This window comes from Marinicella sediminis, assembly GCF_002000055.1.
In the GTDB taxonomy this organism is placed as follows: Bacteria; Pseudomonadota; Gammaproteobacteria; order Xanthomonadales; family Marinicellaceae; genus Marinicella; species Marinicella sediminis.
Genome location: NZ_MVBD01000002.1, coordinates 403,699 through 461,369 on the forward strand (window position 1 = coordinate 403,699; position 57,671 = coordinate 461,369).

Here is a 57,671-nt window from a genome sequence, read left to right on the forward strand (position 1 = left end):
ATGAAATTGATGATTGACTCAAACACGGGGTCACCAGACCAGCCACCTGCTGGTGAGTGATCAAAAATTTTGCTCATCCAGAACTCAATCAAATTTTCCGGTGTCAGATTGGCTTGCTGATTTTGGTATTCAGCCAGTGTTTCAACCCTGATTGGACACAAATAAACACCAGAATTATTGCGGTCAATCAACCAATCCATGGTTTTCCAGGTCTGGATCAGTGCCGTGGAACTCATCCAATAACCTGAAGCGGAAGGATACCCATCAGGCGCCTGCCACTCAAAAGGAAAATGCCCGGTGTCATCCATGCGGTATTCCAGGGTGTTACTGTTATCGTCATCTGGTTTAACTGTGAAATCAGCCTGACAGGCCCGCATGGCAGAAACCACCGAATCAAAAGGCCGCTTCAACTTGGACTGCCAGTAAGTTGGGTTGGCAAATTCAGCGTGGTTGAATAATGCTTTGAATACCAATTCCAGTTGATTAGCGGCATAGCGGTTGTCGTAAAAAACAGTCGCCACATCATCAATCACATTTTGTGGTGGCTGATCACTGATGAAAAAGCGCGCCAATTTACCAGCAATGTGTTTGGCGGTACCGGGGTGATAAGCCAGCAGTTCGATCAGGTCATAACCATCCTGTACTTGCTGATTGGCCGGAATATTGGCAAAGCCACCCACCAACACAGATTTCTGGAAGCGGTCATGACGGTTATCATCATACATAAACTCGCCCGTATCGCCCAGGCTGCTGGAATCATTGACCCGCCAGCCGGTCAGGCAACGAGTGGCTTCATAGACATCACTGTCGACGTAAAACTCCTGAATCATGCCACTGGCTGGCCATGGCCCACCAGAGTCACTGACCTGAATTTGCGGCACTTCATGCTGCTGGGCCAAACCATAATAGTTTTCCACACCCAGGGTGTGTAATTCAATCAACTCACGGGCATAGTTCTCATTGGGTTCGGAATCTGAATTGTTATAATTATCGAGGTAATACAGCATCGCAGGGTGTTGGGCCGTATCAATCAGAAAATCTTTAAAGTTACCAAGCATGTGGGTCCTGATCACATCACGATCCCAACTGGTCATGGTTGACCGGGCATAATAATCATCACCATCAAGGCTGAAATGATCATGCCAAAAATCAGCAATGCGTTCCTGCAAAGGAAAAAGACTGTAAGCAGCCCGCAGGAATTTCAAACGCTTCATTTCATAAATGGGCCTTGAAGAGCTCATCAATCCGGAACCGGAGTTCACATGGTGATCACTCCACATTTGAACCAAAGACTTGTTCAGGGTCACGTAATTGCCAGCATCGGCTATTCTGGCATTGACCTCAACATCGTTACCACCGGCTAATTGCTGATCCACAAAATGAGACAATTTATCGGCATTCGTGGCACCTGGCAAAGCCGCAAAGCTGGATTCATCAAACTCCCCGGGAGTGATGCCATAGCCCAAACGGGCATATACCATGTGTGCAAAAGATTGTTGTGGCAGCGGTACTGCACGGATACCAGTTGGTGTTGCCTGGGTGTTACGAGGGGTTCCGGAGCTGCTGGGTGTTGACTGTGACGCAGCCCGGTTGGCCCCGGGAACCGCTGTCAAAGCGGCCGCTGCCAGACCAGCTGCCACCAGCTGTCTCCTGTGTTTAGATTCTTGTTTCATGGCTACTCAATTCAAATGACTTGAATTCAGTTTAAAAATGCGCCACAAAATTAATGTGATTACGGTCTCATATTTTCACAGCTCATCAGCTGAAGAGTCACCGATTAACGATAAATTAAATCTGGCTTGCCACAAAAACAGCAAAGCCAGGAACTGAAATCTGCTGGTGACAAAAATTGTCTGCCATTGAATACCCGCAAAACAGGAGCTAATAAAAACCATCAGGGCTTTTTTTTCAGACGTTTAAATCCATGTATCACCAGGTTAAGCCAGGACAAAATAATCAGCGACCCACCGACCGGAGTGACCCACGAAAAGGCCGTTTTACCGGCAAACACCAATAAATACAGGCCGCCACAAAACATCAATACCCCAAGGATCAATGCATACGCTGCTGATCGCACCCAAAACCCCTGATCAAACTGACTGGCCACCCAAATCAGCAATAAGGCATGTATCAGTTGGTATGTATAAGCGTGCTGGAATAACAGTGATTCACGGGTTCCCGGAACCAGTCCGAATGCATGTTGGCCCATCGCACCAAGAGCAACAGCGGTCAAACCATAGACCGCTGCCACAATCAGCAAGATGGATGATTTATTCACCTTCTTCCTCAATGGTCAGAGGTTCGGTTTTCAGTTCGGTGAAATCACTCAGTGTTTTGTTCAATGCGGTGAACTTATATTCAGCAATGGTCATCAGCCATGGCTCATAATGGGACCATTGACTGCCACTGATGTTCAATTGATAGTCATCTGCTTGTTGATAAACATTCAGCTGAATCGATGACCCATCAACCAACGCATAATCCAGGGTCACCACAGGTGTCAGCGCAGACACATCGACCTGCTCTGCTGATTCAATCATCAGCCTGGTCAACCCTTGTGACAACACCTCAGGGCTTACGCCGTCCTTTAACTGCTCCTGCTCATCCAGTGGCTGAATATCCCACTGGTTATCTTCAGGGTTTCTGGTGACCTTGAACGGCTTGTCCTCATGAGGTCGTATCTGCACTGCGTTGATTTGTTCGGCAGGTATATTCAATACGGTTTTTAAGGTCCAGGAATCTTCATTGAAAACCACTGGCTTAAGCCCCTCGACCAAATATGTCTGGTCTTCTTCAGCCATTCTCACAAACTGTGTTCCTGCTGTGCCAGCTTTACCCAATTGCACCGCTTTGACCAGCTCATCTCCTTTGTAGAGACTGACCCGCAGGTCATCATCAGCCAGGTCCAGGCGTTGGTGGTTCTCAGGATTGGCTGTTTTCACTTCAACAATGCGGGCATTTTTCATTGACTGCAGCAAACTGAACAATGGCTCCATATTGGCATAAAACCCACCGTTCAGAATCCAATGGTCTTGCGCTTTAGTCAGTTCCATGGTTTCTCCATTTTGCGACAGCACCACTCTACTGATCTGACTGACCGCTTCAGGCTGACTTTGCCATTCCGGAACCAGGGCGCTGTGCTCAGCTGCCTGATCAGGTGATTGTTGTTGAATAACGAAATAAGCAAACCCAGCAACCACAATCAATATACCCAACAAAACTTTCATGTTATTAACCATATTGACGCTCCTTTCTTTTTGACTTTCTCCACGACATGAATACCACCACCAGGGTAAGCAACAATGGCAAAAGAACAATGTTGATGAATTTCAATTGACTGCCCAGGGCTTCAATGTCTTTATTGAGGTTTCTTTTCACTTCCCGCAAGCTTTTACGAACTTCCAGCTTACGTTGTTTAAATCTGGCGATTTCCTGTTGTTGCTCCTGACTGATGATCAGCTGATTCTCCTGCCCTTTGCTGCGTTGCAATTCATTCAATTTAGCTTCTGTCTCACGCAACTGTTGCAGCAACTGATTTTCCGTCTCGCGGTATTTCTGTTCACTCACCCGCTGGATATCCTGGACCTTATCAAAAGGACGGTTTGAAGTACCCCTGGCCCTGACCTGAATCAAGTCAGCACTGCCTGTCAAATTGTCAATCAGGTTATTGATCAGGCTACCATTGTCTGCAAAATTAGAATAAATCTGCCGGCCAAAGAAGTTTTGAGCTCGCACCCACATCCGATCAAACAACACATCCACATCCGCAAAGATAACCACATTCGGTTGTTCATTGCCTTGTAAGACCTGTTCTGCCGTTACATCACCGATACCATCAGGAAATGCGGTATTAACCGCACCGGTGAGTCGTGCCGCAATCACGTGTTGCTGATCATCAGCCTGAAAATTCTGAAACAAGCCAGCTGGATTAAACAGCAATGACATGGGGTCACTGCGTGTCAGCATGGATTGCCGTGAAGTGGTCAGCAAAGGGGTCAGCCGACCTTCTTCAGCGACCAATGTACCGGCCAAAGCGGTATTGACTGCTGATAAATCCAGCATCACAATGTCCTCTTCATTGAGGTTGTCTTTCACCCAGGAATTGATACCCAGATGTCTGATTGCCTCCCCTTGAGGTGATTGAATTGAAATCGCTTGCTGGGTATCCAGCACCACTTGTTGTGGATCAAAACCAACACCCCAGACGGAGAACAACACCTGCAAGTCGGAACTGCGGTCAGCTTGCAACTGGGACATCGGATTCTGTGGGTCTGCAGGCACTTCTTCCGCCTGAGCCATGGGGTCGACAAAGACCATCAGACGACCACCATCCATGACAAACTGATCAATTGCAAACAGGGTTTCTGAGGTCAGGTTTTTAGGATGAACCAATAACAGTAAATCAATTTCACTGAAATCTGTCGAACTGGTGGCAACAGTTTGTACATCGTACATTTCCTTGAGCTGCTCAAACATGATCTGCCCTGGTACCTGACCCAGTTGTGGGTCAAAGGAACCAAGCAATGGTAATTCACTCATCACCCCAATGGTGCGTTTATCGGGATGATTCAGGTTGTAAATCAATTGAGCCACGTCGTACTCCAGAAAGGCTTCTTTATCAGGTTGCAAGAATGGAATCACCTCCACCTGATCAAGGGCGTTGGTTCCGGCCAATCCAAAGAACACATTTTCACCCCCTTCACCGACTGGCAGTGCTTGCAGCCCAAACTGGGAAGCCTGATCTTCTTCCTCTGAAAAAGACACCGGATCAATCAGTGTCACCTTCAGCTTACCATCACCATACCGCTCAAGCTCCTCAAGAAAATCAACGACTTGTCGGTGATATGTTCTTAACAAAGGAATGTTCTCGGTGGCTTCGTCAGAATAAAACAACCGCAAGTGTATTGTTTCATCAATGTTGCTCAGGATGTTTTTGGTCCCCTGATTGAGGGTAAACAAGTTGTTTTCTGTTAAATCAACCCTGAGTCTGGAAAACAATCCGCTTTGACTGATGACGACTGACGACAGTAAAAAAATGGCCGCCAGAATCAATAATTGAGTCTTGTGTGCTTGTTTTTTCATGATCAATCCGCCTTTTTCATGTCAATAATCAAAGAAGTGGCATACAGCCAAAGTCCAATGGTGATGGCAAAATAGCTCAGATCACCCAGGTCCAGAACGCCCTTGGTGATGGAGTCATAATGTGTCAGAAAACTGGTTGAAGCCACTGCATCAACCATGATTTGAGGCATGAACAATTTAAAAAAGTTCAACACCATCGGAAATCCTGATAACAGAAACAGGAAACACACCACCACCGTCAGAATGAAGGCAATGACCTGGTTTTTGGTGGCCGCAGAAATACAGGCACCTATGGCCAGAAAACCGCCGGCCAGTAAAAAGCTTCCCAGGTAACTGGCCAGGATCAGCCCATTATCCGGATCACCGAGGTAATTGATGGAAATCACCATGGGAAATGTCAGCACCAGAGCCAGACCAATGAACAACCAGGCTGAAAAATATTTGCCCATCACCCAATCCATTTTTTTCACAGGCAGGGTCATCAACAATTCAATGTTGCCACTGTTGCGTTCTTCTGACCATATCCTCATAGAAACAGCCGGCACCAAAAACAGGTATAACCAGGGGTGAAAATTAAAAAACGGTATCAAATCAGCCTGTCCGCGTTCATATAAATTGCCAAAATAAAAAGCAAATACCCCGCTCATAATCAGAAAAATGACAATGAACACATAAGCTATGGGAGTGGCAAAATAGCTTTGCAACTCACGTTTGATGATTGGTTTGATTGTAGTCATTTAACCACCTCTCTTTCATTTTGTCCCTGGGTGATGTTGCGGAACACCTCATCCAGGCGACCCGCTTCCATTTTCAGGCTTTTCACCTGAATGGATTGTTTGCGTAAAAATTCACTGATTTCATCAAAAATAAACAACCCTTGCGTGGGAAACACCGTGGTTTCTTTGAGTCTGGAATCATAAGTGACATCAAGTACGCAATCCATGCCTTTGATTTTATTCAGTAATTCAGTATCTAAATCAGACACAAAACTAACCGCATGGTGGTATCGTGACATGCCTTCCATTTCTGCAGGTGTGTTATCAGCAACCAACTGGCCTCCCGCAATGATGATGGCCCGGTCACAGACCGCATGCACTTCTTCCAAAATGTGAGTAGACAAAATGATGGTTTTGTCTTTGGACATGTCGGTGATCAGTGATCTGACCTGATGTTTCTGATTGGGATCCAGACCATCTGTTGGTTCATCCATGATCAACACCTCTGGGTCATGAATGATGGCCTGTGCCAGCCCCACCCGACGCTTGAATCCCTTGGAAAGGGTTTCTATTTTCTGGTAATACACCTTTTCCAGGTTGACACGTGAAATCACAGATTCCACTGCTGCCCTGATCAGGTCTTTTTCAATGCCTCGCATGGCGGCGACAAAATACAAAAACTGCCCCACTTCCATTTCGCCATAACTGGGCGCTCCTTCCGGCAAGTAGCCGATTTTCTGTTTGACCCTGATCGGATCCTCAGCAATGTCAGTACCGCAAACTTTGATTTGCCCTGATGTGGGCTCAAGAAAGCCTGTGATCATTTTCATGGTGGTGGACTTTCCAGCTCCATTGGGACCCAGAAAACCCAAAACCTGGCCTTTTTGAGCAGTGAAACTGAGGTCGTCCACTGCAGTAAATTGGCCAAACTTCTTACTTAAATGCAAACATTCAATCATGACTGTTTAATTCTCCATCTACAAGACAACACAAGCCACGTTCAGTTGTTGTCCTGAACCCGCTGCATCGTCACACTTTAATAATGAGTAAATCCTGAAACGGTTCAGAATTTTGAGCCATTTAACTTTCGAATCATAGTGGCCCTCATTGATATTTCAAGAGCAGCTGATTAATAATCCAAAGAAAACTCCATGGACTGGCTGTTCAGCTTAATCCTGGATGTACCGACTCGCTCCACAATAACAGTTGAGACCACAGAACACCATAAAGCATTGACTTCCTTGCAGCTCTTGACTAATATGCTTTGCTGTTATGGCGCACACTGCCATGGCGTCTCCCCGTCAAATGACCAGCCTGAACGGGACTGAAAAAGATTCGGACAAAACACATTTCATGAATGATGTACCTAAACAATTGCCAGAAGGCATACTTGATGTTGATGCAACTGAACTGCATCGTTTTGTGGATAACCACACCCTGGTCCACCTCAAAGGACAAATAGAGCGGCCATTGTTCGTCTCTATCTTGCAGCATGGTGATGAAACCACTGGTTGGGATGCCATGAAGTTGCTGTTATTGAACCACCAGAATAAATTACCAAGAAGCATTTACCTGCTGTTTGGTAACGTCCAGGCCGCCCGCATCAACAGTCGGCAACTGGATGACCAACCAGATTTCAACCGGTGCTGGCCAGGTATTCATAATCAGCAAAACGAGGTTGCTAAAACCATGCAGGAAATCACCGACCTGATGGCCAGAATCAAACCTTTTGCCAGTGTCGACATTCACAACAACTCAGGCAGAAATCCGCACTATGCGGGCATCAACTCATTACAAACACCATTTGTCAACCTGGCGTCATTGTTTTCCGACACCATCATTCACTTCACCAGCCCTGATGGCATACAGTCAGGCGCATTTGCCCGTTTTTGTCCCTCGGTGACCATCGAATGTGGTATGTCAGGCACCGCCGATGGCATTGAACAAACCCACACTTTCCTGGAAAACCTGATACATTTACCTTCTTTGAAAAGCGTTCCCGGAGTGGCTGAACACCGCCAGGTACTGAATATCTTTTCCACCGTAAAGGTTAAGCCTGAAGTCAGCATTGGCATTCAGGGAGAAGTAACTCATCCGGTGAACTTCATCATCAACGATGACCTTGATTACCACAACTTTCATTTGTTGGAATCAGGCACAGAATTTGGGCGGCTTGATCATGAAGACACCATCATGCCATTTGTGGTAACCGATCAGATCGGGCATGACATCACGGATCATTATTTTGAAAAAAGGGGCACCAGTGTGTGCATCAAACAACCGGTCATTCCAGCCATGATCACCCAAAGCATCAGGGCCATTCGGTTAGACTGCCTGTGCTATCTGATGCACCCCATGAACCCCAATCACCCATAAACCGAGAAAACTATGAACCTAAAACAAACCAAAGCCATCATAACCGGTGGTGCTTCAGGACTTGGCTTTGCCTGTGCAGAACATGTGGTCAGCAATGGCGGTCAGGTGACTTTATTGGATGTCAATGAGTCAGCCGGCGCTGATGCCGTGAACAAATTGGGTACAGACAATGCCCATTTTATCAAGGCAGATGTCAGTAATGAAGCCGCTATTGTCACTGCCTGTGATCAAGCCAAAAACTTCATGGGACACATTAATGTGGTCATCAATTGCGCAGGTGTCCTGGCCGGTGGACGAGTACTAGGCAGAGAAGAGCCCATGGCACTGAGTCACTTCAACAAAGCCATCCAGGTCAACCTGATCGGCAGTTTCAATGTCTCCAAGGCTGCAGCCAATCTGATGCAACACAATACAGCCGATGAAGACGGACAACGCGGCGTGATCATTAACACGGCATCGGTTGCCGCATATGAAGGTCAAATCGGACAGGCCGCGTATTCAGCCAGTAAAGGTGGTATCGTTGGTATGACTTTACCAATGGCCAGAGAACTGACCCGTTTTGGAATTCGCGTCATGACCATCGCACCGGGCGTATTCCTCACTCCCATGGTCGCAGGCCTGCCTGATGACATCAAAGCCGCACTGGGTGCATCGGTACCGTTCCCTTCACGCCTGGGCCAACCCGATGAATTCGCCCGCATGGCAGAACACATCATTGAAAATACCTACCTCAATGGCTCAACCATTCGTCTCGATGGAGCCGTTAGACTGGAACCCAAATAAAGGCAAACCATCCGGACAGCAGGCAACCTGCTGTCCGGAATTTTTTTATCCAATCTCATTCTTTCATAACATACACGCATAAGGATATAGCGTTATCTCAGTTCACAGCAACCGTTTAGACGTCTAAACTGCAGTTTTTATTGATTTAGATACTGCGCATGAGCACCAACGCACTGACCCAGTTACCACAGCCTGATGGCTCGCCCATTGATCCCACGATCTGGCTGCAACTGAAACAACACATCAACAACCTTACAACCGAACAAAGGTGGTGGCTATCCGGGTATCTGGCGGCTTTAAATCACCTGCCATTGGAACAACAGCCTGCGGTTTTGAACAACCCTGCCCCGGCAGCTGTTCTGACCATCCTCTATGGCAGCCAAACCGGCAACGGCAAGACCATCGCAGAACAATTACTGCGACAGGCCAGTGCCATGGGCATCTCTGCCCAACTGCATTCAATGGCGGACTATTCATTGAAAAAACTGGCCAAAGATCAGTGGCTGTCGCTGGTTATCAGCACTCATGGAGAAGGTGAAGCACCTGATGATGCCGAACTGTTCTATGAACAACTGTTCAGCAAACGGGCTCCACAGCTGAAAGGACTTCATTTTAATGTACTGGCCCTTGGTGACAGCAGCTATGAGTGGTTTTGCCAAACAGGTAAAGAAATTGATAAACGGCTGAGTGAATTGGGTGGGGACCGGTTTGCCGAACGACTGGATTGCGATGTTGATTATGAAACCAGTGCCGCCGACTGGATTTCCAGCACCCTTGAAACGGTAAAACCTGAATTAGCAGAAGCCAATAACATCGCCCCATTTCCCGTGGCGCAACCACTGGATCAAAGCACCGTTTCTCAACTGGCCAGCAAAGAAGATCCACAGACCGCAGAATTAGTGACCATTCAAAAAATCACTGGTCGGGGCTCAGTGAAAGATACCTACCACCTGGAATTGGCCATAAATCCTGAGCGGATTCAATATCAGCCTGGCGACTCACTGGGCATCTGGGCTGACAATGACCCCAATCAGGTGGCGCAGTTACTGGCATTACTGAACCTCACGGGTGAAGAAGTATTGACCTTCAAAGACACCAAGGAAAACATCAGGACTTTGTTGCTCAAACACATTGAAATCACTCAAGTCAGCAAGCCATTGATTCAATGGTTGGCTCAAGCAGGGGGGGATGAATTGATTCAACAAGCAGCATCAGATCACCAATCATTTATCCAGTATGTGGCGGATCGACAGCTACTGGACGTGTTAAGCGCCCAACAATCACTTCTGCCTGATGATCCAGGCCTCCTGTTACAACAACTGAAAGGCATCACTCCCCGCTTGTATTCAATTGCATCATCTCAAACTGTGCATGAAGATGAAGTACACCTGACCATCAACCTGGCATCACCCAGTCAGTCAGGTTTTCATGGACTGGCCAGTGGGCTGTTGTGTAACCGGCTCACCGAGGGTGATGAGTTGCAGGTTTATGTTGAGCCAAACAGGCACTTCAAACTACCCGCCAATGAAGCACAAAACATCATCATGATCGGTCCGGGCACCGGCATCGCACCTTTCAGATCTTTCATCCAACAACGGCATGAATTACAGCATACCGGAAAGAATTGGTTGTTCTTTGGCAACCCGAACTTTGCCACAGACTTTCTTTATCAGACCGAATGGCTGAAGTGGCATGACCAGGACGTGCTGAATCACCTCAATCTGGCCTTTTCCAGAGATCAGGAGGACAAGCATTATGTACAACATGAAATACAACGGGAAGGCGAACGGCTGTGGCAATGGCTTGATCAGGGTGCTGCCATCTATGTGTGCGGTGATGCCAATCGCATGGCCAAAGATGTTGAACAGGCTTTACTGGCCATATTTATTGAGCATGGCCAGCTGGATTCCACTGAAGCCAAGAACCATTTGACCCATTTAAAACGCGAACAACGCTATCAGAAGGACGTTTACTGAAATGAACAAGCAAACCAACAAATTGGAAGCTGTGGAAGTCATCAAAGACCGCAGTAATTTCCTGCGAGGCACCATTGCCAGTGAATTAATCAACCCAATCACTGGATCGATCACTGCAGATGACACCCAATTAACGAAATTTCATGGCATTTATCAACAAGATGACCGGGATTTACGCAAAGAACGCGCCCGGCAAAAACTGGAACCACTCTACAGTTTCATGATCCGGGCCAGGGTTCCCGGCGGAGTGATGACCACCGATCAGTGGTTGGCAGTCGATCAAATGGCAGACACATTTGCCAATGGCAGCATCCGACTGACCACCCGCCAGGCATTTCAATTTCATGGGGTGATCAAAACCCGGCTGAAATCAACGGTGGCTGCGATCAACGAACAGCTGATGGACACCCTGGCAGCCTGCGGAGATGTCAACCGCAACGTGATGTGCACCGCCAATCCCGAACTGTCTGCTGTACACCAGCAGGTATACGAGGACGCGGCCAGAATCAGCGCTCATCTCACACCACAAACAAGAGCCTATCATGAAATCTGGTTGGATGGTCAACAAGTCACCAACAATCAACCCAAAGATGCTGAACCCATTTACGGGCAAACATATTTGCCCCGCAAATTCAAAACTGCAGTGGTCATTCCACCCGACAATGACGTGGATGTACTGGCCCATGACCTTGGATTTGTGGCCATAGTCAGAGACCAAAAACTGCTGGGATATAACATCACCGTTGGGGGCGGCATGGGCACCACACATGGTGATGCCGACACCTTCCCATTGCTGGCTCAAACCCTGGGATTTTGCCGTCCAGAACAAATCCTTGAAGTGGCTGAACACATTGTCATGATTCAACGTGACCATGGTGATCGCACCAACCGCAAACACGCCCGCTTCAAGTACACCGTTGATGACCATGGTCTGCCCTGGCTAAGGGATCAACTGACCACCCGCATGGGCTGGTCTCTGGAGCCACCTGAGCAGGCAGAATTTACCCACAATGGTGATCGCTATGGCTGGCGACAAAATGCCGATGGCAGTTGGCATCACACCCTGTACGTTGCCAGTGGCCGGGTGCAGGATGATCAGCGGCAGACCTTAAAAACAGCCTTGCGTGAAATTGCCGGTAGCCATAAAGGCACTTTCCGCTTAACAGCGAATCAAAACCTGATCATTGCCGATGTACCTGAAGACCAAAAAGACCACATCGATGACCTGTTGAAAACACACCAGCTGACCGAAAACATCAGCCTCACCCGTTCTCTGTCAATGGCCTGTGTGGCCTTTCCTACCTGTGCGCTGGCCATGGCTGAAGCTGAACGTTACCTGCCAGAACTGATTGATCACATTGATGACCTGCAACTGAAGCATGGCATCGCTTCCAGGGGCATCGTTACCCGCATGACGGGTTGTCCCAACGGTTGTGCCCGGCCTTTCATGGCCGAACTGGGATTTGTCGGCAAAGCACCTGGACGTTACAACCTGTACCTCGGTGGCAACCCACAAGGCACCCGGCTGAATCAGATGTATCGGGAAAACATCGATGAAAAGGAGATTCTTAAGCAACTGGATGAGTTATTTCGTGCTTATGCCAATGACGCTCAGGTTGAGGAAGCATTTGGTGACTTCGTGATACGCGCAGGTTATGTAAAAGCCGTTGAACATGGTCGCCAGGTGCACCTGCAGGTGGTGTGATCATGACTCAGGTATGTCTCAAACACCCGTGCTCCATGACTGCCACCAAAAGTCAAATCAACCGCTGGAATCAGCAATTTGCAGACCTCACAGCCCAGCAGCGCGTCGAACTGATGGCCAATGAAGTGACTGGTCAAATGGCAATGACTTCAAGCTTTGGTATTCATGCTGCGGTCACTTTACACCTGATTAATCAGGTGATTCCAGGTATCCCCGTCATCATGGTCGACACCGGCTACCTGTTTGCTGAAACCTATCAATTCGCCGAACAGCTGCAGCAGCAGCTCCGCTTAAACCTGCAGGTGGTTCAAAGTCCACACAGCGCAGCTCGTTTCGAAGCGATTCACGGTCAACTTTGGACCCAGGGGCTGACCGGTATTGAACAATACAATCAACTCAGAAAGGTCCAACCGCTCAAGCAGGCTTTGCAACAAAGCGAAGTGGATGTGTGGTTTTCTGGTGTACGCCGGGATCAATCTGAACACCGGCAATCCTTGCCATGGGTACAATTGAAAAACCAACGGTTAAAGGTTCACCCCCTGCTGGACTGGTCTGAGAGAGACATGTACCTGTATCTACAACGACACCAATTGCCACAACATCCCTTGTGGGACCAAGGTTATCTTACGGTTGGCGACACCCATACCACGCGGTCAATTCACGAAGTAGATTCGGAAGATCAGTTACGCTTTATGGGATTGAAAAGGGAATGTGGTATCCACGAATGATCCCTGATGGGCGATCACAATCGGGCGATGATTTGCTCTGCCAGTTGTTCATGACTGCGCCATTTTTGATTGTCAGACTGGATGGTGAGTACAAACAGGTCATTGTTGTGTTCATCGATGAAAAACTCTGTCAGCGCCAATCGCCCGCCTGGTAGACGGTATTTGATATTGAACACCTTAAAACGCTCATGAGAGCGGAACTGACTGTCAAGCAAGCTGGCTTGATACTGCTCCCGGATGCCGTGATACAGGTCAAGAGCATGACCGAATGCCCCTTGACGGTACGAGCGATGTGTGCTCGGATAAACCGCCAGCTTGATGCCCTCAGAGAAATCATTCATGCCAGCAAATGTACGCCGTGAAAGCAACCAAAGGTGTACAAATGGCGATTCATTTTTCACCAACAACCAATTGGCTGGTAAAAAGCGTTCCCATCCCAGGCTGAAATACTGACTTTTGGCTTGCTGCCCGGACTTTTTCACAGCTGGCCTTCGGGCCAGGCGTCCCGGCAATTGAGGGGACGGGCTGATGGCTGGCTGACGTGCGGCCTCATGTCGGTTTTGTTGAGGCTTTTGGTCGGTCAAAGCCGGTCTGGTATGGGTGACCAGGCACCTGCGGTCTTGAATCACCACGCTGCCGTCGGCCTGCTGACAGCGATACACTTGTGGTGCTTTTGCGTCAACAAACAGTGGCAATAACAACAAAAACAACACCCCCTTCATGGCCATAAAAAATCAGAATGGCATGCCGCCAGGCATTTTACCGCCCAGTTTTTGCATCATTTTCATCATGCCTTTACCTTTGAATTTACGCATCATTTTTTGCATCTGGGTGTATTGCTTCAACAATTTGGAAACATCCTGTATGGTGGTACCTGAACCATTGGCGATGCGGCGTTTTCTGGAACCTTTGATCAATTGCGGGTAGCGCTTCTCCTTGATCGTCATCGAGTTGATCACCGCCAACATACGTCCAGTGGTCTTGTCATTGACCTGGTCTTTGACCATGTCTGGTAGGTTGCTCATGCCTGGCAGTTTATCGAGCATGGAGGTCATTCCACCCATGTTTTGCATTTGCAGCAATTGCTCCTGAAAATCTTCCAGGGTGAATTTGTTACCGGTGGCCACCTTTTTGGCCAGTTTCTCGGCTTTCTTTTTATCGATTTTACGTTCAACTTCTTCGACCAGTGACAACACATCACCCATGCCCAGGATGCTGGAAGCAATCCGGTCCGGATGGAAGGGTTCCAATGCCTCCATTTTTTCACCGACACCCTGAAACTTGATCGGTTTACCTGTGATGGTCTTGACCGACAATGCCGCACCTCCACGGGCATCACCATCAATTTTCGTCAGTACCACACCGGTCAGATCAAGGGCGTCAGAAAAGGCTTTTGCGGTATTCGCGGCATCCTGACCGGTCATGGCATCCACCACAAACAAGGTTTCGGTCGGACTGATGGTGTTCTGCAACGACTTGATTTCTTTCATCATTGCATCATCGACAGCCAAACGACCTGCGGTATCGACAATCAGGACATCAAAATACCCTTTTTTAGCGGCCTGCAATGCCGTCATACCGATGGTCACCGGATCGTCCACCACCGACGAAGGGAACCAGGTCGCTCCTACCTGCTCTGCCACGGTTTGCAACTGTTCGATCGCTGCGGGACGGTACACGTCCGCAGATACCACCATGACTTTTTTATTCTCGCGTTCCTGCAGGTATTTGGCCAGCTTGCCTGTGGTGGTGGTTTTACCCGCACCTTGCAGACCTGCCATCAGGATTACCACGGGGGGTTGGGCGTTGAAATTGATCCCCTCGGTTGATTCACCCAGCACTTTGATGAGTTCTTCCTGAACCACTTTCACCATCACCTGTGCAGGTTTCAGACTGGTCATCACCTCTTTACCCAGCGCCCGGGTTTTGACGTCTTCAATGAATGACTTGACCACTGGCAGCGCCACATCGGCCTCAAGTAATGCGACCCGCACTTCGCGGAGTGCTTCCTTGACGTTGTCCTCAGACAGGTTGGCCTGTCCCCTGATCTTCTGGATGCTTTTCGACAGTTTGTCCGTTAAGTTATCAAACATTGTGTTGATTATCCTGTTGGTAATAATGAGACATGCTATTATAATGGCTTAATTATCAAAGTTAAATGAGACCAGTCATTATTATTGTCTCTGACACCATATGAATTTGCTGTTCATGGCCACTCTGGCAGCCCACTTGCTGGCGCTGTTCAGCAGCAAAAGCCACAAGCCTTACTTTCTGCTGTTACTGACTGCCAGTGCTTTACAGACCATTCTCTGTGGCCAGATTTTGTTGTCAGATGCTGGTTGGCACTTCTCAGCACAAAATGCCTGTCTGGTGGTCAGCTGGTTGACCAATATCATCATCCTGGTGAGTCGATTTTATCTGTTATTGACCCGTATCCTGACTCACCTGATTGCCATTGGCGTGCTGTTATGGATCTACTGGTTGCCGTTTCCCAGCGAACCCAAACCTTATGTCTGGACCCTGGATCTGCACATCCTGTTTTCTATTCTGGCTTACAGCCTGTTGTTCGTGTCCTCCATTGTTTCTCTGAACCTGGGCATACAAATTCATAAAATGAAAAAAAATGTCTTCATCTCACAAAGCATGAACATCAACAGTTTATTGAAGAACGAAGAAAAATTGTTCAGGATGATTGTGTTCGGCTGGTTGTTCCTCAGTTGTGCCCTGGTCACAGGTATCATGTTTGTCAAAGGCTTTCTGAGTGATGGTATGGGTCACAAAGTGATATTCTCATTGGCAGCCTGGGTGTTGTTTGCCTTATTGATTGTCGGCCGCCTGACCAAAGGCTGGCGCGGCAAAACCGCCATTAAACTGAACTTACTGGCCATGACCTTCCTGATGTTGGGTTTTCTGGGAAGTTACGTGGTACTGGATTACCTGATTTGACCCATGCTTGAAGACATTTCCACGTCAACTTTGTTGATTGCCATTGGCATTTTGCTGTTTTTATCGGCTTTTTTTTCCAGTTCAGAAACCGCCCTGATGGCGCTGAACAGAATCAAACTAAAAAATGATTCCCGTCACAAAAAAGGCGCATTCCTGGCCAAAAAACTGCTGGAAAAACCTGATCGTTTGATTGGCCTTATTCTGATTGGCAACAATTTCATTAACATTGCTGCCACTGCTTTGACCACCATTGTGGCCATCAAAATAGCGGGAGATAAAGGTGTGGCATATGGCACCGCCATTTTGACCTTCGCCATCCTGATTTTTTCAGAAGTTACACCCAAAACCTATGCGGCATTACATCCGGAAAAAATTGGATATGTGGCGGCATTCATCCTTACACCCATGCTCAAAGTACTGTATCCGGTGGTGTGGTCAACCAACCTGGTCACCAATGGCTTACTGAGGCTGCTCGGCGTACCCAAATCCATTGCACAGGAAGCACTTTCCCGTGAAGAACTCAAGACACTGGTGATTGAAAACGACCTGATCAATCCGGATGTTCATCAAAAAATGATGATCAATGTGATGGACCTGGACCACATCAAAATTGAAGATGTCATGGTACCAAGGAATGAAATCCAGGGCATTAACCTGAATGATGACTGGGCAGTGATTGAAAAACAATTGGTCAACACCTACCTGACCCGTTTGCCGGTGTTTGTGGATAACATCGACCAGGTCATAGGGATCTTGCACATTCGCACCATCCTGACCATGCTGAAAAATCAAACCCTGAATGGTGACAAGCTGAAAAGAATCCTGCGCAAACCCTACTTTGTCCCCGAATCAGCCAGTTTGTCTGCTCAACTGCGTGAGTTTCAGAACAAAGAACGCCGCATGGGACTGGTGGTTGATGAATATGGCGACCTTGTGGGCCTGGTGACACTGGATGATATTCTGGAAGAAATTGTCGGTAAATTCACCTCTGAACCCGGTGATCGTGGCCTGAAAATCATCAAACAAGATGACAACCAATACATCGTTAAAGGTCGCATCGCGGTGCGTTCACTGAATCGACGACTGCAGTGGAATCTGCCAACTGAAGAAGCCACCACAATCAATGGCCTGATCACCGAACACTTGCAGGATTTGCCCACCAAGGACCTGGCAGTTACCATCAATGGTTTTCACATGACCATTCTGGAAATCACAGCCGATAACATCATCAGCAAAGTGCTGATCGAACCGCCCACAAAGACCGGCTAACCTCTGGATCGTCCACGCAATATCATCAGCCCGGCAAGCGCCATTGATGCCAGCAACACCGCCAGCGCATAAAACACCTCTTCCATGGAACGTGACAACAACCACCCAGCGCCGATACCCCCCATAAAAGCACCGAGGAATTCAGCCGATGAAAACACCCCCATGGCTGCACCACGGTACTGTTCACTGGCAGTTTTAGACAGTAAAGCAGGCATGGCGGCCTCAAGAAAATTAAACAGGCCAAAATAAACCACCAACAACAATGCCAACAACAGCAATGAACTGATACCCAGGGTGAACAGCAAAAAATTCAACCCAAGTAACAAAAAGCTGGTCAGCATGAAAGCATGGTGTTTTTTGAATTTTTCCTGCAATATGATCATTGGAACCATGATCAATAATGAAGCCAACAGCACCGGCAGATAGACCTTCCAGTGTGTCTCTATGGGCATTCCGAACTGATCTGCCAGCATCACCGGTAACACCAGGAATAAAGCGGTCATGCTGGCATGCAGCACAAAAATTCCCAGGTCCATAAACACCAGTTGTTTTTGTTTGATACAAAATAACAGTTCAGACCATTGATAATCCCTGCGGGTGCGTTTAGCCGGTTCATTGACAAACGCCCAAAGCACCACCAAAGCCAGTGCTGCCAACAGGGCGGTTATCCAGAACAAGCCTGACAGACCAAACAGATTGGCCAGTATCGGCCCGGTAATGAATGCCAGCATGAAAGACAGTCCAATGCTGGAGCCAACAATACCCATCATCTTGCCCCTTTGTTCAGGTCGTGACACATCAGCGATCAATGCCAGACCCGTTGAAGCAATTGCACCCATGCCCTGTATCAGCCGGCCCAATATAATCATTTCTATGCTGCTTGCCAGCGCGGCGATCACTGACCCTGTCAGAAACAAGGTCAGCCCAAGGGTAATGACTTTTTTCCGACCCCAAACATCAGAGAGGAAGCCCATGGGAATTTGCAATATAGCCTGGGTCAAACCATAAACACCCACTGCAACACCCAACAACACAGGGGTAGAACCATTGATTTCCTGGCCCATGATGGCAAACACCGGGAGAATCAAAAACAACCCATACATGCGCAAGGCAATCATGAAAGCGATGGCCAGTGCTGATCTTTTTTCGATTGAATTCATACGTGACATAATGGCAGCGAATCTTAGCACCAAAGGGGCAGGATAACCACCGCTTTATGCAGATCATCAGCACCATCGGCGAGCTGTTTTAAGCGCCTGCATGATCAGGCCGCACAGGTCCTGAAAAACACCATCAGTTCAAAATGACTCAGATCATTGCTGTGATTATCTGATTGCTCATCAAACCATGGTAACTGAATGATGTGCTCAAAAATCACAAAAGATAAGCCCTGGTCATAACCGGGGTTTTTCATGCGACACCTTTGCAAAATCACCTTTTACCTTGCAATGCATCGTCTTTGCATGATGTCAGCAACAAAAGTAAATGAAGGGCCAAGATCATTCGTTTATAATAGCGTCACCCATTCAACACAACAACAGACATGGAGCCAACCATCAACAACATCAATGATGTGATGTCGCTGACACAGCAAGACATGCAACAGGTAAACCGCCACCTTAAACAGCAACTGAATTCAGAGGTGGTACTGATCAACCAAATAGCTGCTTACATCATCAACAATGGTGGCAAGCGATTAAGACCGGTTTTGATGGTTTTGCTGGCCCGCGCCCTGAATTATGAAGGCAATCAACACATTAATTTGGCTGCGGTGATTGAATTGATACATACCGCCACATTGTTACACGATGATGTGGTTGATGAGTCTGAAATGCGTCGTGGTGAAAAAACCTCTCATGAAATCTGGGGTAATTCAGCCAGCGTCCTGGTGGGTGACTTTTTGTACTCCAAATCGTTTCAAATGATGGTTCAGGCGGACAGCATGGAAGTCATGTCGATCCTCTCTGATGCCACCAACAAGATATCTGAAGGCGAAGTTCAACAATTACTGAACATAGGCAACGTGGATATTACAGAGTCAGCTTATCATCAGATCATTGCCAATAAAACGGCCAAACTGTTCGAAGCAGCTTGCCAATTGGCCGGGGTAATTACTGGCCAGAATAAACAGCAAAAACGACTGTTGGGTGAATATGGAATGCGTCTGGGTACGGCTTTTCAGATTGCTGATGATGTACTTGATTATATCGCTGATGACGATTCCCTCGGCAAAAATCTTGGAGATGACTTTCGCGAAGGCAAACTCACCCTGCCGCTGATTTACTTGCTCAAATCAGGCAATGAAACCCAACAACAACAAGTCAGTTCAGCCATTCAGTCTCCAGATGAAACCAATTTCATACATTTCAGACAAATGGTACTTGATTCTGAAGCCATTCACTACACCCTGGAAGTAGCCCGGCAACACAGCAAACAAGCACAGCAAGCCATCAGTGACTTACCTGATTCAGTGGCCAAAGGCGCTTTGTTGTTTTTGTGTGATTATGCCTGGCAAAGAACCCAGTAAAACAGCAACTGTTTGCTGAGCAGTAACAGTACGTTCAGAATGGTGAAATTGGCGTCCCATAGGGGACTCGAACCCCTGTTGCCGCCGTGAAAGGGCGGAGTCCTAGGCCACTAGACGAATGGGACGCTGGACTTTCATTGGCTTAACAATCACATGTCAGACGAAGATGGCGTCCCATAGGGGACTCGAACCCCTGTTGCCGCCGTGAAAGGGCGGAGTCCTAGGCCACTAGACGAATGGGACACAGGACATCTGATTGTTAATGGTCTCTTAAGTTGGTGGAGCTAAGCGGGATCGAACCGCTGACCTCAACACTGCCAGTGTTGCGCTCTCCCAGCTGAGCTATAGCCCCACTTAAGAGGTTGCGTATTATGGACATAATTTGTCCCTGAGTCAATTCCTTTTATGAAGAAATTGTGAAATTTTTCATCCTCGGTAGACACAACCGGAGGTACAGGTTTCACAGACTTCAATTTGTGATAATTCCGGCAGTTTGGCTTTCAGTTTTTGCCAAATCCACAACGCCAGATTTTCACTGGTGGGATTTTCCAGACCTTCGATATGATTCAGACAGGCATGGTCCAATTCATCATATAAAGGCGCAAAGGCAGTCTTGATGTCGGCAAAGTCAATGATCCAACCCAACTCAGGATCAGGCTCACCACTGACGGTAATGATGACTTTAAATGAATGACCATGCAGGTTTCCACATTTGTGACCATCGGGCACATTTGGCAACCAGTGAGCTGATTCCAGGTAAAACTCTTTATAAATATCCATTTACTTTTTCTTTACGTACAGCACCATTTTGTGGTCGATCAATTCATAGCCTTGCTCTTCCACTATTTTAACCTGTAATTTTTCAAGCTCGGCATCGTAAAATTCAATTACTTTCCCAGAGTCAACGTCAACCATGTGATCATGGTGCTCACCAGTGTCCAGTTCATAGACAGCCTGATTTTCTTCAAATTGATGTTTACACACCAAACCAGCTGTTTCGAATTGATTCAGCACCCGGTAAATGGTCGCCAAACCAATGTCATGATCGGCTGCTTTCATTTCATCATACAGCGCTTCTGCACTGTAATGCTTACCTTTGTGGTCGGTCAGAAACTCCAAAATCTGTAGTCGGGGTAAGGTAACTTTAAGGCCTGCATCTTTGATGTCTTTTTTGCTCATGGATAAGAATTAACTGATATTTAATTGAATTTATTGTATCATTCTCGGTTCAATTTTGGATACCTAATTAAAATGAAAACTATTCTTATTGCCGTGTTCTTGACCACTTTGACCTTATCAGGATGCTACAAAGCCCCGGTTCAACAAGGCAACATCCTCAAGCAGGAAGACATTGATGAAGTCAAACCTGGTATGACCAAGCAACAAGTCGCCATCATATTAGGCACACCCACCATTGCCGATCCTTTCAACCAGGATCGCTGGGACTACATAAACACCCTTAAATCAAAAGGAAAATACAAAAAGCTCAAGAAGTTCAGCCTGTTTTTTGAAGACAATCAACTGGTCAAAACCGAAGGTAACTATTTTCCCAACAAGGATGAAGTAACCACCACCGAAATCGAATAAAACCGCCTTACTTATTCTGCAATGCCCGTTGCCGACGCACTTCTTTGGGGTCGGCAATCAATGGCCGGTAAATCTCAACACGGTCTCCATCACGGAGCTGATGATCAAGAGATTTAACTTGGCTGAACACCCCTACTTTCATCTTTGCCAAATCAATTTCCGGATGGTGTTGCAAAACCCCTGAAGCTTCTATGCTTTGTTGTATTGTGGCGGGTTTTGGCAAATGAACCAGAAACAGTTTTTGCTCTTCCAAAGTGGCATAGATAACCTCAACCTTAAGCATATACAGCCCCTGCCCGGTTAACAAAATCATTCACCAGCCGGCCGGCGATCTGGTCAAAACCTTTGGCAAACATTTTCCCTATCACCTGAGACCTGATTTCATAGCTTAACTGTAATTCAACCTTCGATCCAAGCTCTGGAAACTGTAAAAACCGCCACTCACCAGACAAGCTTTGAAACGGACCACTGATCAGACTCATCAACATACGGGTTTTTTCTGCCTCCCTGATAATTTCGTTGCGGGTAACAAACTCTACCTGAATACCTTTGATTTTAATCAGCATCCCTGCTTCATAACCATTTTCAAATTGATGCTGAACAAATCCCCTCCGGCACCATTGTAAAAACTCAGGATAAGCCTGGACATGATTCACCAATGACAACATTTGTTCACTGTCATAAGGTACCAAAGCAGATTTGACTATTTCTGACATAAGCGTCTTTCAGGGGTGCATTTTTACATTAAATTCAATACAATCAAAACCATTTCGTCACACACAACCGATATGGCCAAGACCAAGAAAAAGGATAATACCATTGTCGTCAATAAAAAGGCATCCCACGAATACCATTTTATTGAAGAATTTGAAGCCGGGCTTGAATTACAGGGCTGGGAAGTCAAAGCCATCCGGGAAGGAAAAGTCAATCTGGCCGAAAGCTATGTGTTTATTAAAAACGGGGAAGTCTTTCTGACCAACTGTCACATCACTCCATTGAACACAGCCTCCACTCATGTGGTCGCCGAGCCCAATCGCACCAAAAAACTGTTGTTACACAGACATCAAATCAACCACCTGATCGGTGCTGTGGAACGCAAAGGCCTGACTCTGGTGGCCAGAAGCCTCTACTGGATAAAAGGCAAAGTCAAACTCAAAGTCATTCTGGCACAAGGCAAGAAGCTGCACGACAAGCGGGCAGCTTCCAAAGAAAAGGATTGGAATCGTCAAAAACAACGAATCCTTAAAGGCAATCAGCTCTGATCAATCGTTCCAGCAACCTGCCGGGGTTCTCTGGCCCAGACTATCAAACCGAATGCGCAGGCAATCCGGATCATCAGATGCCTGATTACCCAGGGCAACAGCCTGTAGTCGCCAGCCTCCATTGGGCCGGTCCTGGTGTCTGATTTGATAATCTTCCCAACGCAGGTAAGAGTTATCCAATGACAATGCCGTACCGCCACCAGACACGTTGGTTGGATAACGATTGGTGTTGGCATAAAACTTCTCATACATCCCAGCGACTTCAAGCAACTTATTGTGTGCTTCAGTGCGTTTACTCTGTACCACATACTGTCGGTAATTGGGAATGGCATAAGCCGCCAACAGGGCCACAATGGCCACTGTGATTAATAATTCTACCAGGGTAAAACCCTTCACTTTTTTCATACTTACTCCGCTGGTTTCTCTTTGGCCACCACAATGATTTGTTTAAAGTCACTCAGTTCAGGCACATCGGCTTTTGAATACAGCTCAAAAAAATACACCTCTCCAGGCTTCAGGTCTCTGATGCTGAGGGCTTTGTTGATGTCTTCATCCAGATAGGCCTGGCTTTTATTGGCTTCCAGTCGGTACTTGTAGGACCGACCCTGTACAATCACAGTGCCGGATCCTATATTAACATCATCCAGCGAACTTTCAATCAGCCGGGTAACGTATCGGTCCTGTTGAGCCAGAGACAGGCCGGAAACCAGCAGTAAACCAGTCATCAGCATCAGTTTTTTCATTTTGTTTGTTACAAACATGTTCATCTCCAATCAATTATTCAGTCAACAGGTTAGTCCAATTACGCCGACGCCAGGTAAACTGGCTCAATGCAATCACCTGGGTGTTTTCAGCGCCTTCAATCACCACATTGATGTTACCACCACCCTGATTTTCCAGAATAGGTGGACGACCAATCACCAGGTCATCAATTTTAACGCTGTCTGCGGCCAGCAGTACAGTGATCGGATCACCATCAGGGCCCGTGATTTCATTCTCTCCATTGAATAATGGCCCAACAAATGGTGAACCACCATACAGTGGGTCGAAACCGGTCAACCAACTCACACCTCCACCTTGACAGGGATCAATACCGGCGGTCACAGTGGTGGCTGCCAATACAATTCTACCCCCAATCAATGTCAATGGATTGGCCAGACGCTCACCGTCTTCACCTTCCCTGCCTAACTCAATCTTCCATCCATAATCAGCCGTAAAATTAGGCAAATCTTCAGGTTCCAATGGCAGGATATCCCTCAGGTTTGCGGTTTTTTTCTTCAAAACCCGATCGACAAAGCGTCCACTGGTGATGCTGAGGTCTGAATCTCCTGAAGTCAGGCCGTCATAAACCCCAACAAAATATTGCTTGGCAGGCAGGTTTGTCGAACGATCAGGAATTTCTATGTATTTTCCAGTTCCATAAACCACCACCACGTCATTGGCTTTTGATTGTGATTCGTTGGGAATCGATACCACCAATGGTTTAACAGTGATGGGCCGGTCTTTGATGTTATCCGCTCTGACCACCCGCTCGATGGAAGAAGACCAATTACTGGGGTCAGGATTGGTGAAATCAAAGCGCCAAAGGTTGCCATATAAGTCACCGGCATATGCATAATCGGCACCAATATCGATGTTGTTATTGTTCTCTGCCGTGCCTGGAGGAGAACTGCCTTCACTGTAGTACTCACTGTCTACAGCCACGGCAGTAGACATGCCATTTGGTGTACCTTGACTACCTACATTGGTGTCCAGTTTGGCCAACAAGGCACCATCACTTAAACTCACCACATACAGTACCGCGGTGCCGTCACCAATGATGTTACGCGGATCGTTGGCATCTTCGTAATCTTTTTCAGAGTTGTTGTAACCATTGGGGATCAATGCCACCCATTGACCGGTACTTGAAATTCGGGTAATGGTGGCCTGACCATAAGAAAAGCCCATGTCCGGATCATCGGCATCCGAGAATTCCCACAAAACATCTGGCTGACTGGCATTGGGGTTGGTGACGTCTATGGCATAAAACGCCTGACCTCCATAACGCATACCACCGACCAGCACACTGCTCCAGCTGCCGTTGATGAAGGCATCAGTTACCCGAGGTGTATTGTCTACATATGACCAGTGTTTAAAATCGGGGTCAGCCAAACGATGGGCGTTTTCAAATGCCTTGGAAGGAATAAAGGCCCATTTCTCAGAACCTGGCGATCTACCCATTCCAGTGTCTTCGATTTTAATGGCGTGCAACATACCACTGTTGGAACCAATGAACAGGATGTTTTCACGGTCCTGGTTGGCTATCTTGAAATCCAGATAGTTGTTTTCACTCTCTGGCGATCCCTCGGGCCAGTAGTCATCCAGATAATTGGCACTGGGACCACGTTGTAAGAAGGGGCCTGAATGAACAATATCAGACAACACACTGTCACGATCTCTGAAAGGGCCATTCTGGAATGATTCTGTGCTTTGATCACCCCGAATAAAATTCACCAGTTGTTGAGGTGTTCCACCGGTGCGCAACAGCATTTCAGCGGCATTTTTGGTTAATTTTTCAGACAAATTGGCACTCAAAGCATTCAAATTAGAAGTGGCTTCAGCATCTTTGTCATAAACAAATATATTTCTGTCACTGAACGGTTGATAAGACTCATTAACCACTGCAGTAGGACATTCCCTCAGGGTTGGATCAGTCAGTATACATGACGTATCCCATAGGATGTCATCACTGAATTCACCTTCACTGTTCACGTATCTGGCGAACAGGTTGCCGGTCCAGTTGGCTGAATCGAAACCAGGCGTATAAGCTTCTGTATTGGAAGTGATCACACCAGATGACACGGTTGAGGTGCTGCCTCTGGATAAGCGTTCCAAAATATTATTAACCACTTCATTCAAAGCTTTAATCAACTGATTGGGGTCATTGGCCGAAAAGAATCCGCCCCGGCTGTTCAATGAAGCATGCCAGACATCGTCGACTTTGCGCCCGTCATTATTGGCTGCTGGCCAATCACAATTCGGTGTAGCCGCGTTGCGCAACGAACGATAAACAGCCTCCTTGGGCTCCAAGCCAGTAATGAATGGACAATTACCAAAATTACCCGCCTGGTATTCCAAAATGCGGGAGGCTTCCAGCCCCAGTCCTACATTGTAAGTCACCACGTGTTGCCAGTAAGCCGGATCATTTTTCGGATTCCACATAAAGGCTGGCACATCCCATTCATTATCCACATTGGTGAAATCAATTTCTGTACCAGTGCTGTCGGTGTAACTTTTCTTGAAACGCTTGACGTTGTTGTCCAATGCTGGGTTGAGGTCTCTGGCCCAGGCATCAAAGGCAATGTCAGCCAATGTTGAGCCGTCTTCACTGGCTTCATAGATGACTTGCTCACCACCACCATTGTACCCGGTATACAGGTTATCGGTGTCACCTGGCAATGAAAAGTTCTGCTCATCCTGTAAAAACCCATCTGTGCCATCATTGTAACCAGAGTCACCGTTCCAGGCGCCATCTGAAATGGCGATGTGGAAATTTTGCTGACAGGATAAGTTGGTTTTGAAATCTTCTGAGTAATAACTGCTGTTCAGCTTAAACAGATCAGTGGTGCGCTTGAAAGCACTACGTAAAGGTGTTCCACCACTGGTGGGCACACCAAACAACCAGTCATAAAAATCTTCACGATGATCCAGTTCGAATTTATTCAAATTGGTGTACGTTCTGTCCCGGTTGATTTCCTGCCATCCCAGTTTAAAACTTGGACCAAAGTTGGCAAACGCTCTGGAGATTGCTGCCCGGGCCAGCTTCATTCTTGAATTGTAATAGGAATACCAATTGGCAAAATTTTGCAGTTGAGCCGCGTTATTGATGTAATTGATGTTGTAACTGCCATCATTATTCCGCGTCAGATAAAAAGCCCGCGTACCCCAGGTATTGAAGTTGGGGTGGTAATTGGTATACCGATTATCATCAATGTTGGTGGAATTAACGTTTGGTACGGCATTCACATAAGTAAAACGAATCGTTACATCATTACCCGTACGGCTGAAAACATATTCTCTGATGGGAACATAATCCTGCGTCAAATCAACCGTATCAGTCATGTCATTGGGATAACCATCGACCCAGGCCGCGGTGGGTTTGGAATCCGGCATGCGGGTTCCATCTGCACGCAATGGTGGCGTATAGGTGATATCAGGGTTGAAATAAATCCGATTCTGCAGCGGATCGGCAAATTCATTGCCCCGACTGCCCGAACCCATGTAACTCCAGGCCATAGAACCCGAATCATCCATGGTCACAGCAATGGCTGGTGGCACAGTCTGGTTCAGAAACAAGGGATCATGGGTGAGTTGCAACAGCGATGCATTGGCACCACCCATGCCCGCAAATGACACCGTCAGTGCCATCACAGAAACTTTGAATAATTGATTGATGCTCATAATGTGCTTCCTCAGTTGGTTGCGGCGCTGCTGGGCACCACGGTGAAGGTTGATTGAACCAGGGAAATGGTCTTGCCATCGCCACTCATGCTTTTACCTGTGATCAGGTAATTACGCAGGTTGGAGCCTGCAGATCCACTGCCACCTGTTTCGCCCCAGGCCTGACTGTTGTCCAGTGCACCGGTGATACCGGCAATTTCTTCAATGATGTATTCCGGGGTTTCATAGAGCGCTCCATTGTTATTGACCGCTGTGAAGTCAAAAGCATGATCCACACCGGCAGGGTGACTCCAGTTGCGTTTCTTGAAATCCACCACAATGGGATTCAAAGGATCAGTGGGTTCCTGATCACCACCCAAGCGGGAATATATACCCTGTAAAACCCCATCAGGTGTGCCTTCCGGAATCACACCATTGGTGCTTTCCACCAGGTTATAAAGAAAATCTTCTCCGGCTCGCAACGCGCTGTTCGCCCCGGCATTTGCCAAAGAGCGGTTGTGCAAGCCAGCAGCCATTTTTTCCTGCAGCATGGTGCCTTTCATGCCGGTGTACCCCATCAGGGTGATGATCAGCAATAAAATCAGACCTACGGCCAATGCAGCACCTTGTTGTTTCGCGTGTTGTTTCATGTTTTGATTTACGTGCCTGTTCATAATGTATAACTCCTGATCGGAACCAATGCAGTAAAGGCCCTGCGGTACATCCGCTCGCCTTCCAGACCACTGGCCAGTCCGCCTTGTGGTGATTGTGGGGACAGGCCATCCGGGGCATAAATAAACCGGTCGTCTTCTTCCACACTGCTGTCATTAACGGTATTCAGTAATAAGTGAACCTCAATGGCATAGATTGATCGCCATAAACAACCAGGTCCATTGGCCAGCTTAATGCCACTGGGTAAGTTTTTGGATACAGGTTGAATGATGCAGCCCTGAGTTCCATCAATGCGGCCATCACCATCACCATCACCGCCACCAGCCAGACTACTGACTTCATCAGCAGTCAGCCGGGCAACATGACCGGTTTGCAACTGCGCCAGATAAAACACGTCAAAGCGTTCAACACCTTCAACCAGCTGCTGTACCAAACCGTTTTCTGAGCGGTACAATGAGCTGATTTTGCGGCTGGAATCATTGCGGTCATTGTCGATGCCGACAAAATAGGACACCGTTTTAAAATCCTCATCCATGTTATAAACCCGGGTATCGGATTTAGCTGACATGTATGGCAAATTGGTGTTGCCGGTAAATGTAACTGCATTGGCAGCCCAGTTTGCTGTGGACACATACGTATTCACACAATCACCGATCAGGGCATCGCCCTCGGTGTAATCCATGACTTCTTCCGGGGCCACCGTTACCGAATCAGAAATATTGGGATCCGGGTCAATATTTAAACCGGTTACCCGATGTCCTCCAGTCAGATAACGCACCGTCAACACATCGGTGTTGTCCGCCCGTGAATTGTCATCTGTACCGGTGCTCCTGAAGTCAGTGGAGAAATCAGCACCCAACTCAGTGAAATCTGGCAGGCAGGCGCCGTTGTTGCATTCATGGCCACGAATGAAATAACTGGGGTCAAGCGGATAAGTCGATTGATTAGGAAACAGGGTCGAATAATTGACACTGTCTGGCAACTGATCGTTGTCACTGTCATCCAATAGAATCTGATTAAAAGCCGGCAGGCCATTATCAAAGTCCACACTGCGGTCAATCGACCAGGTGTTCATTTCATAACCCTGGTTCCAATTGGTGATTACTTCAACAGGAAGGGTCATGGTTGAACAGTGCTTTTTACCAGCCAGTTCAATGTCTTCTTTCAATCGTGAAATGGCATAACGGCCGTTTTCCTGCAACAAAGAAAGCCCGGTTTGCGCCCGGTTCAATACACTGCTGTTGTTAAAAAGGGACACCAATCCCAATAACACGATCACACCAATGACCATGGCGACCATCAATTCAATCAGTGAAAATCCACGTGTTTTCATTTTCATAGTTACCTTCCTCATGGTTGGGCCACCAGGACCATAGACTGTTGTTCTGCAGCCGAATCTCGATTGGCCTCATCCCAGGTGACGGTGATGGTACACACGCCATCAAAAACCGGGGCCGGAAACCAGATTGAAGGCAAGTCGGCAGGTTGAATATTGCCCGGTAAGGCTGAGTTATTAACACAATTGACATTACCTGCACCATTTGGCAATGCCACCTGCAGGGATTGTGCCCATAAACTGATGTCCTGATCAGCCAAATCCTGATAGGTGCATGGTGCAGTCAGGCTGCATTCAGTAGAAGTGACTACTGCGGTACCGTTGTACCAGCCATTCCACACCGCTGTGGGATTGGCGCGCATCCGGTCGAGCATGTTTTCTGCCAAAAAGTTGGCTTGTGAACGCAAATAACCATTGTGATTATTCCTCACTGAAATGGTCATCATGCCAGCTATTCCCAGTAAGCCAAATGAAAAAACCAGTACTGCAATCAATACTTCCAACAGGGTAAAACCCTGTTCACTGCGCTTTTTGAACATGATCATTGTTGCACCCTCGCTGACCCTGAAAGACCAATAGAAACAGTTCTCTTGTAGGTCGAATTGGTTTGGTGAACGAGGGTAATTTCACCTTCCAGACCACCTTCCAGACCGCCAATCCTGTTGAAGATCACATCACCGACCAATGGACCGGTTTGTGACACTTGAACCATCGGGTCAATGGGGTCCTGAATCGCCAGCAATTCATCGTTATTGCCATCCACGCCCTGAGCAGTGATGGTCCAGCCATTTTGCCAGGTACCATTGGGGGACACCACGACATTATTGCCATAACGAACTGCTTCCGCCCTGGCCTGGGTGAAGCTTGTTACAATTTCATTGGTGATATCGGTGACCATTCGCCGGGCCTTCAATTCCCGGTACTCAGGAACGCCCCACGCCAACAACAATGAGCCAATCAGCAAGGTGATGATCAACTCAACCAGCGTGAAGCCTTTTTGTTTACAGTGATTATTGTGCACTCGTTTTACTTATGATTTAAACCACCATCAATCATAGGCAAGTGAAGTCAAGTACACAAGGGGAATCAGCGGCCGACCGACCAGCGGTAAATTATCGCCGATGAATGGTTATTTTTGTACCAGCCGAAGTTCTTTGGGCAAAGCAAACACCATATTTTCGGGCTCTCCGTCCAACTCAGATATTTGCAGGGAGTCATCGAATTGCTTGAGGTATTCGATCACATCTTTGACCAATTTCTCCGGCGCAGAAGCCCCAGCTGTCAGGCCTATGCTTTGCTTACCATCAAGCCATGCCGGATTGATGTCGGCAGCTCCGTCGATCAAATAGGAAGTCACCCCTTGCCGCTCAGCCAGTTCTTTAAGCCGGTTGGAGTTTGAACTGTTAACACTGCCCACCACAAACACCAGATCTGATTCAGCCGCCAGCTGCCTGACCGCCATTTGCCGGTTTTGTGTGGCATAACAAATGTCATCGTGCCTGGGGCCTTCTATCCTGGGAAATCGTCGCCTCAACTCAGCAATGATTTCCTTGGTATCATCCATGGACAAAGTGGTTTGTGTGACATAAGCCACTTTGTCTGGCTGGCGAATCGCAATTTGATTAGCCTCCTCGACTGAATCTACCAGATATATGGTGCCACTGGCCTTTAATTGATCCCATTGCCCAAGGGTTCCCTCGACTTCCGGATGACCGTGATGGCCAATCAGGATCAGGTCAAAACCCTGCTTGCAATAGCGGTAAACTTCCATATGTACTTTGGTCACCAACGGACAGGTGGCATCAAAAACCTTCAACTGCCTGTTGGCCGCTTCCTGGCGCACCGCTTTGGATACACCATGGGCAGAAAAAATCACGATCTGCTGATCGGGAATTTCTTCCAGCTCATCGACAAAAACCGCACCCCGCTGGCGCAATGTATCCACCACAAACTGGTTGTGAACCACTTCATGCCTGACATAGATGGGCGCACCGAATGCATCCAGTGCCCGGTTAACAATGTCAATGGCCCGGTCGACACCGGCACAAAAACCCCTTGGATTAGCCAGCAGAACTTTCATCTTTGTTTTTAAACGCGTCAATGATTAATAAAACCGCACCCAAGGTGATCGCAGAATCTGCGATATTGAATGCCGGCCAATAGTAAGATTTGTAGTGCAATTCAATGAAATCAACCACGTAACCCAACACAATCCGATCCCATATGTTGCCCAGCGCGCCACCAATCACCATCACCAGCGCCACATTTTGCAGGGTCATGTGCTTGCGGTTTTGCTTCAGCCAGTAAAGCAACCAGATGACGATCAAACTGGCCACCACAGCAATAAAATAGCGTTGCCAGCCAGACTGGTCGGCCAGGATACTGAAAGCCACACCTTCATTGTGCATCAAGGTCAGATTAAAAAAACCGGTGATTTTATGCGGCACATACAACTCCAGATGGCTGGATGCCAGGTATTTGGTAATCTGGTCAGCAATGACCACCAGACCACTGACCCACAACCAGGACCAACCGGTGTTTTTGAACATCAGGCAAACCTCCGCAGTTCGCCGGCTCCTTCTACATTTTCCACACAACGCCCACAAATTTCAGGGTGCTCAGCATTCACACCCACATCGCTTCGGATGTGCCAACAACGGATGCATTTCTCGCCAGCGGCTTTTTCAACCGTAACGCCTGCCTGACTGCCATCATTCAAGCTGAAAACATGATCCGCTTCACCTTCATTCCAAACCTGAACACCAGCCGCTGAAGTGATCAGCACAAAACGCAATTCATCACTCATGTCAGCCAATAACTGATGACTGTCTTCTGGCAAATATAAGGTAACAGCTGCATCCAGCGATGATCCAATGCTGCCCTCTACCCGCAGCTTCTCCAATTGTTTAGAAACCAGTTGCCTGATCTCGCTGATCAGGGCCCAACGACTGTCGCTGACGGCTTCAAATTCAGGGAATGTATACCACTGTTCAAACAGGATGTGCTGTGGCTGATTCATAGACAATCTGATCTCATCTGCCGTGAATGTCAGGATTGGCGCCACCAGCCTGACCAGTGAATTCAGGATATGATACATCGCCGTCTGTGCTGATTTTCTGGCCACCCCCTGGTCCTTACAGGTATACAGGCGATCTTTGATGACATCCAGGTAAAAAGCACCCATGTCCTGAGAACAAAAATGGTGTATTTTCTGAAACACCAGATGTAACTGATATTCATTGTAATGAGCCAGCACCTCCTGTTGCAACTGACTGGCCTGATTGACCGCCCAGCGATCAATTTCTGCACATTCATCCATCGGCAACAGATCATCAGCAGCAAAATTATTGAGGTTGCCAAGCATAAACCGCGCGGTATTTCTGATGCGTCGATAACCATCTGCAGCCCGATTGAGAATTTCCTGTGAAATGGTCATTTCACCGCGATAATCTGCTGAGGCTACCCACAGCCGCAAAATATCTGCGCCCAATGTGTTCACCACGTCTTTGGGAGAGATCACATTGCCCAGCGATTTGGACATTTTCTTGCCATCCTGATCAACCACAAAACCATGCGTCAACACCTGCTTATAAGGCGCACGCTGATTGATGGCCACTCCGGTGAGCAGCGATGAATGGAACCAACCACGGTGCTGGTCTGAACCCTCAAGGTATAAATCTGCCGGCTCTTCAAGTGCTTCGTTTTGCTTCAGGACACAATAATGGCTGACCCCTGAATCAAACCAGACATCCAACACATCAGTGACTTTTTCATACTGATCAACTTCATCGCCCAACAATTGACTGTCGTCAAGATCAAACCACACATCCATGCCTTTTTGCTCAACCAGATCAGCCACCTGAGCCATCAATGCACCCGTCTGCGGATGCAATTCGCCGCTGATTTTATGGACGTATAAAGTGATGGGCACACCCCAGGTCCGCTGCCGCGAAATACACCACTCGGGACGGTTCTCGATCATTTTATAGATGCGTTCCTCGCCCCATGACGGAATCCATTGAACCTGCTTGATTTCAGACAGTGCCCTTGATCGCAAACCCTCTTTGTCCATACTGATGAACCACTGCGGGGTGGTTCTGAAAGCGGTGGGTGTCTTGTGTCGCCAGCAGTGCGGATAACTGTGCCGGATGTTTTCATGGTGTAAAAGCTGACCGGCATCCTGCAGGGCTTCCACCACTGTTTTATTGGCCTGCCAAACATGTTGTCCGGCAAACATGGGTGTGTCAATCAGGTAAACACCAGCGGAATCAACCGGGTTATAAATCTCCAGATCGTATTGTTTTCCAACGATGAAGTCATCCACACCGTGGCCAGGTGCAGTGTGCACTGCACCGGTACCTGCTTCGGTGTTGACGTGTTCACCGAGGATCACCGGAACCTGTTTGTCATACAAAGGATGATGCAACTGCAACAATTCCAGGGTTTGCCCGGTGGTCACACCCAGCACCTGGTAATCAGCGACTTGCAATCGCTCCATGACAGATGCCACCATGTCTTCAGCGATCACCAGATCAAAGTCCTTGTGACCACTGACCAATGCATAATTCAATTCCGGGTGTAATGAAACCGCCTGATTGGCAGGAATCGTCCACGGCGTGGTGGTCCAGATTGGCACAGCTGCCTGTTGATCTGACTCCACTCCACCAAACGCCTCATGCACCTTGACGTTGCTGTCAAAAGCAAATGCCACATCAATGGCTGGCGAGGTTTTCTCCTGATACTCAATCTCAGCCTCTGCCAGAGCAGACCCGCAATCAAAACACCAATTCACAGGCTTCACGCCTTTTTCAATGTGCCCATTCTCAGCAATTTCTGCCAGAGCCCGGATCATGTTGGCTTCATAATCAAAAGACTTGGTCAGATACGGGTTATCCCAGTCACCCAGCACACCCAGCCTGATGAAATCCTGTTTTTGAATGTTGACTTGATTTTCTGCGTAATCACGGCACTTCTGACGAAAAGTTTTGGCATCCACTTTGACGCCCACTTTGCCAATTTTCTTTTCGACCTGAACCTCTATCGGCAAGCCATGACAATCCCAGCCAGGCACATAAGGCGACCTGAACCCAGACATCAACTTGGATTTGACAATGATGTCTTTGAGGATTTTATTTACCGCATGACCAATATGAATCGCCCCATTGGCATACGGTGGTCCATCATGAAGAATGAATGCGGGCTGGTCTTTGTTGTGCTCCTGTAAAGCCTGATATAAACCATCTTTGTTCCATTGCTTGATCCACTGAGGTTCTTTGGTGGCCAATGAAGCCTTCATCTTGAAGTTGGTTTTGGGTAAATTGAGTGTGTCTTTGTATGCCTGGCTCACTCGGGCTCTCCTTTATATGCTGCAAAAAAATCATGACCTGCCTGCACATCTTGTTTAATGGCAACGATCAAATCATCTAAGCTGACGAATTCTACTTCATTTCTGAGCTTTTGATAAAACAAAACTTCAACAGTTTGGCCATAAACATCGGCAGAAAAATCAAACACATGAACTTCCGCCCGCATGGCATTGCCACCCACCGTTGGGTTATACCCCACAGAAGTCACCGACTGATACCATTGAGCACCAATTCTGACCCGTGTGACGTAGACCCCGTGCAGTGGAAAAGCCCCCGATTTCAGCTCTATATTGAGGGTCGGAAAACCCAGATCACGACCCATCTTACGACCATGTGCAACCCGTCCTATGACATTAAAATCACGTCCCAGCATGTCCCGCGCAGACATAAAATTTCCTGCTCTCAAATGCCGTCTGATCTGACTGGAACTGACCCTGCTGTCAGCCACTTGCACAGCACTGGATTGTTCCACTTCCATCCCGCACTGCGCCCCCCATGACTGCAATTCCCGCGCCCCTCCCTGACGACCTTTGCCAAACCTGAAGTCATCTCCTATGAGGATGTACCTGGCTTGCAGACCATGCCACAACACCTGTTCGAAGAACTGTTCTGCAGACATCCTGGCCATAGCAGCATTGAAATTCAGTACGCACATCACATCCACATTCATGCGTTCAAGGATGCGTGCTTTGTGCTTGAATCCAGTGAGTATCTCTACCGCACCGGACCCCCCAAAATACTGCAACGGCAGAGGTTTCATGGTCACCACGCACGAGGGCATGCCCCGCGATACGGCTTGTTGACAGACCCGGTTGATCAAGGCCTGATGTCCCAGATGAACACCATCAAAATTTCCGATGGTCAAACAACACGGAACAGACAAGGGCTGATGATGCGGATAACGGATTATGTTCATTCAAATTCTTTTTTGGCTTGCAATAACCACATACTGACCAGATATGACATACCAGCCACTGTTATCACTGTAAACAATTGCCAGAAACGCTCATACCACCTTAATTGATACCACTGAATATCCATCATCCAGTGCACCACCAAAACCACAGCCATCACCAACAAGGAAACCAACATTTTCCAGATCAATGAAAAACGCAGCAGAGCCTCAGTGATCACACCATCGGCTTTCAATTTACGGTACAACCAGGCACATTGCATCCAGGCAGACCCGACGCCAGCCATGGCCAGCCCCATGTGCAATGAAACCACCTCCAGGTAATACAAAAACCCAACAAATGCAAAATTCATGATGACATTGGCCAACATGGCTTTCAAGGCAATTTTAACCGGAGATTTGGCATCTTTGCGTGAATAAAAAGCCGGCAGAAGCACTTTGTTGCCCACGAATGCCGGCAAACCCAGCATGAACACCATCAGACTGTATGAGGTAAACTGAGCACTTTGCAGACTGAATTGGTCATAAGCAAACAAAGTAATCACCACTGGCTGGGCCAACACCAATAATCCCAGGGCAGATGGCAGGGCCACAAACATGGCCAATGACATCGCCCAACGCAAGGTTTGCTGATATTCAGCCTGATCTTTACGGGCAAACGTTTGCGACAACCTGGGCAAAATTACGGTGGCGATGGCAATCCCAAACAAGCCCAATGGGAATTCCAGGAGGCGATCCGAATAGTACAGGTATGTTGGACTACCAACCAGTGGCAACAAGGTTGCCAGCATGGTATCAATCAACAAATTGATTTGCGCCACCGATGAACCCAGCAAAGTCGGCAACATCAGGGTCATCACTTTTCTCACTTCAGGGTCATGAAAACGCACCACTGGCTTAGGAATGATACCCAGCCTGAACAAAAAAGGAATTTGAAACATCAACTGAACGAAACCAGCAATCAGCACCCCCACTGCCAATGACATCACCGGCACAGCAAATTCATCACGCAGATACAGCATAGACAGAATCAGTACCACATTCAGTAAGATCGGGGTGGCTGCAGGAACCGCAAAGCGACCAAAACTATTGAGCACACCAGAACAAAAAGCCACCAGTGAAATCAATAACATATAAGGCAAAGTGATGCGCAGCATGTCAACTGCAACAGCAAACACCGAAGGTTGATCAACAAATCCAGGAGCAAACGCCATGATGATACCCGGAGCCAATAGCTCCATGAGGGCAAGCACGATCAGCAACACCGCCAGTAAGCAACCCATGATGTGGCTGATAAATTGTTTGAGGTACTGTTCATCATCACGGGCTTTCAATTCATTCAACACCGGAATGAAAGCCAGAGAGAACGACCCTTCGGCAAAAATCCGGCGCATGAAATTGGGAATTTTGAAAGCCACTACAAAAGCATCCGTCCATACAGACGCGCCGAAGAAACGGGCAAACATGGCATCGCGGATAAATCCAGCAATTCTGGATATCAGGGTAAAAATACTGACCACTGCGGTCGATCTAAACAAATTCATTCAATAAATAACGCGTCCTTATTGACTATTCATATCATAAGTGGGAAAATGCGCCGTTTTTTAAAATTCTTGTTGTAAGGAGAAAAAGGTTTGGCAAATTCAGCATCTGCAAGAAAGCGCGTAAGACAGGCTGCAAAAAACAGGCAGCATAACATGAGCTTACGTTCAAAAGCACGCACATCAATCAAAAAAGTCATCACTGCAATTGAAAGCGGTGACAAGAAATCAGCTCAGGAACTGTTCAATAAAATGGTACCTGTGGTTGACGGTGTGGCGCGCAAAGGCTTGTATCACAGAAACAAAATTGCTCGTCATAAGAGCAGACTCAACGCCAAAATCAAGGCCATGTCCTGATTGAAGCACCCTGAACAGCGCGACACATCCCGTGTCGCGCAAATATACAAAAAAACACACCCCGTCAATACCTGCAGTCCAAAAACGTCACTTTTTTTGAGCTTCACCACAAAAAAACCTTCAAAACACCAAAAAATTGACAAAAAAAGTCACTTTTCTGCATTTTTTGTGAACTCCATCACTACCATTTCAAAACTTCCGTGTTAATATTCATCATGGGTATATTTATAACAATTGTTTGAGAACCGTAATGAACATCGAAAAAGAAAAAATATCGGTCAAGTTTTTGAAGGTTGGCATGTATGTATGCAAACTTGATCGTTCTTGGTTGGACACACCGTTTCCGTTCCAGGGATTTTACATCCGCTCCAAGAATGAAATCAGAGATTTGCAGGCGTTCTGTGAACATGTATATATAGATGTCGTAAAAGGTAAGACACTTAACAATCAACCGGAGATTTCTAAACCGTCTCCTTTGTTAAGGAAAAACAACAAAAAAAGCAAATACAGAAGTCGCAGTAAACCACTGATCGTTAATCACGACTACTATACCCCCCAACTCAAACCCATCAAAGCTGAATTCAGCGCCGCACACAACCTGATGCTGGATCTGAACTCTGCCATCGAGGAAACCAGCTTCAATCTGCGGGTTGGCAAAGGCCTCGATATCAAGAAGACCAAACAAGTAGCCTCTCAGGTGGTTAATTCTGTGATCAGAAACCCCAACACCCTGGTTTGGTTAACACAATTGAAAGAACAAGGCCAATATGTTTACGGTCACTCATTGCGCTCAGGTATCCTTGCTGCAGTTTTTGGCAGACACCTGGGGGTTAATGAAGACGCTTTGGAAATCCTGGTATCTGGCGTATTGCTGGCAGACATTGGTAAAACCAAAATCAATCGCAAACTGCTCAACAAAGCCGGCGAATACACCGAAGAAGAAAAAGAGATTTTCAAATCTCATGTTGAACTGGGTGTTGAGTTATTGGCTTCCGACCCGAACATTGATCACAACATTCTGACCATTGCAGAAACCCATCATGAACGTTTTGATGGCAGTGGTTACCCGTACGGACTGGTTGGTGATGAAATACCCGCTTTCGGTCAGATTGCAGGCATTGTTGATACTTTTGACGCCATGACCAGCAAGAAACCTTACGGACAGGTGTATACATCATCTCAGGCGATGGAGTGGTTGTACAAACAACGCAACAAGTTATTCAGCGCCAAGCTGGTTGATGAGTTCATTCAAGCCATCGGCTTGTACCCTGCCGGGACAGTTGTACAGTTGTCTGATGGTTCTACCGGTCTGGTGTTATCACACAACAAGACCAAGCGTCTGAAGCCAGAAGTACTGTTGATCAAAGACAATAAAGATCAAATGCTGGAAAAACCAAAATTCGTGGACTTGTCCAAGAAACCCATGTTTTCTAACAAAGAACGTCCATGCATCACAGGCGCAATGAAAGCTGACTCTGTGGACATCAATGTCAATGAAATCATCAGCAGCTTCAATGGCAAGAATGTCATTAAAAAATTACTGTCTGCCTGATTAATTCAGCAAAAAAGAAAACCGAAACCTTGTTATAATTCAGAAGATTATAACAAGGTTTTTTTTATGCAGCAGTACCTGGATTTTGCCCGTCACATACTCACCAATGGACAACAGAAACATGACCGGACAGGAACCGGCACCACCAGTGTTTTTGGCCACCAGATGCGTTTCAATCTACAGCAGGGATTCCCTTTGTTGACCACCAAAAAGCTTCACCTCAAATCAATCATCCACGAATTGTTGTGGTTCATTGCCGGTGACACAAATGTCACCTATTTGCAGGATAATGGAGTCAGAATCTGGGACGAATGGGCCGATGAGGAAGGTAACCTGGGACCCGTGTATGGACATCAATGGCGTTCATGGCCAAAACCAGACGGCTCCACCGTTGATCAAATCAAGTTACTGATTGAGCAATTAAAATCCAATCCGGACTCCAGACGACACATTGTCAGTGCCTGGAATGTCGCTGATGTCGACCACATGGCTTTGCCACCCTGCCATTGTCTGTTTCAGTTTTACGTGGCAGATAACAAACTTTCCTGCCAGTTATACCAACGCAGCGCAGATGTGTTTCTGGGCGTACCATTTAACATCGCTTCATACGCCCTGTTGACATTGATGATGGCTCAGGTTTGTGGCTATCAACCAGGCGATTTTGTGCATACTTTTGGTGATGCACATATCTACTCCAACCACCTCGACCAAATCAAAGAGCAACTCAGTCGTGAGCCTTATCCATTGCCACAAATGAACATCAACCCAGAAATTGATGACCTGTTTGCCTTCCGTTATGAAGATTTTGAGCTGGTCAACTACCAAGCCCACCCTCACATCAAAGGTGCAGTTGCGGTATGAAATTAACCCTCATTGCTGCCATGGATCAGCAAGGTTTGATTGGCAAGGACAACCAACTTCCCTGGCACATATCTGCAGACCTCCAGTTTTTCAAACAACAAACCATCGGCAAGCCTATTGTCATGGGACGCAAGACATGTGAATCACTGCCCTTCCCTTTGCCAGGCAGACGCAACCTGGTATTGACCCGTAACAAAGCATTCAAGGCCGAAGGGTTTGAATGTATTGAACAGCTCTCAGATATTGATGAGCAATCAGTGATGGTGATAGGTGGCAGCAGCATTTATCGTTGGTTATTACCCCGTGGCGACCACCTGATACTGACGAGAATCAAACACACATTTACAGGTGACACTTATTTTCCTGAAGTGAACTGGAACCAGTGGCATTTGACCAGAAAGACGACTGTACCCATCAATGACAACAACCCTGATTATGAGTTGTCATTTGAATTCTATGACCGGGTCAGCTGATCCAGTTCCCTGTGCTGGACCATGTTTTGAATGGATTGGTCCTCGAGATAACTATGTAAGGCTTCGGCCAGATATACCGATCTGTGTTGTCCACCAGTACAACCAATGGCAATGGTGATGTAGCTGCGGTCATTGGCTTCAAATTGCTTGATCCATTTTCGCGCAAAAAAACTCAAGTCTTTCATGTAGTCTGTCACCATGGGTTCATTCTGCAAAAACTGTTTTACCTCATCATCACGGCCGGTTAATTGCCGTAATTCATGTTGCCAGAATGGGTTTGGTAAACAACGGGCATCAAACACAAAGTCTGCGTCAAACGGGACCCCTCGTTTAAAGGCGAATGACTTGACGATGATCGAGACATGATCATTCGGCTCACTCATGATTTGCCAGATCTGCTGTTTTAACTGCTGGATTTTGAGCTGCGTGGTATCTATCACCAAGTCTGAGTGCATTTTGATGGCAGCCATCAACTCGATGTCCATCCTGATGGCTTCTGTCAAACTGTAGTTATGGTGGACGGTTGAAAGCGGATGCCTTCTGCGTGTTTCATTGTAGCGCTTGAGCAGGGTTTTTTCTTCAGCCGACAGAAAAATCACTGTGGTGTTGATTTCAGACTGATTGACTCCGGAAACCAAAAACTCAAACTCCAGCAGGGCCTGGTTCTTGCTTCGCACATCAATACCCACAGCCACCTTGGGATAGAATTCAACATCGGCCTTGATGTGTTCAACCAATTGCGGCAACATGTTGATTGGCATGTTGTCCACACAATAAAACTCCATATCTTCCAATGACCTCAGGACCACTGTTTTCCCTGCTCCTGAGAGCCCTGTGACTATGACCAGCTGTTGCATAACTGAAACCCTACCATAATTTCTTCCAGCAGATTTTCTTTGCTTTCTGCATGAATGATGTTTTTATAAAGCCGGTGTTGTCTGAATAAACCAGCAGTTTCTTTCATCAGCTCCAGATGCCTTTTGCTCACTTCTTGCGGAAAAGCAATTCCGAGTACGATGTTGACCGGTATACCATCAATGGCTTCATAATCTGCCGGTTGTGACATTTGAATGATGCATGCTTTGATTTCATCATTGGGCAAACATTTACCATGTGGCAGGGCCACGCCATTGCCCAGAGAGGTGTTACCCAGTTTCTCTCTGTTTACCATGCTGTGATAAATTTTCAAATAATCATCATCCTGGTCAGCCAACAGTTGGGCCATGGTTTCAAACAACCTTTTTTTACTGATGAAGTGGTGATTCATCAGGATTTTATCTTCTTCTAAAATATCAATTATTTTCATAGCAACCAAAAGGGCTTAACTGTTCAGGTTAAGCCCCATTGTTTATTTAAATTGTTTGAAATCCTGCTCAGTAACTGGCCTGATTCATTCTGATGGCTTCTACATTATGATGATCAGTCATCTTGTCTTTGTGTCTGCGGATTTGTTTATCCAGCTTATCTACCAGCAGGTCAATTGATTTATATAAATGATCTTCAGTGGATTCTGCAAAAAAATCACGGCCGCCGATGTGCATCGTCGCTTCTGACTTGTGTCTTAATTTTTCCACACTGATGATGACATGAACATTGAGCACCTGATCAAAATGTCTTTTGATGCGGGCAAATTTGGTTTCGATGTATTCTTTGATGGGATCGGTGACTTCCAGTTGGTGGCCTGTGATTGTTAGTTGCATATGATAGATACCTCTGGCTTTGAGTGGCTACTCAAGTTAATGGAAAAAGCCCCTGTTTGACTGATTCGACCAAAGTAACGTGCAATGAAAAATACATTGTGTGTTTCAGGCTCAGACAGTTTCAAAAGGGTTGTTTGGGAAGGGATTTTCAGACAATTCAAGGTCATGTCGCACTCGAGATAAGGCTGGTTGACATTGAATTTGACTGCTTGGGTGGTCATTAATTTTATGATACTCCTTGAATATTAATATACCTAAATCACAGTACCATTACAACAATTATCCGTTGATATTACATGGAAAAATCCTGACCCAAATACACCTTTTTCACCTCTTTATTACTGATGATTTGTTCTGGTTTACCCTCTGTCAGCATGCTGCCGGCATTAAGGATGTAAGCCCGGTCGCAAATCCCCAGGGTCTCACGCACATTGTGATCTGTGATCAGTACACCAATGCCTTTGCTTTTCAAATGATAGACAATTTTTTGTATATCAATCACAGAAACCGGGTCAACCCCCGCAAAAGGCTCATCCAATAAAATATACTTGGGCTCCATGGCCAACGAACGGGCTATTTCAACCCGTCTGCGCTCGCCACCGGATAAACTGATGCCCATTTGGTTTTTAACATGTTCAATGTTCAACTCTTCCATAAGCTCAAGACAGCGGTTATTACGGTCTGATGCGGTCAGGTCTTTGCGCAGTTCAAGCACAGCCATGATGTTATCCCTCACCGAAAGCTTTCTGAACACCGATGCTTCCTGAGGCAGGTAGCCAACTCCCAGTCTGGCCCTTTCATGCATGCCATAACCCGAAGCATCAACGGAGTCGATCATTATCTGGCCTTTGTCGACAGGAATCAAACCCACAATCATGTAAAAGCAAGTGGTTTTTCCGGCGCCATTGGGGCCCAGCAAACCAACCACCTCGCCTTGATCAAGGCGAAATGACACCGACGAGATCACTTCCCGTTTCTTATAGGATTTGGCAATCTGCCTGGCTTCAATCATCGTTCTGATCTATCACCATTTTGAATTGCTGCCCAGTATCTTCACCGGCAGCTGTTATTTCCTGTGTTTGCAGGTCAAACTCAATGGCTTCACCAGTGGTGACCCCAATGGCACTGGTGATGGATACATTCCCGGTAAGAAACACCTTGTCTTCGGCTTTGAGGTAATCAATTTCATCTGCCTTGATGACCATCTTGTCATTGTTTTCCATCAGTTGTTCCATGTATACCTGCTGACCTTTCATTTCAACCCGGGTCACACCTTTACCCTGGTGATGAATCAGCCCGTATGAGGATCGAATCAGCAAACTGCCCTGTTCAATGGTCAACCCTTTCTGACATTCAGTCTGGTTCAGCTTGAGTTTACTGACGCAACCAGGTCCCTGGATGACAATTTTCGCTGAGCGGTCTGTATCCAGACCCACTGCTGGCAAGCTGAACACTGTCAACATCAACAACCCGTTAAGTTTCAAATTCCGCATACAAATCCTCTAAAATTTCTATTTCCTGTTGTTCAAATTTAATCACCGAGCCTACCCCCTGCAACACCGCTCCTGGTTGCGTGACCTTGAGTTTTTGCTGGCTGGTGCCGGTTTTCTGTTTCAGGTTTATGGTGAGTTCGCTGGTCTCAATCAATACCCGATCTGTCGTTACATCCTCCAGCTCCAGGGTCACCGCCTGTGGAAAAAATAATTCAGTTTGTGCTTCATTGATTTCACCCGATTCAGATGAAAACAACCAATCACCATCAGCTTGATGCATTCGGTATCTGGGCTGATTGATCAATGTCATACCAGAGTCAGCATAATGGATCACCGAGGGTGCCTGAATGGTACTGACAATGCGTCCCGACTCGTCACTGTTTCTGATGATCACACCTTCAATCGAATAGCCTTTGGTGAATGGTTCGTAGCTGAAGGCATCCTCTTTACTGTGGTACATATCGAAAATGGCATAACTGCCCAATGCCATCACAGCAAAAAGGATCAGCTGACGCAGTCTGAACCGTTCAATGTTCATTGTGTGGCAGTGAAATCGTAACTCAGATTCTGCGCCCTCATGATCAGATCACAGACATCTCTGGCTGCACCATGACCACCTGTTTTATCAACCACCAAAACCGCTTTGGATTTGACGTCATCATGGGCATCACCAACAGCAACCGGCAAAGCACAGATGTTCATGATGGGTAAATCTATGATGTCATCACCGACAAATGCCACTTCTTCATCAGTGATTTCCAGCGCCAGCTTCAGGTTTTCATATGTTTCCAGTTTATTCATTCTTCCCTGATAGACATGGCTGACGCCTAAAGATTTCATTCTTTCAGCAACAATCACAGAGTTCCTGCCAGTGATGACAGCGACTTCAACTCCGGTTTTGACCAACAAAGAGATGCCCAGACCATCCCTGACGTTGAATTTTTTGATTTCCCGGCCATCGTCTGTGAAATACAAACCACCATCAGTCAGCACCCCATCCACATCAAAAATAACCAGTTTGATTTTACTGGCCAGTGCCAGAACCTGCTCATTAAACTCCATTAAACCACCCCCGCTCTCAATAAATCGTGTATGTTCAAGGCACCCACCAAACGACCATCATCATTGGTGACCAACAACGAATGAATCTTGTGTTCTTCCATGATCTGAGCAGCTTCCACTGCCATTTTATCTTCATGAATCATGATCGGATGCAACGTAGCCAGCTCTTTCATCGTTCTTTTCTTCAGGTGTTCCAGTTGGTTCAACGTCCGTCGCAAATCACCATCGGTGAATACCCCGGCGACCGTTCCGTCAGCATTGACCACTGCAGTCATTCCCAGTCCTTTCTGGTTCATCTCAACCAAGGCCTCACTGAATTCAGACTGCAGGCTCACACAGGGCACGTCATCTCCGGTTCGCATCACATCTTTGATACCCAGTAACAACCGTTTACCCAGTGATCCTGCGGGGTGCGACATGGCAAAATCCTCTTTGGTGAACCCCCGTAACTCAAGCAAGGTAACTGCCATGGCATCACCCATGACCAACGTTGCCGTGGTACTGGCGGTTGGCGCCAAGCCCAGCGGACAAGCTTCTTCAGGGACCGAAACATCGATGTGTACGTCTGAGTTACGAGCCAGGCTGGAATTGGGTTTACCGGTCATGGAAACCAATGTGACACCCATGCGTTTTATCAGAGGCAGTAATGTCAGTACTTCCTCAGTTTCACCTGAATTTGAGATCGCCAGCACCAGGTCTCCTGAAGTGATCATGCCCAAATCTCCATGACTGGCTTCACCGGGGTGAACAAAAAATGCCGGTGTACCGGTGGAAGCCAAAGTGGCTGAAATTTTGTTGCCAATGTGACCTGATTTACCCATTCCAATCACCACCACATGACCTGTGCACGTTGCCATTGCATTGATCGCCGCCACGAAATCCTTGCCGATGCTGGCATTGAGGTTTTTCAGACCTTGCATCTCAATATCAAAAACCTGATGACCCAGACGTAAGACGTCTTCTGCGGTGAACTGTTTCATATGCTTTTACTCACGTACAACCAAACCATATAACTGACGTACATCACCACCAATACCACACCGATGACCCTGGAAATAAACCGATCTTTGACAACGAAATAAACCGATGCCAGAAATAAAAAAACCGTCAGCATCAGCATGTAGAAATAATCATACTTGATGAAATGAGCGCTGAATTCATATTCCCTGATCAGACCAGAAATACCAATCACGCCTAACAGGTTGAACATATTGGATCCAACGATGTTTCCAATGGCCAGATCGTGTTCTTTTTTCAGCGCACTGGCCACCGTGGCTGCCAGCTCAGGTAACGAAGTACCCAGGGCAACTATGGTCAGTCCAATGACCATATCAGAAACCCCAAACTCAAGGGCAATTTCAGTGGCCCCCTTGACCATCATTTGTGATGCGATCGGCAACACCACAATACCAACAATGAGCAACAGGATGGCTTTTCTCAGGGAAATATCCAGATCAAATTCGGCTTCAATTTCGTCACTGAATTCATCACGCTCCCCTTTGATACCAATGATGGTCAGAAAACCGGTCACCAGTAACATGGAGATGATCATAATCACTCCATCGGAAAAAGTCAGCTGTAAATCAATCAGCAGAAATAAAACCAACAAACTGACCAACAACAAGATGGGCATTTCCCTTTTGATGGTTTGTGATTGTATACTCATCGGGACAATCAACAATCCGGTTCCGAGTACCAAAGCGATGTTGGTGATGTTTGAGCCAACGGCATTTCCCAGTGCCAACCCTGAATTACCGTTGAATGACGCAATGGCAGAAACCACCATTTCAGGTGCTGAAGTTCCAAACCCAACAATGATGAGACCCACCAGCATGGTGGAAACGCCCATGTGCTTGGCCGTGGATGCGGCGCCCAGCACAAATTTATCGGCGGCGATGATGAGTAAGATCAGACCAACCACCAAATACAGCGAAGAGATCAACATATAATAATTTTTTCCTTAAATGGGTCAATGATTGTCAATTATTCATGACAATCTCTTTATAAACGTTCTATTTTACAAGATAATGCGCCCTCAACAAACAACAATTCAGATTCATGCACCCCGAAGAAATAAAAAAACTGATCAAACAACACATTGAGTGTGACCACATCGAAGTACACGGTGAAGATTTAAGGCACTATGAAGCCCTGGTGGTTTCAGCAGCCTTCAATGGCATGATGAAAATCAAAAGACACCGACTGATCTACCAGGCCCTTGGCGACCATATGGCCGCTGACATTCATGCATTGAGCATCAAAGCCATGACCCCTGAAGAACACCAGTCCCTCAACCCATAATGACAAAGGCAGACCATATGAACAAAATCACCATCACCGGGGGACATCAGATCGCTGGTTCAATACAGGCATCAGGCGCGAAGAATGCTGTATTGCCGATCCTTGCGGCAACCATTGTCGGTCAGGGCGAATCTCACATTTCCAGGGTACCTCATTTGCATGATGTGACAACCATGAATGAACTACTGGCTCAGATGGGTGCCAGACTGACAGTGGATCATCATGCCGACATCACCATCAATACCGATCATTTGAGCAACCAGACAGCACCTTATGAAACGGTCAAATCCATGCGCGCTTCCATCCTTGCGCTGGGCCCACTGGTGGCCCGCTACGGGACAGCCAAAGTGTCCCTGCCAGGCGGTTGTCAGATTGGCGCCAGGCCCGTTGACTTACACATCAAAGGCTTGCAAGCCATGGGTGCAAAAATTGAAGTTGTTGATGGTTACATCCATGCCACATGTGACCGGCTAAAAGGCAACCGCATCGTTATGGATAAAGTGACGGTAACCGGTACCGAAAACATTTTAATTGCGGCCACCCTGGCCAAAGGAGAAACCCTGATTGAAAATGCAGCCATTGAGCCGGAAGTGGTAGATCTGGCAAAATACCTGAAGGCCATGGGCGCTGACATCAGCGGTGAGGGCACCTCAAAAATTTACATCCAGGGTAAAGATCAGTTAACCGGCACCCATCACGCGGTCATGCCTGACCGCATTGAGATCGGAACTTTTCTGGTTGCTGCAGCCATCACCGGTGGCTCGATCACCATTCACAATTCCTGCAATGATGATCTGGATGCGGTGTTTGACAAGTTGACTGAAACCGGAGCCAGTGTGGAAACCACCACCGATACCGTGACATTAAATATGCATGGCAAGAGACCACAACCGGTTGACATCAGAACTGCCCCCCACCCGGCTTTCCCCACAGACATGCAGGCTCAGTTCTGTGCCCTTAATGCCATTGCTGAAGGCACCAGCGTGATCACCGAAACATTGTTTGAAAACCGGTTCATGCATGTCGAAGAACTGAACAGAATGGGAGCCAATATTCATGTGGAAGGCAATCAAGCCATCATCAAAGGTGTTGATCACCTCAGTGGCGCGCCGGTCACTGCCACCGACTTAAGGGCATCTGCTTCATTGGTTCTGGCAGGCCTCGCCGCGCAGGGTCAAACCGAAGTCCACGACATTCATTACATTGACCGCGGTTATGAGGCCATTGAAGAAAAAATGAATCAATTAGGCGCCAAAATCATCAGAAGCTGAGTTGGTCAGACCTCCGCAAAAGGGTACAGATGTGATAAAGTGTCTGCACCTTTTTGCCACTGGTCATTATGCTCAGAAATAGCTTTTATATCCTGTTGTTCACCCTGGTTAGCTGGGGTGGTTATCTGATCAGTTATCCATCTAACACCCCGCCTGATCTGTACTACGACGGCATATTCCTGGAAAAGATAACCAATCACATCAAGGAAATCAGCAAGCACCCCAGGGCAATTGGCGATTACCACCACGGCATTGCCCGCATCTATCTGACCAATCAACTGAGCCGTTCTGGGTTGACAGTCAGAAAACAAAAATCCACTGTTTATAGCAGAGCCAATAAAAATGCAGCGCCGGTTGAAAACATCATCGCCACCTATGAAGGAACCCAGCCTGATGCCCCCACTCTGGTGTTGATGGCTCATTATGATGCGGCTGAATTTAATTCAACAGGTGCCGCTGATGATGCCAGCGGTGTGGCCGTCATCCTCGAAGTCGTGCACGCTTATCTGCAAAGCGGCCAGCGACCAGAAAACAATCTGATGGTGTTGTTAACAGATGCCGAGGAAGTCGGTTTACTGGGCGCACAGGCATTCATCAGGGAACAACTGATGAATCACAACATCAAGCTGATCATCAATCTGGAAGCCCGTGGCAGCGGCGGCCCGGTGATGATGTGGCCAGAAACCGTGTCGGGTAACAAAGGCTTGATTCAGGCATTTGCGGCGGCTGATGTGCCTTTACCAGTGACCACCTCACTGCATTATGAAATATATCGCTTATTACCCAATGACACCGACTTGACTCCATTCAATCAACAAGCCGGTATTGACGGTTTCAATCTGGCATTCATCGACCATCATTTTAATTACCACACCCGTCAGGACACCCTGGCCAACCTGTCTCCTGACACCTTGGCTCATCAGGTCATACAATTAAAAAGCCTGCTCAGTCATTTTGCCAACACTGATCTGAATCAGCTCACGTCAGAAGACTCGTTGATCTATTTTAACCTGCCAGGTTTGGGGCTGGTTACCTATGACACCCATCTCAATTATGTGCTTTGGCTGCTGACCTTTTGTTTATGGCTTTATGGCTTGTGGCGCAAACCAGGCCCAGGCACGTCACGCAAAACCGGCTGGCTTGCTGCGGGATTGGGCGTGTTGCTGATCTCTGCCGGTGTGTTTCTGCTCACCTGGTCGGTGTTGTTTGTCATCCGCCAGGTATTTCCGGGTCATGCTGACATCCTGCAAGGATTTCCCTACCAGGGACATGCCATGATGTTTGGCTGTCTGCTATCGGGAGCATTACTGGCTACAGCCGGCTGGGGCCACCGTCACAGTCACCTTCGACAAATCACTCAGCTGCTACAAGGCCTGTGGCTGACACTGATGGCCGTATTGATGTACCACATGCCGGGCAGTGGTTTTTTAATTTGGCCGGTATTGGGCTCTGCATTGGGACTGGTTGTCTGGCATCACTCGCCCCGCTGGGGTGAACAGCTGCTGTTGATCCTGTTACTGCTCAGCGGCTGGCTGCTGGGTTCGGTACTGATCAACCTACCCATCGCTCTGGGTGTGGCCATGCTGCCCGCCACGGCCTGTATTCTGACTTTACTTTTGGGACTATACAGCCCGGTGTTTCACCCATCCGGCAGTCAATGGCGGGTACTGCTGAGTTGCTGTGTGCCGCTGGCACTGATGTCATGGGCGATGTTTCAAAACCGTCACTTCACCCCAAACACGGCACACCCCACCAGCTTATCCTACCTGTACAACACGGACACCAATGAGGGGGTTTATTTCAACTATGATTCAATCAATTCCGGTTGGAATGAGTTCATGTTTACCGGCACAGCATCTGCCGAGGATTTACGACAATTTCGCCAGGCTCATAAAAAGCCTGTACGCCAGTTGCACCGTTTGGCTGATCCCATCACCCTGCAACCCATCAAGGCTGAGGTTAATCGTCCTCTGGTTCAAACCGGGAATCAACGCTTGAATATAGAACTGACTGCTCACAGAAACAGCAAGCTCATTGAAATCTACAGTAAATCAACCATGCGGGTACACCAACTGACCATTGAAGACCGCATTCATGTGTTTGATGAGCCATTGCAGATTGCATCAGGACAACGGCTCTTGCGGTACTACTTCAGTGGCAAAAAGCAACTCAAAATTGAATTAATAACTGATCCGGATGAATCCCTCAACTGGTTGATTCAAACCCACAGTGTAGACTTATTACAGGATGACCGTTTTGATATCCAGCCCAGGCCGGCACATCAAATGCCTAAGCCTTTCATCAGCACAGACAACCTCATTATTGAGCAGTCACTGGCGTCTGGCTTTGATCAATAAGGGCCTGCGGTCATTGGGGTTTTTCAGGCGTGGATCGTTGTTATTGTCCAAAACCAGATAAAAATAATCCGCATCCACAACCAGTCCCTCGGCATGACCATACTGCATATCCTGATAAGCATATTGCGGGTCTTTGACAATGTGCTCATAGCTCCAAGTTTTACCTTCATGGTACAAACCATCAGCACCTTTGATCAGTTCATGTATCACATAAGCGTTGCGATGCAAGGCATAAATGACTCCGTCATAGACATACAGCCCGGTTAAATCCGGATGGCGGTGTGAATCCAGCTGGTGAGCCGTGTCATTGAACACCTGATTGGTCTGGCTGATGATCTGCTCAAATTGCGCATCGAATGTCACTTCTATAACGCCCCTGGGTTGTCTCTCAACAGACAATAAAAAGCGCTGATCTCCGAGGTAAGCCACCGCCTCTAAACCGGCATTATGCAGTTGAAATAAACCGGCTTTGTAGGCCGATTGATACACCCCGTTATGCTCTGGTACCCAGCTCAGGTGACCTTCTGAAACCCTCAGCATCTTGTGATGCACTTCGCTGACTACAAAAAACTGTCCCTCAACCACAGTAATGCCTTCCAGATCGAAGCTGGATGCCGATAAGGGATTGGTATCAAGATTGATAGCTACTTCAGCCTGCCACTCACCATCAGCGTCTGGTTGCAAACGAAAAATGGCGTTGGCATCATCACATACTGTATACAGTTGACCATCCAGGCTGGTCAGCCCAGAAGGTTCAATTGGATAAGTGGTATTGATCGGCTTAACCTCATAATCTGTCAACCGGATGCTCTCTTTACCAGCACAGCTTAACTGGCTGAAGAGCAGGCAAAGGACAATTCCACATTTGATCATTGAACGCTCCTTCATGGTTGTGCATTGAAACCATCAATGAAAATCAGATCGCTTAATTCACAAACACCTGCCGCGGTAATGTGCACATCATCAATCTTCCAGTCACCGGCTCCTTGTGTGTTGTCAGTTCCCATACGCCACCTGATCATCACTGACTCATTGGCAAAGGCAGCCAGGTCCACTTTGACTTCCGTAAACACACCCAGCGAACCAGTGAATGCCTGCCGGCCGCCCAACGGATTATCAAATCCCCCACTGAGGGTGCCGTTATAACCATTTTGCGTGATGTATGACCCCAAATCCTGCCAGTCAGTGCCCGCATTGGTGCTGATTTCAATCACACCACCATCATAGTCGGCATTGCCCGATTCAAATTGATGCTTGTGCCAAAATTGCAATTCAGCCTGCACTGGCAACGTCATTGCAATCGTCATCAGGCTTTTATCAGTGACGACAGCTTCATTTGTAGATACAAAACTATTGGCTGATCCTGTACTGTGGTCATCACCTGTCTCCACTCGAAAATCATTGCTGCCCAATGGCGGGTCCACCGACCAGCCTCCCTCACTGATGGCTTCATTGATGTTTGCATAGTCATCCACATCATCGGCCAACAAAGATTGTTCACACACAGGTTGCAAGACGATGTTCCGGTTGGTGACCAGCCCACCGGTGGTTTGAACAGCGGCGAGTGACTGGCTGAAATAACCCAATTTACTGATGTTCAGATCACTGGTGGTGGCGGCGGTTTGTATGCTGTATTGCCCTTGCTGATCAGTGCTGTCCTGGATTCCTGCATAGCTCAGCAAGGCTTGCGCCACTGGTGCTCCGGTCAGCGCATCGGTCACCTGCCCGGAGACCGTACCTATGTTGGCCGGATCAATCACATCGACAAACACCGCAGATGGTACACCTGTGGTGCCAGTTGCATCGGTGGCCTCCAACCACAAGGTATAACGGCCTTCAGACAACCCAGCAGTGGCAACTGTACCATTGAAGTTTTCCGTCTTACTGTTGAAGTTCCCATCGCTGGCAGACAGACTGACTGCCGTGGCTGTACCGTCCCATGAAGGCATTGCCAGATAGGCATTCACGGCAGTGATGTTGTGTGTTGGCTCACTGCCATTGCTGCTGTTGAACTGTAAATCTGTGGCGGTGCCGGCAATGACAAATGCACCACCTGTTTCCACCTGAACAGGAGTATCAGGCAAGTTCGTCACATCGGGTCCTGAAGCCAGAACATAAGGCATCCGGGATGCCTTGGCCGCATAAATCAATGCCGGCAGATTATCCGGATAAATGGTGTTTTCAAAAGCATCACAACTGGAGTAAAAGTCCCCTTCTCCCAGTTCAATGGTATATGCCGCCACGCCCAGTGTGCCATAGGCATTGTCATCCGAAGCGCCATCTGCACCGCCAAGGGTTGCATTGGACTGCTCTGGGCGGTAATTGGAGTAATATGCCATGCGCCTGGCCAGCGTCATCAACTGATCATGGTTGGGTGCCTGACCCGCACCGTTGGCATAGCCAAAGGGAAACAGAATCAGTTCAGCCACATTGTGTATGTCCAGATAGACACCGGGTTTGGTCAATGGAGCCGGTGTCACCAGATCATCGGGACGATCATCGGGAAACAGGGTTTTGATGTATTCATTGATGGCTTCGGTTTCCGGTTCACTGACCGCTGATTCGCCACGAAAAACCTGGCTGCAATCATTGTCACTGGAACCGGTGCCCTCATTCCAGCGAAACAGAAAATTACGGTTCATGTCAACGCCCTGCTGGTTACCATTTAAACAATGGTTTTCGTTCATGTTTTTACGCTGATTGGCAAAAGGCTCAGTTTGCGCGATGGTTCTGCCATCCGGATTGCCTTGCAGCAGTAAATGGATTTCGTGGTAATCAACCAACCAGGTCACATCAGCATCCTGACCATATTGACTCAACAGGTATTCAGCAAACCGGGTCACCAGTTCGGCCGGAGGATACTCCCTGGCATGAATGGATCCCATGGCATACAAAACTGGCTTGTCATTCAGCGGCAAATTCTGGTTGGTTATTTTCACCACCTGCATATCATAACCAGCATCACCACCCGGCGTTTCTTTGTGCCATGAATCACCAATATCTACCAGGCTGACCAAATCTGGATAGGTGCTGGCCATGTTCGCCATGGCGTCATAAGTTTCCTGTACAGTCCGGTAACAGGGGAAATTATCGATGGTCCGAATGTTGTTTGATCGTTCGTTATGCAGCAATTTGAGGTGTTTATCCATTTGAGGCTGGCTGAGCCTGAGCCGGAAGCCCAGGCTTTTGAGTTGATTCAACTCCTGATGGCTTTTGACCATCAGCAAGACAGTCTTATTTTTCTCATCCAGTTTCCAAAAATCGATGTCTTCTTTTAAGTCCAGGACACTGGCTTTGTCAGGATAATCTGCCATCACCACCCAAGGTGGGTTATCTGGCCATTCAGAAGGATTCTGAGAGGCTGTAGACAGTGCGGGGGTCATCAGCAATAAGCTAATCAATTGAATCTGAGCGGTCTTAGTCATGTCATTCTTTGTTCAGCAACGGAAAGTAAATGATGCCATCATCAACCTTTTGGTTGGCCAGCATTCCACCCAAAATGAGCCCCTGATCTCCCAGGCGTAGTAAGCTGCGATGATCCATGGTTGGACTCAGGACATCATGGCTGATTTCCCAGTTGCGTTGTTGTAAATTGTAAATCCTGAGGTCGCCGGAAGGCGCTGCAGGTTCTTGATTATAACCGATGCCGTTGTAGTTGTAGGGGTTATCACTGCCCGCAGCAAACACCAAACGCTGTCGTCCATCATCAGTAGCAGCCATGCGATAGTACGCAACGCCACTGTGGTGTGGAATGGTTTGCCAGGCAATCTTCGTTGGGTCAGTGACACTGATTTCACCCAGAGCACAAGCCGGGGAAGGTGAAAATGATTTTTTTTCGCCAGACCAACTGACCTTGACCCCATCACAGATCACCATTTGATGGCCGATCATGGCACCGGCATGACCAAACACAGGCGGCAATGGATAAGGTGTGGCCTGTTGCCAGGTCAAAGACACCGTGTCCAGCACCTGTACCAAAGCAACGTTATCAACATCATGCCAACCACTGATGAGGTAGATGTATCGTTGCTGATAAACCAGTGCCACAGTGTCATCAACCGGAGTTGGCATCGGCGGCAAAGCCTGCCATCGGTCGGTGCGGGCATCAATTTTCCAGACGTTGGGTACCGACAGTTCACTGTGGTCAGGGGCTACCGTATAGCCACCGAACAAATAGACGGCTTCACCAACTGCCACGGCCACCGAGGCCAGCACAGGCGGTTGAGACAATGGGGTTGATAAAGTATGCCATTGCCCGGCTCGCCAGACGGTGGCCTGATTGGTGATGTCCTGATACCCCTTTCCGGCACGCAGGCCGTTGAAACTGTAAATTTGTGGCTGACCATCCACTGTTAAGGCAGCAACTGCATGGTTGGTCAGGGGCTGGGGTAAGGAATCTGGTAGTTTGTTGCTGACATCAGGTCGCTGCTGTTGACAAGACAGCAACAACAGACAGCACAGCAGCAGTTTAAGCACCCAGTGACCTCCACATAGTGACGCCACAACCTGTGTGGCCGGTATCCCCCATGCGTTTATCAAGATAGTCAAAGCCATGCTTCTGATACAATTTTTGCGCAGCTTTCATGGCCGGAACGGTTTCCAGGTAGATGCCTTCGTAGCCGCAGTCAGCAGCCCCTTTGATGCACTTGCGAATCAATTGTTCACCCACACCAAGGCCACGCAGGTCAGGTGCCAGGTACATTTTTCTCAACTCAGCGGTGGTACCGGGATCGGTTCCCTGCAAAGAAGCAAATCCTCCAACCCCTTTGATGTCACCATTGACCTCAACCACATAATAAGCGCTCAAAGAATGATCATAAGCCTGATACATGTCATCCAGTTCAGCATCCACCCCGGCATAGCCGACTCCTGCAAGACCGAATTCGGCCAACGTTTCAAGCACCAGGGCTTTGACCGCCGCGTTGTCTTCAGGCTCAATCAGTCTGATGATGGGTTCATTCATTGGTTGCCTTGATGTGTTCAAGCTCGCCGAAGTTATAAACCACCTCGGTCATTTCAGCCAGCGTGTCGTTCATGATTTCATCGTAATCCGGTAAGTGATTCTCTTCGAGCTTTTCCAGCAGTGAAGCTTTGGATTTGGTTCTGGGGTTTTTACTGATCAGTGCACAACAGTCTTTGTACGGTTCGCAACACATGTCAAACAGACCCAGGCGATTCGAGTGCTCAATGATCTGCTCTTTGTTGTAGGTGATCAAAGGCCTCAAAATTGGTGTTTGTATGGCCCTGTTCATGGAGTCAATGTTTTCCAGGGTTTGCGAAGCCACCTGACCTAGATTGTCACCCGTCACCAGGGCTTTGGCTTCAATGCGCTGCATCACGGCATCGGCCACCCGGGCCATGAATCTCCTGAACAGGATCAGGTCATAGGCCAATCCATGTTCCATCAGAGCCATATCAAAATGCGTATACGGCACCACATATAACCGGGTTCGCCCCAACACCGTACTCAATTGTCTGACGATGCGGGTGATTTTATAGGCTTCTAAATCTTTGAGGTTGTGATGACTGGCAGAAAAGTGGATGAAATCGACATTGCATCCCCGGTTGGCCATCAGCCAGGCAGCTACCGGCGAATCAAAACCACCAGATAACAGGGTCAATACCCGCCCCGTAGATGACACCGGCAAGCCACCTGTTCCATGAATCTTATTGGTGTGTACTGCGGTTCCACGAGATGAAATGTTGACATAAAAATACTGATCAGCGTGATTGATATCCACATCGCGCCAGTTACTGTTGTCAGCGATGGTTTGGGCCAACTGAATGGTCAGGTCATTGGAGTTGATGCGGAAATTTTTATCACTGCGTTTCACATCCAGGGCAAAGGTTTTACCCGGCTGATAGGTCTTTTGGGCCAGTTCACTGATGATGTCATGAATGGGTTGCATGTCAGGTTGTGCACGCAAAAAGCGGTATTTCTGCTCATCAAACCAATGCACATGGCTGAGCCAGGCAATACCGGGAATACCGGACAAAGATTCAACCGCTTGTTCAGCCACTTCAGCGGGTGCCGTGCCAACCTCCACAAACAACCGGTCATGAATGGATTTAACTTCCCAGTCGTGTCCCAGAGAGACCACTTTACGGCGGATGTTTTTGCGCAACCGCTTGACGAAATCCTTGCGATTTTTGCCTTTCAGGGCCAACTCAGCATAATGAACAATGATGCGGTATTTCATGCCTGATGCCAATTAAAAATGAACAGACAATGCCTTCTTGATGCGAGCTATGGCATCCTGCAACACATCAATGGAAGTGGCAAAAGACAACCGCACATAACCAGGGGCACCAAATGGTGTGCCAGGCACAACTGCCACACCGGCTTCTTCAAGCAACCAGGTAGACAGTTCAATGTCGTCATTCACCCCTTCAATACCGGCCACCACTTCGCGCACATCCGGGAAGGCATAAAAGGCCCCATCGCCGGACTGGCAATGGATACCAGGTAAGTCATTCAATGCCGCCACCAGGTAATCGTGCCGTTCTTTGAACGCTTGCTTCATTTCCACCAGACAATCCTGCGGACCGTTGTAAGCAGCCGTGGCAGCGGCTTGTGAAATTGAACATGGGTTGGAAGTGCTTTGCGACTGAATTTTACGCATCGCTGTGATGATGTCGGCATGAGCGGCTGCATAACCAATGCGCCAGCCGGTCATGGCATAGGCTTTGGAAACCCCATTGATGATGATGACCCGGTCCCTGATTTCAGGACACAAGGCCACCATGTTGGCCAATGGTTCAGATCCCCAATAAATGTGCTCATAAATGTCATCGGTCGCCACCAGCACATGCGGGTTGTTCTTAATGACATCAGCCAGTTCACTCAGCTCTTGGCGGGTATACGCCTTACCTGTTGGGTTACTGGGTGAATTGAGCATCACCAAACGGGTTTTGGGCGTAATGGCCGCCGCCAATTGTGCAGCGGTGAGTTTAAAATCAGCTTCCGCTGTGGTTTCAACAATCACAGATTCACCGCCGGCCAACAGGGTCATGTCGGGGTATGATACCCAATAAGGTGT

General features: G+C 47.6%; 58 protein-coding genes and 3 tRNA genes (2 of these 61 only partly in view). 17 read left to right on the forward strand and 44 right to left on the reverse strand.

The genetic code is table 11. The features are described from left to right. From B0475_RS04245 to B0475_RS04270, 6 genes are all read right to left on the reverse strand, one after another. Positions 1-1,673 carry the 5' portion of a DUF1800 domain-containing protein gene (locus tag B0475_RS04245; RefSeq protein ID WP_077410357.1) on the reverse strand. It extends 160 nt beyond the left edge of the window, so the window shows 1,673 of its 1,833 coding nt (coding positions 1-1,673); its start codon is at positions 1,671-1,673; its stop codon lies beyond the left edge, outside the window. Positions 1,674-1,894: 221 nt separating this feature from the next. After that, positions 1,895-2,278 (reverse strand): DUF423 domain-containing protein, encoded by a 384-nt coding sequence (locus tag B0475_RS04250; protein WP_077410359.1) that lies wholly within the window; start codon positions 2,276-2,278, stop codon positions 1,895-1,897. Then, on the reverse strand, positions 2,271-3,239 hold the full coding sequence (locus B0475_RS04255; RefSeq protein WP_077410362.1) for a DUF4340 domain-containing protein: 969 nt from the start codon (positions 3,237-3,239) through the stop codon (positions 2,271-2,273). Before B0475_RS04255 ends, B0475_RS04250 begins: the two co-directional genes overlap by 8 nt. Further along, a complete protein-coding gene (locus B0475_RS04260; protein WP_077410365.1) occupies positions 3,232-5,082 on the reverse strand; it encodes a GldG family protein in 1,851 nt (616 codons plus the stop codon). Before B0475_RS04260 ends, B0475_RS04255 begins: the two co-directional genes overlap by 8 nt. A gap of 2 nt (positions 5,083-5,084) precedes the next feature. After that, the gene (locus B0475_RS04265; protein ID WP_077410369.1) at positions 5,085-5,819 is read right to left on the reverse strand and encodes an ABC transporter permease; all 735 of its coding nucleotides are present in this window, start codon (positions 5,817-5,819) and stop codon (positions 5,085-5,087) included. Beyond that, positions 5,816-6,757, reverse strand: coding sequence for an ABC transporter ATP-binding protein (locus tag B0475_RS04270; RefSeq protein ID WP_077410371.1), 942 nt, complete (start codon positions 6,755-6,757; stop codon positions 5,816-5,818). The genes B0475_RS04265 and B0475_RS04270 overlap by 4 nt, the downstream gene beginning before the upstream one ends. Positions 6,758-7,085: 328 nt before the next feature. Between B0475_RS04270 and B0475_RS04275 the strand changes: the two genes are divergently transcribed. From B0475_RS04275 to B0475_RS04295, 5 genes are all read left to right on the forward strand, one after another. Continuing rightward, positions 7,086-8,174 carry a M14 family metallopeptidase gene (locus B0475_RS04275; RefSeq protein WP_198538107.1) on the forward strand — a complete coding sequence of 363 codons (1,089 nt, stop codon included), beginning with the start codon at positions 7,086-7,088 and terminating at the stop codon, positions 8,172-8,174. 12 nt (positions 8,175-8,186) lie between these two features. Further along, the gene (locus tag B0475_RS04280; RefSeq protein WP_077410376.1) at positions 8,187-8,957 is read left to right on the forward strand and encodes an SDR family NAD(P)-dependent oxidoreductase; all 771 of its coding nucleotides are present in this window, start codon (positions 8,187-8,189) and stop codon (positions 8,955-8,957) included. 158 nt (positions 8,958-9,115) lie between these two features. Beyond that, positions 9,116-10,933, forward strand: a complete 1,818-nt coding sequence (locus B0475_RS04285) for an assimilatory sulfite reductase (NADPH) flavoprotein subunit (protein WP_077410378.1) — start codon at positions 9,116-9,118, stop codon at positions 10,931-10,933. A 1-nt stretch (position 10,934) separates the two neighbouring features. Beyond that, positions 10,935-12,638 (forward strand): NADPH-dependent assimilatory sulfite reductase hemoprotein subunit, encoded by a 1,704-nt coding sequence (locus tag B0475_RS04290; protein ID WP_077410383.1) that lies wholly within the window; start codon positions 10,935-10,937, stop codon positions 12,636-12,638. 35 nt (positions 12,639-12,673) lie between these two features. Further along, positions 12,674-13,366, forward strand: coding sequence for a phosphoadenylyl-sulfate reductase (locus tag B0475_RS04295; RefSeq protein ID WP_379876175.1), 693 nt, complete (start codon positions 12,674-12,676; stop codon positions 13,364-13,366). A 14-nt stretch (positions 13,367-13,380) separates the two neighbouring features. Here B0475_RS04295 and B0475_RS04300 read toward each other — a convergent pair whose 3' ends face one another. Next, complete coding sequence (locus tag B0475_RS04300; RefSeq protein ID WP_077410389.1) at positions 13,381-14,094, reverse strand: hypothetical protein; 714 nt, start codon at positions 14,092-14,094, stop codon at positions 13,381-13,383. A 6-nt stretch (positions 14,095-14,100) separates the two neighbouring features. Then, a complete protein-coding gene (gene ffh / locus B0475_RS04305; protein ID WP_077410391.1) occupies positions 14,101-15,459 on the reverse strand; it encodes a signal recognition particle protein in 1,359 nt (452 codons plus the stop codon). Between the two features lie 100 nt (positions 15,460-15,559). Between ffh and B0475_RS04310 the strand changes: the two genes are divergently transcribed. Continuing rightward, a complete protein-coding gene (locus B0475_RS04310) occupies positions 15,560-16,312 on the forward strand; it encodes a cytochrome C assembly family protein (protein WP_077410395.1) in 753 nt (250 codons plus the stop codon). A 3-nt stretch (positions 16,313-16,315) separates the two neighbouring features. Further along, positions 16,316-17,581 (forward strand): HlyC/CorC family transporter, encoded by a 1,266-nt coding sequence (locus tag B0475_RS04315; RefSeq protein ID WP_077410399.1) that lies wholly within the window; start codon positions 16,316-16,318, stop codon positions 17,579-17,581. Here B0475_RS04315 and B0475_RS04320 read toward each other — a convergent pair. Together B0475_RS04320 and B0475_RS17610 are read right to left on the reverse strand one after the other, a co-directional pair. Then, on the reverse strand, positions 17,578-18,741 hold the full coding sequence (locus B0475_RS04320; RefSeq protein WP_198538108.1) for an MFS transporter: 1,164 nt from the start codon (positions 18,739-18,741) through the stop codon (positions 17,578-17,580). The genes B0475_RS04315 and B0475_RS04320 overlap by 4 nt on opposite strands. A gap of 104 nt (positions 18,742-18,845) precedes the next feature. Beyond that, positions 18,846-18,995: a hypothetical protein gene (locus B0475_RS17610; RefSeq protein ID WP_157892702.1), complete on the reverse strand. Its 150-nt coding sequence runs from the start codon at positions 18,993-18,995 to the stop codon at positions 18,846-18,848. 129 nt (positions 18,996-19,124) lie between these two features. Here B0475_RS17610 and B0475_RS04325 point away from each other — a divergent pair, with 129 nt between their 5' ends. After that, complete coding sequence (locus B0475_RS04325; protein ID WP_077410406.1) at positions 19,125-20,108, forward strand: polyprenyl synthetase family protein; 984 nt, start codon at positions 19,125-19,127, stop codon at positions 20,106-20,108. A gap of 49 nt (positions 20,109-20,157) precedes the next feature. Here the strand turns inward: B0475_RS04325 and B0475_RS04330 are convergent. The 5 genes from B0475_RS04330 to B0475_RS04350 form a co-directional block, all read right to left on the reverse strand. Further along, positions 20,158-20,233 (reverse strand) — tRNA-Glu (locus tag B0475_RS04330). Positions 20,234-20,275: 42 nt separating this feature from the next. Continuing rightward, positions 20,276-20,351 (reverse strand) — tRNA-Glu (locus B0475_RS04335). A 33-nt stretch (positions 20,352-20,384) separates the two neighbouring features. Further along, positions 20,385-20,460 (reverse strand) — tRNA-Ala (locus B0475_RS04340). Between the two features lie 74 nt (positions 20,461-20,534). Beyond that, positions 20,535-20,888, reverse strand: a complete 354-nt coding sequence (gene queD, locus B0475_RS04345) for a 6-carboxytetrahydropterin synthase QueD (RefSeq protein WP_077410411.1) — start codon at positions 20,886-20,888, stop codon at positions 20,535-20,537. Then, a complete protein-coding gene (locus B0475_RS04350; protein ID WP_077410415.1) occupies positions 20,889-21,287 on the reverse strand; it encodes a Fur family transcriptional regulator in 399 nt (132 codons plus the stop codon). 72 nt (positions 21,288-21,359) lie between these two features. On the opposite strand from B0475_RS04350, the gene B0475_RS04355 reads away from it, so the two are divergent. Beyond that, entirely contained in the window at positions 21,360-21,695 is a 336-nt protein-coding gene (locus B0475_RS04355) for an outer membrane protein assembly factor BamE (protein WP_077410417.1), read from the forward strand. 7 nt (positions 21,696-21,702) lie between these two features. Here B0475_RS04355 and B0475_RS04360 read toward each other — a convergent pair whose 3' ends face one another. Beyond that, a complete protein-coding gene (locus tag B0475_RS04360) occupies positions 21,703-21,978 on the reverse strand; it encodes an RnfH family protein (protein WP_109862343.1) in 276 nt (91 codons plus the stop codon). Beyond that, positions 21,971-22,411, reverse strand: a complete 441-nt coding sequence (locus B0475_RS04365; RefSeq protein WP_077410421.1) for a type II toxin-antitoxin system RatA family toxin — start codon at positions 22,409-22,411, stop codon at positions 21,971-21,973. The genes B0475_RS04360 and B0475_RS04365 overlap by 8 nt, the downstream gene beginning before the upstream one ends. A 72-nt stretch (positions 22,412-22,483) precedes the next feature. Here B0475_RS04365 and smpB point away from each other — a divergent pair, with 72 nt between their 5' ends. Then, positions 22,484-22,957: an SsrA-binding protein SmpB gene (gene smpB, locus B0475_RS04370; protein WP_077410424.1), complete on the forward strand. Its 474-nt coding sequence runs from the start codon at positions 22,484-22,486 to the stop codon at positions 22,955-22,957. On the opposite strand, the gene B0475_RS04375 is transcribed toward smpB, so the two are convergent. The 12 genes from B0475_RS04375 to murJ form a co-directional block, all read right to left on the reverse strand. After that, entirely contained in the window at positions 22,958-23,362 is a 405-nt protein-coding gene (locus tag B0475_RS04375; protein ID WP_077410427.1) for a type IV pilin protein, read from the reverse strand. 2 nt (positions 23,363-23,364) lie between these two features. Continuing rightward, complete coding sequence (locus B0475_RS04380; RefSeq protein WP_157892703.1) at positions 23,365-23,718, reverse strand: hypothetical protein; 354 nt, start codon at positions 23,716-23,718, stop codon at positions 23,365-23,367. A gap of 16 nt (positions 23,719-23,734) precedes the next feature. Further along, complete coding sequence (locus B0475_RS04385) at positions 23,735-27,397, reverse strand: pilus assembly protein (RefSeq protein ID WP_077410442.1); 3,663 nt, start codon at positions 27,395-27,397, stop codon at positions 23,735-23,737. 11 nt (positions 27,398-27,408) lie between these two features. Next, the gene (locus B0475_RS04390; protein WP_077410444.1) at positions 27,409-28,050 is read right to left on the reverse strand and encodes a pilus assembly PilX family protein; all 642 of its coding nucleotides are present in this window, start codon (positions 28,048-28,050) and stop codon (positions 27,409-27,411) included. Then, positions 28,047-29,387, reverse strand: coding sequence for a prepilin-type N-terminal cleavage/methylation domain-containing protein (locus B0475_RS04395; RefSeq protein ID WP_157892704.1), 1,341 nt, complete (start codon positions 29,385-29,387; stop codon positions 28,047-28,049). The genes B0475_RS04390 and B0475_RS04395 overlap by 4 nt, the downstream gene beginning before the upstream one ends. An 11-nt stretch (positions 29,388-29,398) precedes the next feature. After that, complete coding sequence (gene pilV / locus B0475_RS04400; protein ID WP_077410448.1) at positions 29,399-29,929, reverse strand: type IV pilus modification protein PilV; 531 nt, start codon at positions 29,927-29,929, stop codon at positions 29,399-29,401. Beyond that, on the reverse strand, positions 29,926-30,405 hold the full coding sequence (locus B0475_RS04405) for a GspH/FimT family pseudopilin (RefSeq protein ID WP_077410450.1): 480 nt from the start codon (positions 30,403-30,405) through the stop codon (positions 29,926-29,928). Before B0475_RS04405 ends, pilV begins: the two co-directional genes overlap by 4 nt. A 108-nt stretch (positions 30,406-30,513) precedes the next feature. Further along, positions 30,514-31,464, reverse strand: a complete 951-nt coding sequence (gene ispH, locus B0475_RS04410; protein ID WP_077410451.1) for a 4-hydroxy-3-methylbut-2-enyl diphosphate reductase — start codon at positions 31,462-31,464, stop codon at positions 30,514-30,516. Then, entirely contained in the window at positions 31,445-31,933 is a 489-nt protein-coding gene (lspA, locus tag B0475_RS04415) for a signal peptidase II (protein ID WP_077410453.1), read from the reverse strand. The genes ispH and lspA overlap by 20 nt, the downstream gene beginning before the upstream one ends. After that, positions 31,933-34,731, reverse strand: a complete 2,799-nt coding sequence (gene ileS, locus B0475_RS04420; RefSeq protein ID WP_077410455.1) for an isoleucine--tRNA ligase — start codon at positions 34,729-34,731, stop codon at positions 31,933-31,935. The genes lspA and ileS overlap by 1 nt, the downstream gene beginning before the upstream one ends. Further along, positions 34,728-35,666, reverse strand: a complete 939-nt coding sequence (locus tag B0475_RS04425; protein ID WP_077410456.1) for a bifunctional riboflavin kinase/FAD synthetase — start codon at positions 35,664-35,666, stop codon at positions 34,728-34,730. The genes ileS and B0475_RS04425 overlap by 4 nt, the downstream gene beginning before the upstream one ends. Continuing rightward, on the reverse strand, positions 35,663-37,207 hold the full coding sequence (gene murJ, locus B0475_RS04430; RefSeq protein WP_077410458.1) for a murein biosynthesis integral membrane protein MurJ: 1,545 nt from the start codon (positions 37,205-37,207) through the stop codon (positions 35,663-35,665). The genes B0475_RS04425 and murJ overlap by 4 nt, the downstream gene beginning before the upstream one ends. A 90-nt stretch (positions 37,208-37,297) precedes the next feature. Here murJ and rpsT point away from each other — a divergent pair, with 90 nt between their 5' ends. From rpsT to B0475_RS04450, 4 genes are all read left to right on the forward strand, one after another. Beyond that, positions 37,298-37,561, forward strand: coding sequence for a 30S ribosomal protein S20 (gene rpsT, locus B0475_RS04435; RefSeq protein WP_077410460.1), 264 nt, complete (start codon positions 37,298-37,300; stop codon positions 37,559-37,561). 250 nt (positions 37,562-37,811) lie between these two features. Continuing rightward, entirely contained in the window at positions 37,812-39,113 is a 1,302-nt protein-coding gene (locus B0475_RS04440; RefSeq protein WP_077410462.1) for an HD-GYP domain-containing protein, read from the forward strand. Positions 39,114-39,179: 66 nt separating this feature from the next. Next, the gene (locus B0475_RS04445) at positions 39,180-39,974 is read left to right on the forward strand and encodes a thymidylate synthase (RefSeq protein ID WP_077410464.1); all 795 of its coding nucleotides are present in this window, start codon (positions 39,180-39,182) and stop codon (positions 39,972-39,974) included. Then, positions 39,971-40,447: a dihydrofolate reductase gene (locus tag B0475_RS04450; RefSeq protein WP_077410466.1), complete on the forward strand. Its 477-nt coding sequence runs from the start codon at positions 39,971-39,973 to the stop codon at positions 40,445-40,447. The genes B0475_RS04445 and B0475_RS04450 overlap by 4 nt, the downstream gene beginning before the upstream one ends. Here B0475_RS04450 and rapZ read toward each other — a convergent pair. The 9 genes from rapZ to B0475_RS04500 all read right to left on the reverse strand — a co-directional run bounded on the left by rapZ (position 40,429) and on the right by B0475_RS04500 (position 46,647). After that, positions 40,429-41,304, reverse strand: a complete 876-nt coding sequence (gene rapZ / locus B0475_RS04455) for an RNase adapter RapZ (RefSeq protein ID WP_077410468.1) — start codon at positions 41,302-41,304, stop codon at positions 40,429-40,431. The genes B0475_RS04450 and rapZ overlap by 19 nt on opposite strands. Next, positions 41,286-41,753: a PTS sugar transporter subunit IIA gene (locus B0475_RS04460; protein WP_077410470.1), complete on the reverse strand. Its 468-nt coding sequence runs from the start codon at positions 41,751-41,753 to the stop codon at positions 41,286-41,288. Before B0475_RS04460 ends, rapZ begins: the two co-directional genes overlap by 19 nt. Positions 41,754-41,820: 67 nt before the next feature. Beyond that, positions 41,821-42,147 (reverse strand): ribosome hibernation-promoting factor, HPF/YfiA family, encoded by a 327-nt coding sequence (hpf, locus tag B0475_RS04465; RefSeq protein WP_077410472.1) that lies wholly within the window; start codon positions 42,145-42,147, stop codon positions 41,821-41,823. 292 nt (positions 42,148-42,439) lie between these two features. Beyond that, positions 42,440-43,159, reverse strand: coding sequence for an LPS export ABC transporter ATP-binding protein (lptB, locus tag B0475_RS04475; protein ID WP_077410476.1), 720 nt, complete (start codon positions 43,157-43,159; stop codon positions 42,440-42,442). Beyond that, positions 43,152-43,640 carry an LptA/OstA family protein gene (locus tag B0475_RS04480; protein ID WP_077410478.1) on the reverse strand — a complete coding sequence of 163 codons (489 nt, stop codon included), beginning with the start codon at positions 43,638-43,640 and terminating at the stop codon, positions 43,152-43,154. Before B0475_RS04480 ends, lptB begins: the two co-directional genes overlap by 8 nt. Beyond that, positions 43,621-44,178, reverse strand: coding sequence for an LPS export ABC transporter periplasmic protein LptC (lptC, locus tag B0475_RS04485; protein ID WP_077410480.1), 558 nt, complete (start codon positions 44,176-44,178; stop codon positions 43,621-43,623). Before lptC ends, B0475_RS04480 begins: the two co-directional genes overlap by 20 nt. After that, positions 44,175-44,702, reverse strand: coding sequence for a KdsC family phosphatase (locus B0475_RS04490; RefSeq protein WP_077410482.1), 528 nt, complete (start codon positions 44,700-44,702; stop codon positions 44,175-44,177). Before B0475_RS04490 ends, lptC begins: the two co-directional genes overlap by 4 nt. After that, entirely contained in the window at positions 44,702-45,682 is a 981-nt protein-coding gene (locus B0475_RS04495; protein WP_077410485.1) for a KpsF/GutQ family sugar-phosphate isomerase, read from the reverse strand. Before B0475_RS04495 ends, B0475_RS04490 begins: the two co-directional genes overlap by 1 nt. Beyond that, positions 45,679-46,647, reverse strand: coding sequence for a calcium/sodium antiporter (locus tag B0475_RS04500; RefSeq protein ID WP_077410487.1), 969 nt, complete (start codon positions 46,645-46,647; stop codon positions 45,679-45,681). Before B0475_RS04500 ends, B0475_RS04495 begins: the two co-directional genes overlap by 4 nt. A 113-nt stretch (positions 46,648-46,760) precedes the next feature. Between B0475_RS04500 and B0475_RS04505 the strand changes: the two genes are divergently transcribed. The 3 genes from B0475_RS04505 (at position 46,761) to B0475_RS04515 (ending at position 50,631) form a co-directional block, all read left to right on the forward strand. After that, the gene (locus B0475_RS04505) at positions 46,761-47,003 is read left to right on the forward strand and encodes a BolA family protein (RefSeq protein WP_077410489.1); all 243 of its coding nucleotides are present in this window, start codon (positions 46,761-46,763) and stop codon (positions 47,001-47,003) included. A gap of 17 nt (positions 47,004-47,020) precedes the next feature. After that, the gene (gene murA / locus B0475_RS04510) at positions 47,021-48,274 is read left to right on the forward strand and encodes a UDP-N-acetylglucosamine 1-carboxyvinyltransferase (protein WP_077410631.1); all 1,254 of its coding nucleotides are present in this window, start codon (positions 47,021-47,023) and stop codon (positions 48,272-48,274) included. A 68-nt stretch (positions 48,275-48,342) separates the two neighbouring features. Continuing rightward, positions 48,343-50,631, forward strand: a complete 2,289-nt coding sequence (locus tag B0475_RS04515) for a M20/M25/M40 family metallo-hydrolase (RefSeq protein WP_077410492.1) — start codon at positions 48,343-48,345, stop codon at positions 50,629-50,631. On the opposite strand, the gene B0475_RS04520 is transcribed toward B0475_RS04515, so the two are convergent. The 6 genes in view from B0475_RS04520 to B0475_RS04545 are tightly spaced (at most 12 nt apart) and all read right to left on the reverse strand, a layout consistent with a single transcriptional unit that may run on beyond the window. Next, positions 50,605-51,504, reverse strand: coding sequence for an SdiA-regulated domain-containing protein (locus B0475_RS04520; RefSeq protein WP_157892705.1), 900 nt, complete (start codon positions 51,502-51,504; stop codon positions 50,605-50,607). The two genes, B0475_RS04515 and B0475_RS04520, sit on opposite strands and share 27 nt — an antisense overlap. An 11-nt stretch (positions 51,505-51,515) precedes the next feature. Beyond that, the gene (locus tag B0475_RS04525) at positions 51,516-54,056 is read right to left on the reverse strand and encodes a M14 family zinc carboxypeptidase (RefSeq protein WP_077410496.1); all 2,541 of its coding nucleotides are present in this window, start codon (positions 54,054-54,056) and stop codon (positions 51,516-51,518) included. Between the two features lies 1 nt (position 54,057). After that, positions 54,058-55,107: a Kelch repeat-containing protein gene (locus tag B0475_RS04530; RefSeq protein WP_157892706.1), complete on the reverse strand. Its 1,050-nt coding sequence runs from the start codon at positions 55,105-55,107 to the stop codon at positions 54,058-54,060. Then, positions 55,100-55,594 (reverse strand): GNAT family N-acetyltransferase, encoded by a 495-nt coding sequence (locus B0475_RS04535; protein ID WP_077410500.1) that lies wholly within the window; start codon positions 55,592-55,594, stop codon positions 55,100-55,102. The genes B0475_RS04530 and B0475_RS04535 overlap by 8 nt, the downstream gene beginning before the upstream one ends. Beyond that, entirely contained in the window at positions 55,587-56,831 is a 1,245-nt protein-coding gene (thiI, locus tag B0475_RS04540; protein WP_077410502.1) for a tRNA uracil 4-sulfurtransferase ThiI, read from the reverse strand. Before thiI ends, B0475_RS04535 begins: the two co-directional genes overlap by 8 nt. 12 nt (positions 56,832-56,843) lie before the next feature. Beyond that, positions 56,844-57,671 carry the 3' portion of a pyridoxal phosphate-dependent aminotransferase gene (locus tag B0475_RS04545; protein ID WP_077410504.1) on the reverse strand. It continues 366 nt past the right edge of the window, so only the last 828 of its 1,194 coding nucleotides appear in the window; its start codon lies off the right edge, out of view; it ends in the stop codon at positions 56,844-56,846.

What these genes read in the sequence shown, in the direction of transcription:
- B0475_RS04255 (WP_077410362.1), bottom strand. Translation starts at nt 3,239, where the DNA reads ATGGTTAATAACATGAAAGTTTTGTTGGGTATATTGATTGTGGTTGCT.
- B0475_RS04260 (WP_077410365.1), bottom strand. Translation starts at nt 5,082, where the DNA reads ATGAAAAAACAAGCACACAAGACTCAATTATTGATTCTGGCGGCCATT.
- B0475_RS04265 (WP_077410369.1), bottom strand. Translation starts at nt 5,819, where the DNA reads ATGACTACAATCAAACCAATCATCAAACGTGAGTTGCAAAGCTATTTT.
- B0475_RS04270 (WP_077410371.1), bottom strand. Translation starts at nt 6,757, where the DNA reads ATGATTGAATGTTTGCATTTAAGTAAGAAGTTTGGCCAATTTACTGCA.
- B0475_RS04275 (WP_198538107.1), top strand. Translation starts at nt 7,086, where the DNA reads ATGGCGTCTCCCCGTCAAATGACCAGCCTGAACGGGACTGAAAAAGAT.
- B0475_RS04280 (WP_077410376.1), top strand. Translation starts at nt 8,187, where the DNA reads ATGAACCTAAAACAAACCAAAGCCATCATAACCGGTGGTGCTTCAGGA.
- B0475_RS04285 (WP_077410378.1), top strand. Translation starts at nt 9,116, where the DNA reads ATGAGCACCAACGCACTGACCCAGTTACCACAGCCTGATGGCTCGCCC.
- B0475_RS04290 (WP_077410383.1), top strand. Translation starts at nt 10,935, where the DNA reads ATGAACAAGCAAACCAACAAATTGGAAGCTGTGGAAGTCATCAAAGAC.
- B0475_RS04295 (WP_379876175.1), top strand. Translation starts at nt 12,674, where the DNA reads ATGACTGCCACCAAAAGTCAAATCAACCGCTGGAATCAGCAATTTGCA.
- B0475_RS04300 (WP_077410389.1), bottom strand. Translation starts at nt 14,094, where the DNA reads ATGGCCATGAAGGGGGTGTTGTTTTTGTTGTTATTGCCACTGTTTGTT.
- ffh (WP_077410391.1), bottom strand. Translation starts at nt 15,459, where the DNA reads ATGTTTGATAACTTAACGGACAAACTGTCGAAAAGCATCCAGAAGATC.
- B0475_RS04310 (WP_077410395.1), top strand. Translation starts at nt 15,560, where the DNA reads ATGAATTTGCTGTTCATGGCCACTCTGGCAGCCCACTTGCTGGCGCTG.
- B0475_RS04315 (WP_077410399.1), top strand. Translation starts at nt 16,316, where the DNA reads ATGCTTGAAGACATTTCCACGTCAACTTTGTTGATTGCCATTGGCATT.
- B0475_RS04320 (WP_198538108.1), bottom strand. Translation starts at nt 18,741, where the DNA reads ATGAATTCAATCGAAAAAAGATCAGCACTGGCCATCGCTTTCATGATT.
- B0475_RS17610 (WP_157892702.1), bottom strand. Translation starts at nt 18,995, where the DNA reads ATGAAAAACCCCGGTTATGACCAGGGCTTATCTTTTGTGATTTTTGAG.
- B0475_RS04325 (WP_077410406.1), top strand. Translation starts at nt 19,125, where the DNA reads ATGGAGCCAACCATCAACAACATCAATGATGTGATGTCGCTGACACAG.
- queD (WP_077410411.1), bottom strand. Translation starts at nt 20,888, where the DNA reads ATGGATATTTATAAAGAGTTTTACCTGGAATCAGCTCACTGGTTGCCA.
- B0475_RS04350 (WP_077410415.1), bottom strand. Translation starts at nt 21,287, where the DNA reads ATGAGCAAAAAAGACATCAAAGATGCAGGCCTTAAAGTTACCTTACCC.
- B0475_RS04355 (WP_077410417.1), top strand. Translation starts at nt 21,360, where the DNA reads ATGAAAACTATTCTTATTGCCGTGTTCTTGACCACTTTGACCTTATCA.
- B0475_RS04360 (WP_109862343.1), bottom strand. Translation starts at nt 21,978, where the DNA reads ATGCTTAAGGTTGAGGTTATCTATGCCACTTTGGAAGAGCAAAAACTG.
- B0475_RS04365 (WP_077410421.1), bottom strand. Translation starts at nt 22,411, where the DNA reads ATGTCAGAAATAGTCAAATCTGCTTTGGTACCTTATGACAGTGAACAA.
- smpB (WP_077410424.1), top strand. Translation starts at nt 22,484, where the DNA reads ATGGCCAAGACCAAGAAAAAGGATAATACCATTGTCGTCAATAAAAAG.
- B0475_RS04375 (WP_077410427.1), bottom strand. Translation starts at nt 23,362, where the DNA reads ATGAAAAAAGTGAAGGGTTTTACCCTGGTAGAATTATTAATCACAGTG.
- B0475_RS04380 (WP_157892703.1), bottom strand. Translation starts at nt 23,718, where the DNA reads ATGTTTGTAACAAACAAAATGAAAAAACTGATGCTGATGACTGGTTTA.
- B0475_RS04385 (WP_077410442.1), bottom strand. Translation starts at nt 27,397, where the DNA reads ATGAGCATCAATCAATTATTCAAAGTTTCTGTGATGGCACTGACGGTG.
- B0475_RS04390 (WP_077410444.1), bottom strand. Translation starts at nt 28,050, where the DNA reads ATGAACAGGCACGTAAATCAAAACATGAAACAACACGCGAAACAACAA.
- B0475_RS04395 (WP_157892704.1), bottom strand. Translation starts at nt 29,387, where the DNA reads ATGAAAATGAAAACACGTGGATTTTCACTGATTGAATTGATGGTCGCC.
- pilV (WP_077410448.1), bottom strand. Translation starts at nt 29,929, where the DNA reads ATGATCATGTTCAAAAAGCGCAGTGAACAGGGTTTTACCCTGTTGGAA.
- ispH (WP_077410451.1), bottom strand. Translation starts at nt 31,464, where the DNA reads ATGAAAGTTCTGCTGGCTAATCCAAGGGGTTTTTGTGCCGGTGTCGAC.
- lspA (WP_077410453.1), bottom strand. Translation starts at nt 31,933, where the DNA reads ATGTTCAAAAACACCGGTTGGTCCTGGTTGTGGGTCAGTGGTCTGGTG.
- B0475_RS04425 (WP_077410456.1), bottom strand. Translation starts at nt 35,666, where the DNA reads ATGAACATAATCCGTTATCCGCATCATCAGCCCTTGTCTGTTCCGTGT.
- murJ (WP_077410458.1), bottom strand. Translation starts at nt 37,207, where the DNA reads ATGAATTTGTTTAGATCGACCGCAGTGGTCAGTATTTTTACCCTGATA.
- B0475_RS04440 (WP_077410462.1), top strand. Translation starts at nt 37,812, where the DNA reads ATGAACATCGAAAAAGAAAAAATATCGGTCAAGTTTTTGAAGGTTGGC.
- B0475_RS04445 (WP_077410464.1), top strand. Translation starts at nt 39,180, where the DNA reads ATGCAGCAGTACCTGGATTTTGCCCGTCACATACTCACCAATGGACAA.
- B0475_RS04450 (WP_077410466.1), top strand. Translation starts at nt 39,971, where the DNA reads ATGAAATTAACCCTCATTGCTGCCATGGATCAGCAAGGTTTGATTGGC.
- rapZ (WP_077410468.1), bottom strand. Translation starts at nt 41,304, where the DNA reads ATGCAACAGCTGGTCATAGTCACAGGGCTCTCAGGAGCAGGGAAAACA.
- B0475_RS04460 (WP_077410470.1), bottom strand. Translation starts at nt 41,753, where the DNA reads ATGAAAATAATTGATATTTTAGAAGAAGATAAAATCCTGATGAATCAC.
- hpf (WP_077410472.1), bottom strand. Translation starts at nt 42,147, where the DNA reads ATGCAACTAACAATCACAGGCCACCAACTGGAAGTCACCGATCCCATC.
- lptB (WP_077410476.1), bottom strand. Translation starts at nt 43,159, where the DNA reads ATGATTGAAGCCAGGCAGATTGCCAAATCCTATAAGAAACGGGAAGTG.
- B0475_RS04480 (WP_077410478.1), bottom strand. Translation starts at nt 43,640, where the DNA reads ATGCGGAATTTGAAACTTAACGGGTTGTTGATGTTGACAGTGTTCAGC.
- lptC (WP_077410480.1), bottom strand. Translation starts at nt 44,178, where the DNA reads ATGAACATTGAACGGTTCAGACTGCGTCAGCTGATCCTTTTTGCTGTG.
- B0475_RS04490 (WP_077410482.1), bottom strand. Translation starts at nt 44,702, where the DNA reads ATGGAGTTTAATGAGCAGGTTCTGGCACTGGCCAGTAAAATCAAACTG.
- B0475_RS04495 (WP_077410485.1), bottom strand. Translation starts at nt 45,682, where the DNA reads ATGAAACAGTTCACCGCAGAAGACGTCTTACGTCTGGGTCATCAGGTT.
- B0475_RS04500 (WP_077410487.1), bottom strand. Translation starts at nt 46,647, where the DNA reads ATGTTGATCTCTTCGCTGTATTTGGTGGTTGGTCTGATCTTACTCATC.
- B0475_RS04505 (WP_077410489.1), top strand. Translation starts at nt 46,761, where the DNA reads ATGCACCCCGAAGAAATAAAAAAACTGATCAAACAACACATTGAGTGT.
- murA (WP_077410631.1), top strand. Translation starts at nt 47,021, where the DNA reads ATGAACAAAATCACCATCACCGGGGGACATCAGATCGCTGGTTCAATA.
- B0475_RS04515 (WP_077410492.1), top strand. Translation starts at nt 48,343, where the DNA reads ATGCTCAGAAATAGCTTTTATATCCTGTTGTTCACCCTGGTTAGCTGG.
- B0475_RS04520 (WP_157892705.1), bottom strand. Translation starts at nt 51,504, where the DNA reads ATGATCAAATGTGGAATTGTCCTTTGCCTGCTCTTCAGCCAGTTAAGC.
- B0475_RS04525 (WP_077410496.1), bottom strand. Translation starts at nt 54,056, where the DNA reads ATGACTAAGACCGCTCAGATTCAATTGATTAGCTTATTGCTGATGACC.
- B0475_RS04535 (WP_077410500.1), bottom strand. Translation starts at nt 55,594, where the DNA reads ATGAATGAACCCATCATCAGACTGATTGAGCCTGAAGACAACGCGGCG.
- thiI (WP_077410502.1), bottom strand. Translation starts at nt 56,831, where the DNA reads ATGAAATACCGCATCATTGTTCATTATGCTGAGTTGGCCCTGAAAGGC.